Consider the following 56,719-nt stretch of genomic DNA (forward strand, 5'->3'; position numbering starts at 1 on the left):
CCTTCCAGCAGCACCTCATCGATCGTAACAAAGAAAAAACGGCGTAACCGCAAAGGCTACACCGTTTCAAGGCACATATTAAATTCAGATACAAAAGCCACACCTTGGGGCACCCTCCTTACGGAGGGTGCCCCAAAGGGGAGCCCTTTTTTGTGGGAGGGGGGCGCAGCCCCTCTCTCTTTGGCAGCGGCGCGGGAAATCAGAGCATCGCTTTGAGCAGATCTTCCAGCTCGGCCTGACTTGCCTCCCGCGGGTTGTCGGCGGTGCAGACGTCGCTCATGGCCTGCTGGGCCAGGAAGGGGACGTCCTCCGCCTTGACGCCCAGGGCGCCCAGGTTGGCGGGGACCCCCAGGTCGGCCCCCAGTTGGCGCACCGCGTCGACCGCGGCCTTGCGGTACTCCTCCGGCGACATGTTGGCGGTGCCGTGCACCCCCATGGCCTTGGCGATGTCGCGGTACTTTTCGCCGGTGCACTCGGCGTTGAACTCCATCGCCCAGGGGAGGATGACCCCGTTGGTCAGCCCGTGGGAGGTGCCGTAGACCCCGCCCACCGCGTGGGCCAGGGAGTGGACGACGCCCCGCCCGGCGTTGGAGTAGCCCATCCCCGCCAGGTGCTGGCCCAGGGCCATGCTGCTGCGGGCCTCCGGGTCGTTTTCAAGGGCGGCTTTGCGCAGCGACCGGCCGATGAGTTCCACCGCTTTGAGGGTGAAGACGTCGCTCATGGGCCAGGCGCCCTTGCTGATATACCCCTCGATGGCGTGGGTCAGGGCGTCCATGCCGGTGGCCACGGTCAGGTCCTTGGGCATGCCGGCCATCATATCGGGGTCGACAATGGCCACCACGGGGATGTTGTGGGGGTCGTTGCAGACGATCTTGCGGCGGTTTTTCACGTCGGTGATGGTGTAGGAAGTGGTCACCTCGGCGGCGGTGCCAGCGGTGGTGGGGACCGCCACGATGGGCACGGCCTGATTGAGGGTGAGGGGCCGCCCCTCCAGCGAGAGAACGTCGTCGTAGTCGGGGTTGTTGGCGATGATGCCGATGGCCTTGGCGGTGTCCATGACGCTGCCGCCGCCGATGGCGATCATGCAGTCGGCCTTGACAAAGTGGTAGGTCTGCACCCCGTGCTGCACGTTTTCGATGCTGGGGTTCTGGTGGATGTCGTCAAAGAGGCTGTATTTGATTTTGTTCTCGTCCAGGATGTGGGTCACCCGCGCCGCCACCCCCAGGCGGATCAGGTCCCGGTCGGTGACGATGAGGGCCTTTTCCCAACAGTGCTCCCGCACCTCGTCGGGGATTTTTTCAATGGCCCCAGGCCCGAAGTAGGACGTTTCGTTGAGCAACATTCTCTGAATCATTTGTCAAACCCTCCCGCTGTTATTTGTGTTGGGATTTGGATCCTCTCAACACCTTTAGTGTAGTATATATATGATAACAAACTATTAACAAAAATAGAAAATGTAGATAGAATATACATATTTCTGTCAAAAAGATGCTGAACTTTTGCGCTTTCTTTTGTGCAGTTTGGGGGCGGATCCGCTGTTTGGGACCGCGCTCTTTTGATTTTTGGAAAAGTCTGCTATAATAGAGCCAACTGCCGGGCGGCCCGCGCCCCCGGACGACAAAGCCCACCAGAAAAAGGAGCGAGCGACCATGTACGATACCCAGACCGGCGAATGGATCGAACCCGGCAAGGAGCCGATTTCCGCCCCCCTGCAGAGAGAACCCGTCTACAAGCACCTGGCAGCCACCTTCGGCTGGATGTTTTTGGCCCTGGCCATCACCTTTGTCACCTCTTATGCGGTATATGCCACCGGCGCCCTCTACTATGTCTTTGCCAGCCCCTACCTGCTCATCGCCATGGTGGTGGCCAAGCTGGTGATGGTGGCGGTCCTCAGTCGCAACCTCTACAAGTTCAGCGTCGGGGCGGCCCGGGCCATCTTCCTGGCCTACGCGGCCACCACCGGGGTGGTGCTCTCCTCCCTCTTTTTGCTCTACGACGTGCCCAGCGCCATCCTCCTCTTTTTGGCGGCCTGCGTCTACTTCGGGGCGATGGCGGCGGCGGGGATCATCACCAAAAAGGACGTCTCCGGCCTGGGTGGCCTGGTGACCTGCGGCCTGATCGGGCTGCTGGTGATGACCGTGTTGTCGATGGTCTTTCGCCTCTCGGGGCTGGACATCGCCGTCAGCTTCATCGGCCTGGCCCTCTTCATGGGCATCACCACCTATGATGCCAAGCGGGCCAAGGACTACTATTACAGCTTTGAGGGCGATGGGGAGATGCTCAAGAAAATCTCCATCTACTCGGCGCTGAACCTCTACCTCGACTTCATCAACATCTTCCTCTATCTGCTGCGGCTGCTGGGCAAGCGCCGGAAGTAGGGCGGTGGACATTGTGTTGCGCCCCACCCGGCGGGGAGAATACCGCGCCACCGAGGAGCTGTTGCGGGAGGCCTTTTGGAACCTCCTCGCCCCCGGGTGTGTGGAGCACTATCTGCTGCACCGGCTGCGAGGGGATCCCGCCTACCTGCCGGGCCTGGACTGGGTGGCCCTGGCGGCCGGTCGCCCGGTGGGAGTGATCGCCTATTCCCAGGCCCTGGTGACGGGGGCAGATGGGGTGCGCCGCCCGGTGGCCACCTTTGGCCCCATCGGGGTGTTGCCCGACTGGCAGGGGCAAAGGGTGGGTTCCGCCCTCATCGAGGCCACCCTCCCGCTGGCCGCCGAGCTGGGGTACGGCGGGGTGGTCATCACCGGCGACCCCGACTACTACCGCCGCTTTGGCTTTCGCACCGGCAAGGCCTTCGGCATCCGCCTGCGCGACGGGCGCTATCACGCGGCCCTGCTGGCAAGAGAGCTGCGCCCCGGCGGGCTGTCGGGGGTCGCCGGCCGCTACTGTGAGGCGGAGGCCTTCTCCCTCTCCCCCGGCGATGCGGGCCTGCTGGCCTTCGAGAGGGGCTTTCCCCTAAAAGAGCGGGTGGAGGGCACCCCCTCCCAGCGGCGGTTTGCCCGCTCCGCCGCCCGCTATCTCCCCGACGACTGACCGGCAAAGCGCCCCGTTCTCACATGGGAACGGGGCGCTTTTTTGACGGATGGGAGAATTTTGTGGGCTGTTCTAAAAAAACTGTACAAATCTTGTCTAATAAACCGTTGAAAAGGGAGATTTAAGGGAATAAGCTGAAAGTGGAAGTCATTACACCGCTGGACCAGACAGAGGAGGACTACAGAATGGACGTTCAAAATTTGACCAATGAAGTGGGCGCGCCGGTGGCGGAAAACGAGAACGCACTGACCGCGGGCCCCCGCGGCCCGGTGATGCTGCAGGATGTTTGGCTGCTGGAGAAGCTGGCCCACTTTGACCGGGAGGTCATCCCCGAGCGGCGGATGCACGCCAAGGGCTGGGGGGCGTACGGCAAGCTGACGGTCACCGGCGACATCTCCCGCTACACCCGGGCCAAGGTGCTGCAGCCCGGCGCGGTGACCGACCTCTTCCTTCGCTTCTCCACCGTGGCGGGGGAGCGGGGCGCGGCCGACGCCGAGCGGGACATCCGCGGGGTGGCGGTGAAATTCTACACCGAGGAGGGCAACTGGGACCTGGTGGGCAACAACACCCCCACCTTCTTCCTGCGCGACGTCCACAACTTCCCCGACCTCAACCGGGCGGTGAAGCGCGACCCCCGCACCGGCATGCGCTCGGCGCAGAACAACTGGGATTTCTGGACGCTGCTGCCCGAGACCTTCCACCAGACCACCATCGTCATGTCCGACAGGGGGATCCCCGCCTCCTTCCGCCACATGCACTTTTACGGGGAGCACACCTTCTCCCTCTACAACGAGGAAAACCAGCGGGTCTGGTGCAAGTTCCACTTCAAGACCCAGCAGGGCATCCAAAACCTCACCGACGCCGAGGCGGAGGCGGTGGTGGCCAAGGACCGGGAGAGCCACGGCCGGGACCTCTACGACTCCATCGAGCGGGGCGACTACCCCCGCTGGACCATGTACGTGCAGATCATGACCGAGGAGCAGGCCCAAACCCACTATGAAAATCCCTTTGACATCACCAAGATCTGGAGACACGGGGAGTTCCCCCTGATCGAGGTGGGGGTGCTGGAACTCAACCGCAACCCCGAAAACTACTTTGCAGAGGTGGAGCAGTCCGCCTTCACCCCGGCCCACGTGGTGCCGGGTATCGGCTTCTCGCCGGACAAGTTCCTGCAGGGGCGGCTCTTTGTCTACGGCGACGCCCAGCGCTACCGGCTGGGGGTCAACTACAACCAGATCCCGGTCAACCGGGCCCGCTGTCCGGTGAGCGATTACCACCGGGACGGCGCCATGCGCACCGACGGCAACTACGGCGGCGCGCCCGCCTACTCCCCCAACAGCCAGGGGGCCTGGGCGGCCCAGCCGGGGGTGATGGAGCCGCCGCTGGACCTGTCGGGGGCCATGTACGCCTACGACCCCAAGGACGACCCCACCGACAACTGTTTCCGCGCGGGGGGCGACCTCTGGCGGGTGATGACCCCGCAGCAGCGAGACCTGCTCATCGAGAACACCGCCAGAAACATTGAGCCGGTGAGCAAAAACGTCAAGTACCGCCACGCCGTCCACTGCTACCTGGCGGATTTGGAGTACGGCCGCCGCATCACCGAGGCCATGGGGCTGGACTTTGAAAAGGTCAAAGCCCTCTCCCGCCTGACCCACCAGAAGTTGGTGGAGGCCACTTTGGGGGAGATGGAGTAGAAAAAGGGACCCGGCGCTTTGGGCGCTGGGTCCCTTTTTGGGCCGGCAATCGTCTGGCGGCGCGATGTCCGGCGCCCATGGAAAAGACCAATTTTTCCGCCTCCCCATCCCCCTTTGGCTTTGACCGGGGAGGGGAGGAAGCGGGTGGTTTTGAACTGCCGAGGACGGGAGGGAGAATTCTCTGGCAGGGGAGCCGCCAGGGGCGTTTTCCCGGGCCGAAGAGCGGCGGCCAGACGCCTGCGAGAACTGCCGATGGGGAAGAGGACAGCCGGGAGTATTGAGATTGCGAAAACAGCTCCAATCGAGGGCGGTGCCGAGCAGCCGCCGGGCCCCAGTGACCCGGCGGCGCTCCCCCCTTTCCCTTCCGCGCGGGGGGCTGCTGACTGCCTTTAAAGGCTTCGCCGGGGCGGCGCTTTTTCGATGGCCGGGCCGTTGATGCGGATCGACTGGTTTCTGCGCCCGCTTCCGCTTTGCATTTATGTCCCCACAGGGAAGAGGAGCAGCCCCCCCCCCCCTTGGAAGGCAGGGCCCTCTAGCGGCGGTATCCGCCGGGCAGGGGGCGGTGGGGGTACTGCACGGCGATGCGATTTTCCGGCAGGGGATCAAAGAGGTAGAGCACAGTGAGGAAGAGCCATTCGGCCGGTTTCATCAGCAGGTAGACGGCGTCCGCCAGGTAGGGGGAGCGGATGTGCCGGGCCACCGGGTAGCCCAGCCGGTCGTAGAGCCCCCGCACCAATCGGTGAAAGCGGGGGGTGCGCTCCTCCAGCAGCTGTTCAAAGGCGTTGGCCACGCAGAGCTGCCGGTTGACCGTCACCCGGTGGCCGTGGCGACAGCCCGGGCGCAGGGGTTTGACCAGCCGCCGGTGCCCGCCCGCCGCCACCGTGCAGAGGTAGTGCTCGTCGTAAATGACGTTGGGGGGAGAGACCTGTCGGGAGAGGTTCCAGTCGCTGGTCTCGCTCCAGGCCCGCAGCACCGCGTCGGGCGCCTGGCCAAAGAGGGCCAGCAGCCCGACGAGGACCCCCAACAGGGGCCACATCAGCAGCCCGGCGAGCCAGGGCCAGTTGGCGGCGTTTTCGAGCAGGGCGGCCATCCGCCCCAGCAGGGGGCGGGTCTGGTAGCGCGCCGCCGCCTCCCGCCGGGGGCACTGTTCCCGCCACTGGGCCACCAGATCCCGCACCGCCTTGGCGGCGATGAGAAGGCAGTTGGCGGGGAAGAGGGCCAGCAGCCAGTACCGGGCGGTGAACACCTGCGCGATCCAGAGCAGGCAGACGCCGCAGCCCAGGTAGAGGGCGGCCATGGCCAGCACCGCCGCCAGGGGCGGCAGCTTGGGCAGGGGGACCAGCCGCAGCAGCAGGTACCCCAACACCCCTACGGCCGCCAACACCGCCACGGTGGGCGCCCCCCAGCTGGCGACGGGGGTGTGCCGTTGGGCATTTTGCAGGGGGACCGGCCAGTCGGCAAAGCGAACCTCCGAGATCGAGAGGAGAAGGGCGGTAAAGAGAGACCCAGCCGCCAGCGTCGCCCCCTCCACCGCCTGTCCGGCCCGGCGGGCGGCTGCCCCCTTGGCGCGGCGGATCAAAAAGGCCAGGTTGAGGAGGGTCAGGAGGAGGGGCCAGACCAGAAAGAGTCCGACGCCCGCCGACACCGCGAACAGCCCCGCGAGGGAGGAGGCGCGGCCCAGCGCCGCAATCAGGCAGCCCAGAAAGCCCAGGACCTGCCCGGCCGCCAGCGACCAGAGGAGCGGGTGGCGCAGGAAGGCCTCTTTGGCCCTGGCGGGGCTCATCCCCTTTTCCCCCGGGGCGCAAGCCCCAGCCAGCGGCCGTAGAGGAGGGCCAGCAGCAGTTGAACGCCCCCCGCCGCCAGGGCGATGAGCAGGCAGGGGAGAAGGGCGCCGCCCCCCTGGCCCCAGCCGCGGTAGTACCAGAGGGCGAGGGCGTCGCCCCCCAGACAGAGCAGGGCGGTCAGCCCCCCCGAAACGGCGGCAAAGAGGGGGGCGCTGCGGTATTCCCGGGCGAAGAAGTAGTGGATGAGGGAGAGAAAGAAGCTCACCCCCGGCACCACCAGCCAGAGGGCGGCCCGCCCCTGGGGCAGGGTGTGCCAGTCCCCCTCCACCATCACCCCGGCGGCGGTGAAGAGCAGGGCGGTGAGGAGGATGGCCGCCAACAGAGAGTTGGCCCAGCGGCGGCGGATGTTGGCGAGGACGGTCCCCTCCGGCGGGGGGGCGGCGAGGGGGAGGTCGAGCCCCGCCTCCATCTCCGCCAGGGCGCGGCGGCAGTCGGCGCAGCCGGCCAGGTGCGCCTTTACCGCCCGGCGCGAGGCATCGCTGCAGACCCCGTCCAGGTAGAGGGGGAGCAGGTCGCGTATCAAATCACAGTCAAAGTCCATCCAAACCATCCTCCTTCATGGCGGCGATGATCCGCCGTTTGGCCCGGTAGTAGAGCACCCGCGCCCAGCTTTCAGAGCGGCGGTAGCGGCGGCTGATCTCGGCCAGCGAGAGCCCCTGCAGGGCGTGCAGGGCAAAGACGGTGCGCCCCGGCTCGGCCAGCCGCTCCACCTGGCGGAAGATGGCCTCCGCCTCCTCTCGTTCCTCCTGGCGCAGGAGGGCCGGGTCCTCCGCTGCCGCACCGTCCACAGCCCCCTCCAGGGGGAGCTGTCGGCTCTGCCTGCGCCGGGTGTCCAGGTAGAGGTTTTTGCCGATTTGGCAGAGCCAGGAGGAGAGGCGGCAGTTCCCCCGAAAGCCGTCCAGCCGGATCAGGGCGCGGACAAAGGTCTCCTGCAACAGCTCCTCCGCCTCGCCGGGATCGCCGGTCAGCCGCAGCAGATAGCCATAGACCAGGGGGGCATTCTCCCGGTACAGCTGTTCAAATTCGTCCACGGCGGCTCCCCTCCTCTCTTCTAGTAAGACGCCTGTATCCCCCGGCCGTTACAGCGACCCCGCCCCTTTTTCTGCGCATTCGGCCGCTGCGGCAGGCGCGGGGAGAGGGGCAAAAAAGCGGGCCGCCCGCCCTCTGGCGAACGGCCCGCTGCGGTCAGGTCGGCGGTCAGTCCCGGCTGCGGCGCAACTTGCTCTCGGCGGCTGCCAGCCGGTCGTAGCCCTCGATCTTGCAATCGAGCCTTGCCAGCACCGCCTGCATCTCCTCGATGCGCTCTGCCAGCCGCTGCCGCTGTTCCACCAGCAGCAGTTTGCGGGCCGGGGCGGTCTCCTCCCCCTGCTGGAAGAGGGCGACGTACTCCACCAGCGACTCGATGGGGAGTCCCGCCCCCCGCATGCACTTGATGAATTCGATCCAGCGGCAGTCCTCCTCGTCGTACTCGCGGATGCCGCCGGCGCTGCGGTGCACCGGGGGGATCAGCCCGATGCGCTCGTAGTAGCGCAGGGTGTCGGCGGACAGGTCGTAGGTGCGGCTCACCTCGGCAATGGTCATGGCGCAGTCTCCTTTCGCTTGTTTGCTTTGCCCGGGGCGGGTGTTCCCCCGCCGGCTTGCGCCCGGCGGGCGAGCTCCGCCGGGCATTTGATCTGGTAGCCCTGTTTGCTCTTTTGCAGCACCCCTTCGCGGCAGAGGTCGGCCAGCAGGCGAAAGACATGGCGATAGCTGGCGCCGACAGAGCAGGCCACGTCGGTGATGGGGTCGCGGAACAGCCCGCCGGGCGCATTTTTGCAGATGTAGGCGCAGAGGCGTTCCTGTGCCGAGCAGAGGGAAGAGAGGGCGTAGTTTTCAGAACTCCTCTGCAACTTGTCGGCCAACACCGCCCCCAGCCGCTGCCAGAAGGGGATGTTTTCCCGCAGCTGCTCGGCGATGCTGGCGCGGTCGATCAAGACGCACTCGAAGGCGGAGACGGCCGTCACCGTGGTGGTGGCCAGCCGCTGGCAGGTCAGCAGTTCGATCTCCCCGATCATCCCGTCCGAGAGGTAGTAGCAGAGGATGAGGTTTTTGCCGTCCGGCGTGGAGCGGGAGACCTTGGCCAACCCCTTGACCGCCAGGGCCAGCCCCTCGAGCTCGTCCCCCTCCCGCACAATGGCCTCTCCCGGGCAGTAGCGCAGGGCGGTGCAGCGCTCCCGCGGCACCCCCTGCAGGTTGTACTCGGCGAGTTTGGCCAGGTGCCGTGCTGCCAGTGCGCACCGCTCCATCGGCTCTTCCCCCTCTCTAAAAGACAGTATCGCGCCTCTCCCATAAAAGCACTATGACAAATGTCCTATGCCGTCCCGGAAAGATCTGGTATCCTCATGACAGGGAGGGATCAAACCATGTATCAGCTGCTCGCTCTTTTGACCGGCGTCACCCTCGCGGTCATGGTGTCCGTCAACGGCAACCTCACCGCTGCATACAGCGTCTTTGTGGCGGCGGCGATCGTCCACCTGGTCGGCTCGCTCTTTGCCCTGGCCCTCTGCGCGGCGCAGCGGGAGAAGCGGCCGCTGTGGGGCCACCGCCCCCGCTGGATCTACCTGGGCGGGGCCATCGGGGTCTTTACCACCGTCTTCAACAACCTCGCCTACGGAAAAATCAGCATGACGAGCATCGTCGCCCTGGGGCTATTGGGGCAGACGGCGGCGGCCCTCGCCATCGACCACTTCGGCCTGTTGGGGATGGAGAAGCGCCCCTTTCAAAAGAGCTCCCTCATCGGGCTGGCCTTTTCCCTGGCGGGCATCGGGATGATGCTCGACCGCACGGTCGCCGCGGCGGCGGTGGCGGTGGCGGTCTCCCTCGGCGCGGGGGTGTCGGTGGTCCTCTCCCGCACCGTCAACGCCCGGCTGGCCGAGCAGACGGGGCCCCTGCGGGGCTCCCTCATCAACCACCTGGTGGGGCTGCCCATCACGGTGGCGCTGGCGCTGGGCTCCATCTGCCTGGCGGGCGGGGCGCACATCGGCAGCGGCGCGGGGCGGCCCTGGATCTACCTCGGGGGCGTTTTGGGGGTGGCGGTGGTGCTGTTGAGCAACCTGACCGTCCCCCGCGTGCCGGCCTTTCGCTTGACCCTCCTGCTCTTCATCGGGCAGATCTTCACCGGCGTCCTGCTGGACCTTCTCCTGGGCAACAGCTTTTCCGACGCCACCTTCCGCGGCGGCCTGGTCATCGCCGCGGGGGTCATTGTCAACCTTGTGGTGGAGAGGTGGGTCGGCCGCAAGGGGGAGAAGGGGGAGGCTTAGCGCCCTCTTTTTGGGCTAGAGGCAGGCGCGGAAGATGGCCTCCACGTCGGCCGGGCGCAGGGGGCGATAGCCCCGCAGCACCCCGTTACCGCAGGCCTTTTTGGCCATCTCGGCGAAATGGGTGTCGTCGATGCCCAGGGCGGTGAAGGTACTCTTCAGCCCCAGGGTGTCAAAGAGGAAGGAGGACAGCCGGGCAATGCCCTCTCTGGCGGCCTCCCTGTCGGGCAGGGCGGCGTCGACCCCGAAGACGCTCTTGGCAAAGCGGGCGAGGCGGGGGGCGCTCTCCTCGTCGAGGACGTGCTCCATCCAGCGGGGGGTGAGGATGGCCAGCCCCAGGCCGTGGGTGATGTCGTAAAAGGCGGAGAGCTCGTGCTCCATGGGGTGGCAGCTCCACTCACAGGTCTGGCAGGTGCGGGTGAAGCCGTTGATGGCCCAGGAGGAGGCCCACATCAAATTGGCCCGGGCCTCGTAGTTCTCGGGTTCTGCCAGCGCCACCGGGGCCGCGTGGACCACCGTCTCCATCAGCCCCTCCATCATCCGGTCGAGCATGTAGAGGCTGCCCTCGGCGTTGAAGTAGGTCTCCATGAGGTGGGAGAGGATGTCCGCCGCCCCGCAGGCGGTCTGGTAGGGCCCCACGGTGTAGGTGGCGGTGGGGTCGAGGAAGGAGACCTTCGGCCGCATGGAGGGGTGGCCCCGGCCGATCTTGTCCCGGGTCTCCAGGTTGCTGATGACGCCGCCCGCGTCCATCTCCGAGCCGGTGGCGGACAGGGTCAACACGGTGATGATGGGCAGGCAGTTGGTGATGGGGGCTTTGTCGGACAGCAGGTCCCAGGCGTCGCCGTCGTGGTAGTACCCCGCGCCGATGAACTTGGTGGCGTCGATGGTGGAGCCGCCGCCCACCGCCAGCAGCACGTCGATTTCGTGCTCTCGGCAGAGGGCGACCCCCTTGTTGACCGAGGTGATGCGGGGGTTGGGCTCGATGCCCGGGAGCTCAAAGAGGGTGAGCCCCGCCCGCTCGACCTCCGCGACGACGCGGTCGTAGAGACCGGTCTTTTTGATAGAGCCGCCGCCGTAGGTCAGCAGTACCCGGGTGCCGAATTTCTTCAGCTCCTCCCCCAGGTGGGAGAGCTGGTCGGGCCCGAAATAGACCTTGGTGGGGATATCGTAAACAAAGTTTTGCATTGGAAAACTCCTTTCATCTGGCCGGAGGGGGGAGCAGATATGGCGTCCCCGCCGGCGCAAGTTCCTATCAACTCCATTTTAAAGCGCCGCTCGGCCGGGGTCAATAGCCCTCTTGGGCGGATTTTTTGGTGCAGGCGGCAACCGGCCTACCCGTCCACCGGCTCCAGTCACTCGGTCGCGCCGCCGTCGGCGGGCACTTCGACCGCCAAGTGGGGAAACCAGCTGTCCGGCGCCGCGCCGTGCCAGTGCTTGACATCCGGCGGGATGTTGACCACATCCCCTGGGCGGAGTTCCCGGGCGGGCTCGCCCCAGGCCTGGTAACACCCCTGCCCCCCGGTGACCAATAAAATCTGGCCGGCCCTGCGGTGGATGTGCCAGTCGTTGCGGCAGGCAGGGGCAAAGGTGACGTTGGCGATGCTCACCCCCTGTCGGCGAGCATTGCCAGATAGGATTTTTCGCTGAAGTGGGCGGCGAAGGCGGTGTTTTCCGCCCCCATGGGGAAGGCGGTGCCACCGCCCAGGTCGTGCAGTCTCTTTTCTTCGTCCATCTCCCATCCCCCCTCAAACGGCGGCGCACAAGGGCCGCTGTTTTGTTGGTTTGGTTCTAGGATAAACCCTGGAGTCCGCTCCAAGTCAAGGGCCAGTTTTGCGCCGCCTTTCAGTGAGGGTCAAGTGGCAAAAATGCCCCCTGGAGCACTGCTCCAGGGGCGGTTTGGAGAGAGGAGATCAACGATCTTTTTGTCCGACGAAGAGGGGTTTGACCTCCCGGTCTGTAAGAATGGTACAGAGGGTGTCAGGAGACCAGCCGCTGGCGCTGACGATATCAATTCCCTGGCGGCCCGTAGTTTGGGCTTTATGTCGCGGGGGCGTGGTGGGAGCCCGATCCGCCTGCCAGGGTGTAAACCCGGCTGTCTAGATGTTCGCCCCCCCCAAACCAACCGGACGCTTTGTAGACTGGGGGCATATCAAACAAGGCTAGAGGAATTCGAATTTTGAGAAAAAGCCCTCCGCAGTCGTACAGCTGCGGAGGGCTTTGCATTGCTTATTCCCACTCAATGGTGGCCGGGGGCTTGGTGGTCACGTCGTAGACGATGCGGCCGATGCCCGGCAGCTCGCCGATGATGCGGGTGGATATCTTCTCCAGCACGTCATAGGGGATGCGGGCAAAGTCGGCGGTCATGAAGTCGTCGGTGGTGACCGCCCGCAGCGCCAGGGTGTAGCCGTAGGTGCGGAAGTCGCCCACGACCCCCACCGTCCGCTGCTCGGTCAGCACGGCGAAGTACTGGCTCAAACTACTGGACTCGCCGGCTTTGTCCAGCTCCTCGCGGAAGATGAAGTCGGCCTTTTGCAGCAAGTCGACCTTTTCGGGGGTCACCTCGCCCATGACGCGGATGCCCAGACCGGGGCCGGGGAAGGGCTGGCGCCAGACCATCTCCTTAGGCAGACCCAGCAGGATGCCCAGGCGGCGGACCTCGTCTTTAAAGAGCATGTTCAGCGGCTCGACGATGTCCTCGAAGTCCACGTGCTCGGGCAGGCCGCCCACGTTGTGGTGGCTCTTGATGACGGCGCTCTCGCCACCCAGGCCGGACTCCACCACGTCGGGGTAGATGGTGCCCTGGGCCAGGAAGTCCACCTTGCCGATTGCCTTGGCCTCTTCCTCGAAGACGCGGATGAACTCCTCGCCGATGGCTTTGCGCTTGGCCTCGGGCTCGGTCACCCCGGCCAGTTTGCCGAAAAAGCGCGCCTGGGCGTTGACCCGCTTGAAGTTGACGTCCATCTTGCCGAAGGTCTCCTCGATGGCATCGCCCTCTTTGTAGCGCATCAGGCCGTGGTCCACAAAGATGCAGGTGAGCTGTTTGCCGATGGCGCGGGAGAGCAGGGCCGCACAGACCGAGGAGTCCACCCCGCCGGAGAGGGCCAGCAGCACCTTTTTGCCGCCGATGCGCTCTTTCAGCCGGGCGATCTCGCTGTCCAGGTAGTTTTCCATGTTCCAGTCGCCCACACAGCCGCAGATGTCAAAGAGGAAGTTGTGCAGCATCTCGCTCCCCTGCTGGGTGTGGTTGACCTCCAGGTGAAACTGCACCGCGTAGAGCTTTTTCTCGGGGCACTCCATGGCGGCCACCGGGCAGTTGTCGGTGACGGCGGTGACGGAGAAGCCGGCGGGCGGCTGGGAGATGTAGTCCACATGGCTCATCCAGACCACGCTCTCCTGCTGGATGCCCGCAAAAAACGGGGTCTCTCCCACCACCTTGCAGACGGTCTTGCCGAACTCGCCCACCGGGGCCGCCTCGACCTTGCCGCCGAACATGTGGGCCATCATCTGGGCGCCGTAGCAGATGCCGAGGATCGGCACCCCCAGCTGGTAGAGGGCCGGGTCGCACTGGGGCGAGTCGGGCAGGTAGGCGCTGTTGGGCCCGCCGGTGAAGATGATGCCGGACGGGTTTCCAGCCCGGATCTGCTCCACCGGCGCGGTGTGGGGCAGCACTTCGCAGTAGACCCCCAGGTCCCGCACCCGGCGGGCAATCAGCTGGTTGTACTGGCCGCCAAAGTCAATGACATAGATGAGCTGATGTTTCAAATTGATACCCCCGCTGTCTGTTTTGATGTCAAGGCGTACAAAAGGCGGCCCAACCGGCGCCACCGGCGCGTCGGACCGTCCGCCTGACTGGCGCGCTGCCGGACAGGCTGTCTCTTACCCCATCTATTGTGCCATGGGGCTGTCGAAAAAGCAATCGCTTCTCATATCTTTGTAAACTTTTGCCGATAGCTTTCCCCCTGCGGCAACGGTTTCTCAAAGCAGTTTGCATAGACGGCGTCGGCGCGGGCCTCCACCCGGCCGAAGGAGGTGCCCTCCGCCCGGGCCAGGCTGTGGCAGACCGGCAGCCGCTGGGGCTCCCGCAGCAGGGCGAGGCCGGTCTCGGTGGCCCCCAGGATGCGCAGGCAGTCGGGCGGGGCGAGGACCTCTTCCCGGCGGATGTCCAGCAGCAGGCACCAGACGGCCCGGCGCACCCGGGCGCGGGTGTGCTGGCGGCTGGCGCAGCGGGCGGCCAGCTCCTCCAGGTCGGCGGCGCCGTCGGCGCAGGCCTGCAGCCGGCGGGCCAGCCCCTCGTCGCAGAAGGGGAGGGCTGCCAGCCGCTCGAGGGGGGCCAACTGCACCGCCAGCACCGCCGCCCGCCCCAGCCAGCGGCTGTCCGCCAGGGGGTGCGGTCCCGGCAGCCCCTTTGGCAGATAGGGGGCCGCCTCCTCGCCCTTTCCGGCGCGCAGCAGGGCGCGCAGGGCGCTGGCGCTGGCGGTTTGTCCCCCCAGGCGGCCGTCGTGGTGGCCCGCGCCGATGCGCCGGATGGGGAGGATCCCCATCCCCGCCCCGGCGCGGTGGATGGCCAGCAGGTATTCCAGCGCCAGGGTGTCGTTGGGGGAGGAGAGGAGCGCCGCCTCTCCCCCCAGTTGGCGGCAGGCTTCGGCCCGGGCGGCGGGGTACCCCAGGTTCCCCCGCTGCAGCGCTTTGGCCAATTGGACAAAGGCCTCGCTCTCTACCAAGTCGGCAGTCGCCTCCAGCCCGGCCCGGTCGCCGCTCTCGCTGCCGAAAAAGAGGGTGTCCACCCCCAGCGCGGCCAGCAGGGAGACCCCGCCCTGGGCGTAAAATTGGGCCGAGGAGAGGCAGTGGGCGGTGGGGATCTGCACCACCAAGTCGGCCCCGTTTTCCAGCAAAGCTCTCGCCCGCACCCACCAGGGGAGGAGGGCCGGCTCCCCCCGCTGGACAAAGTTGCCGCTCATGGCGCAGGCCACCGCCTCCGCCCCGCGGGCCCTGGCCTGCGACAGCAGCCAGATGTGCCCGGTGTGGAGGGGGTTGCACTCGCAGACGACCCCGAAAATCCGCACAAATACGCCCTCCTTCCGGCTTTTCCCCTTGCACTTTTTCCCATTTTATACTACTATATAGTACGCAAGTGTGTTCGTCAACAAACGAGGACAGGCGAAAAATCAATTGAGGGGGAACTTTTTTCATGAAAATATTGGTCATCAACGCCGGCAGTTCGTCGCTGAAGTACCAGCTCATCGACATGCAGGACGAGAGCGTTCTGGCAAAGGGCAACTGCGAGCGCATCGGCGTAGACGGTCTCATCACCCACAGCGCTGGGGATAAAAAAATCGAGAAGGACATGCCCTTCCCGACCCACAAAGAGGCCTTCATGGCCGTGGTCGAGATGCTGACTTCTGGCGAGGGCAAGGTCATCGACAACGTGCAGGAGATCTCCGCCGTCGGCCACCGGGTGCTGCACGGCAGCGAGAAGTACAAGGTCTCCACCGTGGTGACCGATCAGGTCATCGACGACATCCTCTCCTTCAAAGAGCTGGGCCCCCTGCACAACCCCCCTCAGGCCATCGCCATGCGCGCCTGCCAGGAGGTCTTTGGCAAGGAGATGCCGATGGTGGCGGTGTTTGACACCTCCTTCCACCAGAGCATGCCCCGCAAGGCCTACATGTTCGGTATTCCCTACGAGTACTACGAGAAGTACTCCATCCGCCGCTACGGCTTTCACGGCACCAGCCACCGCTACGTGACCGCCCGCTACGGCAAAATCAAGGGCGGCCTCGAGGGCACCAAGATCATCACCTGCCACCTGGGCAACGGCAGCTCCATCGCCGCGGTCAAAGACGGCAAGGTGGTGGACACCACCATGGGCTTCACCCCGCTGGACGGCTTTATCATGGGCACCCGCTCGGGCGGCATCGACCCCTCGGTGGTCACCTACCTGATGAACAAGGAGGGCTTCACCCCCGACGAGATGAGCGACCTGCTCAACAAGAAGTCGGGCTTCCTGGGCCTCTCCGGCGTCTCCAGCGACTGCCGCGACCTGCGCCAGGCCGCCGACAGCGGCAACGACCGGGCCAAGATGACGTTGGAGATCGTGGTCTACCAGATCAAAAAGTTCATCGGCAGCTACATCGCCGCCATGAACGGGGTGGACGCGGTGATCTTCACCGGCGGCATCGGCGAGAACGACGACGTCTTCCGCGCCGAGGTCTGCCGCGAGATGGAGGCCCTGGGTCTCTCCTTCGACGAGGAGAAGAACAAGGCCGCCTCCCGCCAGGACGCCAAGTTCAGCGCCGAGGGCTCCAAGGTGGAGGCCTGGGTCATCCCCACCAACGAAGAGCTGATGATCGCCCGGGACACCCTGGAACTGATCGAGAAATAGATCCATTTGACGGCAAGAGCCCGCGCCACAGGGGGCGCGGGCTCTTTTTCTGCCCTTTGACCAAACAAAAAAGGGGGCCGCCCCTCTCTGCCAGAGAGGGGCGGCCCCTGTTTTCAGTGGGGACAGAAGCGGCCTTTACTTGTGGGCCTTCAGCCAATCCAGGGCGCACTGGGCGTAGAGGGCGGCCCCGGTGGGGAGGACCGACTCCTCCGGCACCATGCCGGGGTTGTGCATCGAGCACTGGTGCCCCTCGCCGATGCTGCCGGCCCCCAGATTGAGGTAGCAGGAGGGGACGTACTGGGCCACGTATGTAAAGTCCTCGGTCCCGCTGGAGGGGGGGACCGCCTGTACGTCCTTCTCGGGGACGACCTTGGCGCAGTAGGCGGCCAGTTCGTCGCAGGTGTCGGCGTCGTTGACCAGGGGGGGCATGCCGTAGACAAACTCCACCTCGGCCTCGGCCCGGTAGACCCGGGCGGTGCCCTCGGCCACCTCTTTGATCCGCTTTTTCAAAAATTCGCGGCGCTCGTGGGTGGTGGCGCGGATGGACGCCTCCATCACGCAGTGACCGGAGACGGTGTTGCAGGTGTCGCCGCCCTCGATCTTGCCGACGATCATCACCGAGCCCTCGGTGGTGGAGACCTCGCGGGCGATGACCTCTTCCAAAGCCACCACAATGTGGGCCGCCACGCTGATGGCGTCCACCCCCAGCTGGGGGGTGGAGCCGTGGGTGCCAAAGCCCTTGACGGTGATGCGCACCATGTCGCCGGAATTGGCGGCGGTCCCCCGCACGTACTGAACGGCCCCGGTGTAGGAGTCGGGCAGCCCCACCGAGAGGTGGATGGCCATGGCCGCGTCGACCTTAGGTCCTTCCAGCACCCCGGCCTCCACCATGGCCTTGGCCCCGGCCAGCTGCTCCTCGCCGGGCTGGAACATCAGCTTGACGGTGCCCTCCAGTTCGCCCTCCCGCTCCTTGAGCAGCTTGGCCGCGCCCAGCAGCATGGCGGTGTGGCAGTCGTGCCCGCAGGAGTGGCAGTTGCCGTTGTCTGCGGCAAAGGGGAGGCCGGTCACTTCCCGCATGGGAAGGGCGTCCATGTCGGCGCGCAGCAGAAAGGTCTTGCCGGTGCCGGCCGGTTTGCCCACCAGGGCCACGATGCCTGGGCCGCAGGGCTGGGGGTCAAGGCCGAAGGAGCGCAGCTTCTCGGCGACCAGAGCCGTGGTCTGGGGCAGGTCCAGCCCCACCTCTGCATAGCTGTGCACCGCCCTGCGGTACCAGCAGATCTCCTCCTCCAGTTGCTTGGCGCGGTCCAAAAACAGATTCTCCAATGCGAACACCTCTTTCTCGCTTTTGCGATTTTTCAGCTGTCAACAGGCGCGTGCGGAGCGAGGTCTCGGCCCCGCGGCGATCGCCCGACAGCTGCTCTTCGGCTATCATACCACAAAAAGAGGCTGCAAAAAAGGGGCGCGGCCACTGCATTTGCGCAGTTGCCAAGCCCCTTTTTTGTGGATTTTGCGCCCGTGTCTACTCGGTGACATCCAGCGCACGGCTGTCTTTGAACAGCAGGGCGATGCACCAGATCCCGGCGATCCCCACCACAGTGTAGATGATCCGGCTCACCAGAGAGGCCATTCCGCCGAACAGGTAGGCCACCAGGTCGAAGGAAAAGATGCCCACCAGCCCCCAGTTGAGGGCCCCGATGATGACCAGTACCAGGGCGATTTTGGATACGACTCCCATACAAATGGTACCTCCATCCGCAGAAATATTGAAAATGACAGCGCCTTGCAAACGCTTCACCTCTAGTATGGGTGGAAGGGTGGGATTTATGCAGCGGCAAACGAATTTGAAAAAACGCCCTTTTTTATTTTTTGTTCTTTTTTCCTGCTCATCCCCAAAAGAGGATGTACAGGCCGTAGAGCTCGACGGCGCAGCCCAGCACCCGCCCCAGGATAGAGGCGCGGCGCAGGCCCAACTTGGCATAGGTCTGCGGGGTGCAGAAGGGAAAGAGGATGAGGGTCGCCCCCAGCAGGGTCATGCCGCCCCCGACGGTACAGTTGGTGGGGAAGACCGCTTTAAAAAAGGAGCCGCCCACCATCAGAGCGCAGGCGGCAATCACACCCGCCCAAAACCATTTCAGGTGCTTTTGAATGCCCGCCATCTCCCGGCCGTAGGCGGCCCGGCATTCCTCGCTGCAAAAGGCGCTCTCCCGCCCGGGGTCGCCGTAGAAGACGGCGCGCCGGCCGCACCGATCGCAGATGCGCTTGGTCCCCTCCTCCACCTGTGGGGAGGAGGCGTACCGGCCGGTGAGCTGTTCCACCGACCGATGAAACAGGGTTGCCAGAGCGACGAGGTTGGCGGTGCTGGGCCGGCTGGCGCCCCGCTCCCAGCGGGAGACGGCCTGCCGGCTCACCCCGAGGGCCTCCGCCACCTGTTCTTGCGAGAGACCGACCTGCAGCCGGGCCTCGCGGATGTTTTCTGGAAGGGACATCTCTTCTCACCTCGCCCCAAGGATACCACACCCCGGGGCAAAGGGCCAGCAACCGGGGGGCAAGTATCGGTTGCGGCGGGGTGTTTTGTGAAAAAACCTCCCGCAGAGGCGATGGCGGCGGAAAAAGACAGAGAGAGGGCGGGGCGGGCGCAAACCTGCTTCGCCCCCTCTCTCGGGAGGGTGGGGAGTGGCTATCGGCAGCCGTAGCGGGCGGTGCGGTAGAGGGTCTCGGCGGTGTCGAGGACCAGGGAGAAGAGGATACAGGCCAGGACGATGTCGTTGAGGTGGAGAAAGAGGGGAAGGAAGTTGGCGGAGGTGTTTTGCTCCACCAGGGCAATCAGCTCGCCGCTGAAAAAGGGCTGGATGCGGAGCGAAAAGTAGGCGATCCCGCCGGTGAAGAAGTGAAGGGCGGTGGAGACCACCGCATAGCGGATGGAGTAGCGCCCCTCGATGAGGGCAAAGAGGTGGACGATGCCCGCCAGCAGGAAGAGGAGGATCGCCCCGGCGACGAACCGCCCCTCTGCCTGTGGGGACAGCAGCTGTATCGGCCCCTGCCCGGCAAACGCGGCCGCGGAGAGGGCGGAAAAGTTGAGCATGACGGTCACCATGACGGCGGCCCCCACCACCCCGGCGATGGATTCCCCCCGGCTGATGCGCGCCTTCTCGGCGGGAATGGGCGGGAGGGCGGAGATCCAGTCGGCGGGCTGTTCCCGCCTGCCCGGCACCCCCAGGCGGTCGAGAAGGGCGACCACCAGGGTGACGACGGCGAAGAGGGGGAAAGCCCAGGTGAAGAAGGAGCGCAGCAGGAAGAGGGGTGAGGGGGCGACCGAGATGCCGCTGCCCTTTAACAGGCTGATCAGTGCGCCGATCCCCCAGATGGCAAAGTGGATGGCGGCACACCCGCCCAGGGAGACGGCGAGGGCGGCCTTGTAGGGGCCGTACCAGAGGGGGCTGATGAGGCCGCGCCCCTCGCGGGCGCCGTAGCGGCGGGCGAGGGCCTCCGGGGGGCCGAACCCCTCTAAAACGGCGCGGATGTCGCTTTCCTCCACCGCTCGGCCCTGGCAGCGGGCCTCCAGCATGTCGGCAATGTCGACCCGCAGCTCCCGCTCGATGTCGGCACGGCTTTTCCTGGGCAGGTCTTTGGTTGCGGCGTAGAGGTAGCGCTCGACGGTTTCAAAGGTCATTTTCTGCCTCCTTTTCAATCTCTTCCACGCTGTGGGAGAGCTGTTTCCACTGTTCTTGTAGCTGCCGGTAGACGACAGCCCCCTCCGGGGTGAGGGAGTAGTACTTGCGGGGTTTGGCCCCGTCGGTCTCCCACACGCTGCGCAGGAGCCCCTGTCCCTCCAACCGGCGCAGCAGCGGGTAGAGGGTGCCCGCTTCCACCGGGATGCCCTTTTGCGCCAGGGTGCTGACCAGGTGGTAGCCGTACATGGGGCGGCGCAGCAGCCCCAGAGTGCAGAGGACGAGAGTCCCCCGCCGCAGCTCTTGCTCCAAGCTGCCCAACAGGTCGTCTTTGCCCATTGAAATCCCCCCTTTTGATGCCTGACAGACAGGCGGTGATAAGCAATACACTGTATTTGCAATTTCATTATAGTGTGTATCACACACTATTGCAAGCGAAAAATAAAAAAAGAGCGATTTTATTTGATTTCCCATCCTCTTGTGGGAAGTGTGCGTTGAAATGGGGACTGCTGCGTCTTTGGGGCAGGCCGCGTCCCTGTCGCCCCGCCGCGGGTGGCGCCAAGATACGACGCCTTCACACCGAGGCAATGGGGCTTATTTGGCCCCTGTGGTATGATAGACAGCAGAGTGAAAGGAGAGGATTTCCCGTGGGTGATTCCAGAGTAGAGGTGTTGGTTCAAGCAGTGGCCTATCTAAACGGCGGAGAGGTCGATTCGGCAAAACGGATAATCGACGAAGAATATCCCTTTGTCCCTGTTGAGAGAAGAGGGAGAAGATATACCGTCCGGCAGATGGTGGAGCAGTTCTTTAAGGACGGCTTTATCGACCGGTACTCTGGAGAGCGCCTGGTGAATCCGGGAGTGTTGCGCGCCATTTCGGAGATGATCCCGGACGCCTTTCCCTATCAAGCACATTGGAAAACGGGTGAGTGCCACCTGGCCTACTGGAACGACCACCCCACAATCGACCACATCTGCCCCCTTTCACTGGGAGGGGAAGATGGACCGGAGAACTGGGCCACTACCTCGATGATGCGCAACTCTCTCAAAGGCAACTTCACCCTTGAACAGATGGGGTGGGTGCTGCAAGAGCGGGGGGATATCAGGGAGTGGGACGGCCTGTCAAAGGTGTTTGTGGATTTGGTTGAACGGGAAAAGGCGCTGCTGCAAGTGGGCAGAATCAGGAATTACTACACAGCTACAAAGGAGATGGTGAAACGGTACGATTTGTAGGGAGCAGCTGTTCGCCCGCCTTTTAGAAGGGGCTGTCCCAACCCCTGTGCCGGGCGGAAAGGGGGCGGTTCTGGTCGGGGGGTCAAAGGGGGGGGCGATAAAAAGAGGGGGAACGAGCAAATGCCCGTTCCCCCTTGTGCAGAGAGGTCGAATGGGTGAACTTTGCGTTTGGCGGGAGATGCGGCTGGGCGCCCCCTTGGCGGGGACGCAGCCTCCCCGGGAAAAGGCGCGCCGACCTATTCCCTCTCCGCCCGCAGGAGGGCGGTGCCCTCGTTTTGATAGAGCAGCTCGACGCGGGCAAAGCCCGCCTCGGTCAGCAGTTCGGTCTGGTGCGCGAGGGTAAGGGGGATGTCGATGTGGACAAACGCCCCTTCGGGCAGGTCGCTTGCCTGCCGGCGGCGGTGGTATTCGGCCAGGCAGAGGTCCTCCTCTTCCTGGCAGCAGGCCAGGTAGTCGCACTCCAGATAGCAGCCGCCGCTTCGGACGGCCCGGTAGAGTTTGCGGTAGATCTCCCTCTTTTTTTGGTAGGGGAAGTGGTGGAGGGTCTCAAAGGAGAGGGCGGCGTCGTACTGCCGCCCTTCAAAGGGATAGCTGAAGTAGTCGGCACAGATGGTCTCCACCCGGGGAGAGGGGTAGTTCTGCCGCAGTTTTTCGAGCATGGGGGCGGAGAGGTCGATGCCGGTGACGCGCAGGTCGGGGAAGCGGCGCAGAATGGAGGCCAGCTCCAACCCGGTGCCGCACCCGATGTCCAGCAGGGTGGAGAGGCCGTCGGGCAGGTAGTCGGCCAGCGCCTCGTACTCGGCCGCCCAGTGGGCCAGGTGAACGCCCTCGTACTGGTCCAGCCGGTGGGCGAAGAAGGAGGACATCTCCTCGACGGGGGTGTCCCGCTCCCCCTCCAGCCAGTCCCGCAGTTCGGCGAGATAGGCGGCCTGTTCTTCGGAGGTGCGGATTTTGCTGATGAGCACTGAAATCACCTTCCTTTTGTCAGTGGGGGCTGGCAGCAGGGGCAGTAGACGCTGCTGCGCCCGCCGATGACGGTTCGGCAGAGGGGCGCGCCGCAGGCGGGGCAGGGCTCCCCCCCGTGGCCGTAGACCTGAAAGAAGGAGCTGCCCCGGTAGTTGCGCCCCCCGCTGGCCAAGTACTCCTCGGGCGAGGTCTCCTTGCCCTGGATGGCGGCCTGGAGGATGGCGGGGATCTGCCGGGTCAGGCGGGCGACCTCCTCCGGGGTGAGGGTGTTTGCCGGGCGGGTGGGGCAGATGCGGGCGGCAAAAAGGGATTCGTCGGCGTAGATGTTGCCGATGCCGGCGACGATGGACTGGTCGAGAAGGCACTCCTTGACCGCCTTTTTGCGCCGCGCCAGCTGTTCGGCCAGGTAGGCGGCATCAAAGGCGGGGTCAAAGGGCTCGGGCCCCAGGCGGTCGATGCCGGTAAAGCGGTCCTCCTCCCCCGCCCGCAGGAGCCAGAAGCGGCCGAACCGGCGCAGGTCGATGTAGCGCAGCTCGCTGCCGTCGTCCAGGGTGAAGACCAGATGGGTGTGCTTTTCCTGGGGGTGGCCGCCGGGGGTGGGCAGGAGGTTGCCGGTCATCCGCAGGTGGAGGACGAGTCGGTCGCCGCTCTCCAGGTGCAGGGTGAGAAATTTGCCCCGCCGGTCGATGGCGGAGAAGGTCTGCCTCTGCACCAGGCGGCAAAACTCCTCCGCCCCCGGGCGGGCGATGACCTTGGGGTTGTGGGCGGTGACCCGCTGGATGCGGCGGCCCCGGATCTGGGGTTCGACGACCCGCTTGACGGCTTCGACTTCTGGCAATTCTGGCATGGCGCTCTCCTCTTTTCTGGCGGCCGCATCGGGCCGGTTTGACCTGTTCAGTGTAACATCTTTGTCCCCATTTGTCGATTGGGGGTGGGAGGAAGGGGTTGCGGCGACCGGCCCCGGGGCGGTATACTGGTGGCCAGAGAGGGGGGCGCCCAGGCGGGCCGCCCTCACACGTCAGAGGGGAGGAACAGGCGATGGCGGGGAGGATCTATCTCATCACCGGGGTGATGGCGGCGGGCAAGTCCACCGTGGCCCAGCTGCTGGCCGAGCGGATGGCGCGGGGCGTGCACCTGCGGGGGGATGTCTTTCGGCGGATGATCGTCGCCGGCAGGGAGGAGATGAGCGAGCCCCCCACCCAGGGGGCCCTCGACCAGTTGGCCCTGCGCTACCGCCTGGCCGCCCAGGCGGCCAAGACGTACTGCGAGGCCGACTTCACGGTGGTTTTGCAGGACAACTATTACGGCCGGGCGCTGCCCGAGATGCTCGAGCTGCTGCGGGGATACCCCGTCTTCACAGTGGTGCTCTGCCCGCGGGCAGAGGTGGTGCGGCGGCGGGAGGCCGGGCGGGGCAAGACCGGCTACACCGGCTTTGCGGTGGAGCGGCTCTGCGCCGACTTCCTGCGGGAGACCCCCCGTCTCGGCCTCTGGCTCGACAGCTCGGAACAGACCCCGGAGGAGACGGTGGAGGCCATTTTGCAGCACAGCGGGGGCGCGGGGCTCTGAGGAAATAGGGCGCAAAAAAACAGGCGGGCAAGCTGCTCGCCTGTTTTTTATCTGGGGCCGTGGGGGCGGTCAAGCGGATCGGTCATCGGCCGCCTGGGCGGCTTTTTCCTTCTGCGCCTTGATCACCTTCAGGCGGGAGAACTCCTCCCGGTCCTTCTCCTCCAGGGCCTCGGTGATGGCCTTTTCGGTGGCCTTTAGGTCGGGGATGATGATGTGCTCCAGGGCGTTGGCCCGCTTCTGGGTCTTGCGGATGGCCCCGGCCAGCCGGTAGACGCTGTTCTCCACCTCCGCCAGGCGGACCGACAGCTCCTTGACCTTTTGAAACTTGCGGTAGGCGTCGTCGAATTTGGAGTTGGACAGCTCGAAACCGTAGACCGGCCGGGGGTCGGCGTCCTCGTAGGTGAGGTGGGGGATCTCCACCCCCATCACGCTGCGGGAGGTCATCTGCAAGCTGTCGTCCACCGGGACGCTGCCCACCAGGTGGTCGATCTTGCCCAGGGACATGTTGGCCTGCTGCAGGGCAAAGTAGGCCTGGCGGAAGGTGGCGCTCACCTCGTCCTTGATGGCCTTGGCCTCGTCCACCCGCTGCATCAGCTCGCGGATGAGGACGTTGCGCTTGCGGTCCAGCAGGTCAAAGCCCAGGCTGGACAGGTCCAGGGATTTGCGGGTGGCCATCAGGTTGGCCTTGGTGGCGAATACCTGCCCGGCCATCAGCCGTTCTCCTTGTTGAAGGCCTCAAAGATCTCCGGGCGGTAGTACTGGTCCACCAGCTTGTTGTCGATGCGGTCCAGGGCCTGCCGGGGCAGGATGCTCAGCAGCTCCCAGGCCAGGTCCAGGGTCTCGTCGATGGTGCGGCCGCCGTCCTCCCCCTGGTTGAGGAAGCGCTTTTCAAACTCCCGCCCAAAGACCAAAATCTTCTTGTCGGTGTCCGAGAGCTCCTCCTCGCCGATGACCGAGGCCAGGCTGCGGGCGTCCTGCACCTGGGCATAGCAGGCAAACAGCTGGTTGGAGACGGCGGAGTGGTCCTCTCTGGTGTACTCGGCGCCGATGCCGTCCTTCATCAGACGGGAGAGGGAGGGCAGCACCGAGACCGGCGGGAAGATGCCCTGGTTGTCCAGCCCCCGGTCCAGAACGATCTGCCCCTCGGTGATGTAGCCGGTCAGGTCGGGCACCGGGTGGGTGATGTCGTCGTTGGGCATGGTGAGGATGGGGATCTGGGTGACCGAGGCGTTTTTCCCCTTGATGATGCCGGCGCGCTCGTAGAGGCTGGCCAGGTCGGAGTAGAGGTAGCCGGGGAAGCCCTTTCGGGCTGGGATCTCGCCCTTGGAGGAGGAGAATTCCCGCACCGCCTCGCAGTAGGAGGTCATGTCGGTCATGATGACCAACACGTGCTTGCCCAGCTCGTAGGCCAAAAACTCGGCCGCGGTCAGGGCGCAGCGGGGGGTCATGATCCGCTCGACGATGGGGTCGGAGGCCAGGTTGAGGTACATGACCACGTTGCTCATGACGCCGGCCTCTTCAAAGCTGCGCTTGAAGTAGTCGGCCACGTCGTTTTGCACCCCCATGGCGGCAAAGACGATGCAGAAGTCCTCCCCGTCGCCGATCTTGGCCTGCTTGACGATCTGCACCGCCAGCTTGTTGTGACTCATTCCCGAACCGGAGAAGATGGGCAGCTTCTGCCCGCGGATCAGGGTGGCCAGGCAGTCGATGGAGGAGATGCCGGTTTGGATGTAGTTTCGGGGGTAGACCCGGGAGACCGGGTTGATGGGTTTGCCGTTGACGTCGGCAAACTCGGTGGCGTGGATCTCGCCCAGGTTGTCGATGGGGCGGCCCGCGCCGGAGAAGATCCGCCCCAGGATCTGGGGGGAGAGGGGGATCTGCATGGTGTGCCCGGTGAGGCGGGTCTTGGTGTTTTTCAGCGAGAGGCCCTCGGTCCCCTCGAACACCTGGATGACCGCCCGCTCGCCCTCGATCTCGACGATGCGGCCGGTGCGGGTCTCGCCGCTGTCCAGTCGAATTTCCACGATCTCGTCAAAGCTGACGTCCTGCACCTTGTCCAGCACCACCAGGGGGCCGTTGATCTCTTTTAGTCCTACATACTGTAAACTCAAACTCGCCGCCCCCTCTCTAATTCATGGCCGCCAGGGTGGAGTCGATCTCCTGGCGGAGGCTGTCAAATTTGTCCAGCCGGTCGTTCTCAATGTCGTATTTCATCTTGTTGATCTTGTCAAACAGCCCGCTGCCGGCGATGGTGGTGACCGGGATCTGGCGCTCGTTCACCACGATCAGGGCCTTTTTGTAGAGGTACCAGATGGTGCGCATCATCTCCAGCTGCTTCTCCAGGGGGACATAGGTGTCCTCTTTGTGGAAGGCGTTTTGCTGCAAGAAGCCGGTGCGGACCAGTTTGGCCACCTCGATGATGAGCTTCTGGTCGTCGGGCAGCACGTCGGCGCCGATGAGCTTGACGATCTCCAGCAGCTGGCTCTCCTCCTGCAGGATCTGGGCCATCCGGCTGCGGTAGCGCAGGAAGCGCTCGCCCAGGTGGGCGTTGTACCAGCCGGCCAGGTCGTCCAGGTACTCGCTGTAACTGGTGGTCCAGTTGATGGCCGGGTAGTGCCGGGCGTAGGCCAGGGATTTGTCCAGCGCCCAGAAGCAGCGGACGAACCGCTTGGTGTTCTGGGTCACCGGTTCGGAGAGGTCGCCGCCCTGGGGGGAGACGGCCCCGATGATGGAGATGGAGCCCTCGCTGTCGTTTAGGTTGACCATGTAGCCGGCGCGCTCGTAGAAGGTGGCGATGCGGGAGGGCAGGTAGGCGGGGAAGCCCTCCTCGGCGGGCATCTCCTCCAAGCGGCCGGAAATCTCGCGCAGGGCCTCGGCCCAGCGGGAGGTGGAGTCGGCCATGATGGCCACGTGGTAGCCCATGTCCCGGTAGTACTCGGCCAGGGTGATGCCGGTGTAGATGGACGCCTCGCGGGCGGCCACCGGCATGTTGGAGGTGTTGGCGATGAGGACGGTGCGGTCGGTCAGGGGCCGGCCGGTCTTGGGGTCGATGAGGGAGCCGAACTCCTCCAGCACCTGGGTCATCTCGTTGCCGCGCTCGCCGCAGCCGATGTAGATGATGATGTCCGCGTCGCACCACTTGGCGATCTGGTGCTGGGTCATGGTCTTGCCGGTGCCAAAGCCACCGGGCACGGCGGCGGTGCCGCCCTTGGCGATGGGGAACATGGTGTCGATGACCCGCTGGCCGGTGATGAGCGGCTGGGAGATGGGGAGGCGGGTCTTGGTGGGGCGGGGGGTGCGGATGGGCCACTTCTGGCACATCTTCACCTCGTGGGTGGCGCCCCGCTCGTCCTTGACGGTGATGAGCACGTCCTCCACCCGGTGGGGACCGCTCTCGGCGGCGGTGAGGACGGTGCCGCTCAGGTGGGGCGGCACCATCACCCGGTGCTCGATGCGAGAGGTCTCAGGGCAGGTGGCGATGATCTGGCCGGGCGAGACCTGCTCCCCCGGCTTGGCGAGGACGGTGACGTCCCACTCCCGCTCGGGGTCGAGGGAGGGAATCTCCACGCCGGAGCCGATGAAGGCGCCCTCCTGCTCTTCGATCTTTCCCAGGGGGCGCTGCACCCCGTCGTAGATGTTGGAGATGATGCCCGGCCCCAGGGTGACGCTGATGGGGCTGCCGGTGCCCAGCACCGGCTCCCCGGGCCGCAGGCCGGAGGTCTCTTCGTAGACCTGGATGGTGGTGGCCGCATCATTGACGATGATGACCTCGCCCATGAGGCGCTTCTGGCCGACATAGACCATCTCGCCCATGGAGAAGTCCTTGGTGTCGCGCACCTTCACCACCGGGCCGTTGATGGAATAAATGGTGTTCAAAAATATCGTACCCCCTTAGAAGTTGGTTGGGCAGGCAGAGGAGGGCCCATTGCCCCGCAAAGGGCCTAGATGGCCTTTAAGACCAGGCCCGAGTTGGCGTAGAACCACGCCCGCTGCTCCTCCAGGGCGTTGTCCAGGGTCTCGTCGCAGGCGTAGCCCTCGTCCAGGTTCTCGGCGACAAAGCCGCCCACGGCGATGGCGTCGTCGTATTCCACCCGGCAGGGGACGGAGAACGCCTCGCCGCAGAGCCCTTCCAGCGCCTTGTCGGCGGGGGAGAGGCGAACGGTGACAGAGGCAAAGGAGTGATCGGAGGCCACGGCCGTCAGCCGGGCCTTTAAGTAAGCGGCGTATTCGGGGGACTGGTGAAAGGCCACCAGCCGGGCCCGGGCGGCCTCAAAAATCTCTTTGGCATAGCCCTCGCTGCGCTGCAGCAGCTCGGTGCGGTATTGCAGGGTGGCCTTGGAGATGGCGGTGGTCTCCCGAGTGTGGATGTCCTTTTTGGCCTTTTCCACGTAGCGGGCGGCGTCCTCGTTGGCCTTGGCCTCCGCGTTGGAGAGGGCGGAGATCCGCTTTTGAGAGGCGGACTTCAAAATGGCGCTTGCCTGCTCCTCCACCGTCTGTTCGATCTCCTTGCGGATGAGTTCCAGTTTTTCTTCGTTTGAAAGCATCTAAGCCACCTCAAATCTTCACGCCGATGGCGTCTTTGATGTACCGGGCCAGGTTCTCCTCCAGGTGGGAGGAGCCGTGCCGGTCGGGGATCTCCACAATCAGGGTCGTCTTGCTCTGCTGTTTGTACTGGTAGACCAGGTCCTGACAGAGGGAGACCAGCTTCTGGGTCATCAGCACCACGGCGATGTCGGGGTCCTCCATGGCGGTTTTGAGGGCGGCCACCGTCTCGTCGTACTGGTGGACGACGGTCCCCTCCATCCCGGCCAGACGCATGCCCATATAGGTGTCGCTGTTGTCGCTGATCACAAAAAATTTCATTGCAGATGCCTTCTTTGGCTTAGACTTTGTTGAGGATCATGATGGAGATGAGCAGGCCGTAGATGGCGACGCCCTCGCCCATGGCCACGAAGATCAGGGATTTGCCGAAGGTCTTGTCGTTCTCGCTGACAGCGCCGATGGCGGCGGGGGCGGCGGCGGCGACGGCGATGCCGCAGCCGATGCAGGCCAGGCCGGTCACCAGGGCGGCGGCCAGGTAGGCCATGCCGGCGGCGGAGGAGGAAGCGGCGGCAGCGGGGGCCTCAGCGGCGTAGCTGACCACCGGCAGAAGGACCGAGCCCAGGCAGGTGGCGCCGAAGGCAATGAGCTGTTTCTTCATCATCGAGGGGGCTTTCTTCCCGGCTTTGCGGGCCTTGAACAGGTAGACGAACAGGGCGGCGATGGCGGCGGTGGCCGCGGTCAGAAGCAGAATATCCATAGTGATAAAACCTCCAATTAGAAATTGTCAAACGTATTTATGTTTCTCCGGGCGGCCCTAGAACAGGGCCGCCCGCCTTTCCCGGTGGGGAGTGGGCGCGCAGAGCGGCTCAGTTGGCGTGCTCGTGCACGATCTGGCTGATGGGGGTGAAGGGCACCCCTTCGCCCGAGTAGTAGCGGCCGAACATCTCGTAGAACTCCAGGCGCAGCACCTGAATGCCGACCACCAGGCCCTCCAGCCCGATGACGAAGAGGTTGCCCAGGGCCACGGTGATGGCATAGCCCACTGGCCCGAACATCCCCGCCAGGGTGAAGACCACGCTCATCATCCCCGCGTGGCTCAAAATAAAGCCGCCGACGCGGAGGAAGGACATGGTGTTGGCCACAAAGGAGATGGCGATCTCCAGCATCTCAAAGATGTTTTCCAGGGCATAGGCGCCAAAGCCCCCCTCGGGGAAGGCGTCCTTTTTCAGCAGGAGGTTGCCCAGGGGCACCCGCATGAAGATGCAGATGATGGGGATGACGATGCAGATGAGGATGATGGGCAGGTTCAGGGAGAAGCTGACCCCCAGCATCGGCAGGCCGATGGCGCTGATGACCGTGGCGTAGAGGACAAAGCCGGCCACCCCGTTTTGGGAGAAGAGGGCCTTGCTGTAATCGCGGTTTTTCAGCCCGATATAGATGTTCAGGGCCATCGAGGTGAGGATGAGCACCACCCCCAGGGCCACGGCGCCGATGAGCAGCACGTTGATGGTCTGGGCGTTCATCACCTCCACCGGCTTCTCGGCAAAGCCGATGGCCCGGTACAGCGGGTCGAGGGCGTGTTCAAAGCCGAAGACCGAGCCGTAGAGGAAGCCGAAGAGGGTGGAGCTGATGCCCATGCGCATGATGATCTCGCCCAGGCGGGACTTCTTCCACTTGGCAAAGAGGAAGCCGCCCAGCACGATCAGCAGCCCCTGGCCCACGTCGCCGAACATGATGCCGAAGAGGAGGGTGTAGGTGAAGGCCACCAGGGGGGTCGGGTCGATCTCGCGGTGGCTGGGCACGCCGTACATCTCCACATACATCTCGAAGGGGCGGGCAAACCAGTTGTTTTTCAGCTTGGTGGGCTTCTCGGGGCGGGTGCCCTTTTCGTGGGCCTCCTTCATCGAGTGGGTCACCAGGCCGGGCAGCATGGGGACCGCCCCGTCGTCGGACTTCTCGGCGGTGACCACCACGGTGGGCAGGTCGCCGAAGAGGGCCTCGAAGTCGCCCTCCCTCCCCGCGGGGACGTAGCCGGCGAACTCGAAGTAGTCGCCGCCGGCAAACTTGTCAAAGCTGGTGCCCACGAACCGGCGCACGCCGTAGGTCTCCTGCATGAACTGGACGGTGGCGTAGTAGGAGAGAAGGGTCTCCCGCCCCTCTTCCACCAGCCGGTCGCGCTCGCCCTTGCAGCCCTCCAGGGCCGCCTGCTCCTCGGCGAGCTTTCCCTCCAGATAGGAGGCGGCGTCCTCTGGCTCGCCGTGGAGGTAGTCGGGGATGCGCACCCGCTCGAAGTAGAGGGCCTCCATGATGGAGTCCACCTCGGCGGCGTGCTGCTCCCCGGTCAAATAGAGGCACCACTGGTAGTTTTTGTCGCTGGAAAAGGTGAAGAGGAAGAAGGGTTTGTCCTGGTAGTGCTCCAGCTTTTTGTAGTTTTCCAGCGGCAGCCGCCCAAAGCGCACCTTCAGGTACTTGGCCTTGAACAGCTCGTCAAAACTGGTGTGAAAGCTGCGGATCATGTCCAGGTGGGAGAGGTTGAGGCGGTGTTCCTCCACCAGCTTCGCGATCTCCTTTTCCTTTTGGTCGGCCGCGTCGAACCCCTGCCGGAACGACTCCACGAACTGGCGGACATCCGCCAGGTTCAGGTCGTGACTGCTGCGCTCCAGCTGGTCGCCGGGCACCGCCACCGGGGTCAGCCCGGCGTCGGTACAGGCCGAGCGCAGGGCGTCGGCCAGCTCGGTGTAGGGGTTTTCGGCGGAAGCGGCCTTGGAGACCGCCCCGCTCTTGGAGGTGATCTCCTCCGGGTGGAAGTAGTCCAGCCGGCTCAGCCGCAAGACCACCTCGTCCAAATTTTCCAGGCGACCGATCAGGCTGACCAGGGTCGTCTTCTGTATTGCCATAGTGCGTGATTCTCCTTTCGCGTCAGGCGTTTCTCCAGGCGGTGGCGCCGCCTAGATGATGAGCAGCTTTTGAATGTCCTCCGGCTGCACCCCGTAGCGGATGCCCTCCACAATGTGGGTGATGTTGTCGCACTCCACTGTGCCCAGGGTCACATAGGCCAGAAAGGCGGTGGCCGCCTTGGTGGCAAAGCTGATGTGGCGGCGGCTCAAGTGGTACTTGATGTAGCTGGTGTGGTACTCGATATAGAGAAAATCGTCTTTGTCGAAGTAGTTTTTGTAGCTGCTCTGCGCAATCTCCCGGATGAAGGCGTCCCCGTTGGGGGCCGCGGCGAGGGATTGCAAAAACCTGTCGGAGAGGCGGGAGTACTCGTTGTGGACGATGAACCGGTCCAGCTCCTCGGGTTTGTAGTGAAAATACACCTTGAGGCGGTAGAGGTTGGTGATGTTTTGCAGCTCCAGGCTGGTGGAGACGATGTCCATCATCTCCTGCCGGGTCTTGCCCTTGTAGTTTTCCTCGATGAGGGAGAACAGCCGGTTGTAGTACTGCTGGCGCAGGGCGATGACACAGCTGCTGACATCGAATTCGCCGGGGGCCAGGGCAAAGGGCTCCACCGTCTTGTAGTAAGGGGTCTTCTCCAGCAGTTCCAGCAGCTCCCGCCCGGTCTCCACCTGGCCCAGGGCCACCGCGTCAAAGGAGAGGTAGTCCAGCAGGAAGGTGGGCACTTCGGGGACAAACTGGGTCTCGCCCTCGGCGTCCAGCCGGTTGATGCAGCCGATGAGCTGGTCCATCTCGATTTGGCCGATGAAGAAGCTGACATACTGCTCGCGCTCCTTGCGGCCGGGCAGGTAGCGCACCAGCCGCAGCAGGGAGTAAAACAGGTCTTTTCTCACAGTGGCTTCCAGCTGGCCGCGGTGCAGGGCCGCCGGGTTGACTGTGTCCATGGCGTCTTGGTAGTGGGTGCTGTTTTTGAGGTAGGCCGCCAGCTCGCTCAAAGAGGTCTTGTGCAGCATCTCCCCGTACTGGGAGGGGGTGATCCGCTTGCCGTACATGGCCTTGATCTTGGCGAGGATGGCGTTTTGAGAAAAGGTCGTGAACATGCCCTACTCACCGCCCACGCAGCGCTGCACGATAGCATCCACCAGACTGTCTTTTCTCTGTTGGTAACTCTCGTCCAGCGCCTGCACCGCGTCGGCGTACCGCTTTTTCAGCTCCTCTGACCGGGCCTGCACCCGCGCGTCGCTGTCCCTTTGCAGTTGGGCCACCTCGGCCTTGGCCGTGGCCAGGATCTCGTCGCTGAGGGCCTGCTGCTGCTCTTCCAGCGAGTCGAGGATCTGGTTTCGCTGGGTCTCGGCGTCGGTCAGCTTTTTTTGGGCGCCCCGGTCGATCTCCAATAGGTTATGGATCAAATCTTCCATAGAACCTGCCTCCTTTCCCGTGTGAAGTGAACGTTCCACGGATAATCCTACTCCTTTTTTGATGGCTCCGCAATGTTGCAACTCATAAAAACCGAAAGCTGGAAAAAAGCTTTTTTGAGCAGACGGCACAAAAGGGGGGAAGAATACTGAGCATCCTGCCCAAAAAAATTAGCCGAGATTGGTTTTGTCGAAATGGGGAGGGCGACCGGGATGTCTGTTTGCTCGGAAAGCGGAGCAAAGCAGGGCGAGAAAGCCGGCTTTTGACAGACGGGTCTCCGGCCGGCCCCGATGCAATAGGATCGGGAAAAAGAGAGGCGTTTATTCCGCCGAGACGGGGGGACAGCGGGGAAAAGGGGGTGTTTCTTCTTATATATAGCCGCCGCTGTCCGCCGGGATGCGGTTGGGCGCGGCCGGGGCAGCGGGGAAACTTGCGCCGGGCGGCGGTAGGTGATAAAATAAACTGATATTGATTTTCTGCATCCCGCCGGGTTTTCCGGCGGCCCGAATGGAAGTGGATGGCAACATTGAGTATGAACCAGTGGATTTTACCCAACACCCCGGCGGAGAAATGGTCTGCCGTGGCGGCGCAGACGGGGCTCACCCCCCTGTGCTGCAAGGTGCTCTGCGCCCGGGGGATCGACACCCCCGAGAAGGTGGAGCACTACCAAAATGACCCCTGTGAGATCGAGGATCCCCTGCGCCTGGCCGACATGGAGCGGGGGGCGGCCCGGATCCGCCGCGCCGTCGAGGAGGGGGAGCGCATCTGTGTCTTTGGCGACTACGACGCCGACGGCATCACCTCCACCGTGCTCCTCTACTCCTACCTGGACATCTGCGGGGCGGATGTGCGCTGGTACATCCCCTCCCGGGAGTCCGACGGCTACGGCCTCAGCCTCTCGGCGGTGGAGGCGCTGCACCGCGACGGGGTGCAGCTCATCGTGACGGTGGACAACGGCATCGCCTGCTGCCGGGAGGCCGAGCGGGCCGCTGAGCTGGGGATGGATCTGGTCATCACCGACCACCACCAGCCGGGGGCCGAGTTGCCCCGGGCCTGCGCGGTCATCGACCCCTACCGCAGAGACTGCCCCAGCCAGTTCAAGTGCCTGGCGGGGGTGGGGGTGGCCTTCAAGCTGGTCTGCGCGCTGGAGGAGCAGGACCCCCGGGTGATGCTCGACGAGTTTGCGCCCCTGGTGGCCATCGGCACCGTGGCCGACGTGATGCCCCTGAAGGGGGAGAACCGCCTCTATGTAAAGGAGGGGTTGGCCGCCCTGCCCTACTACGACAACCCGGGGCTGGCCGCCCTCATCGCCCGCTGCACCAAGGGCGGGGAGATCACCGCCCAGACCCTGGCCTTTACGGTGGTGCCCCGCATCAACGCCGCCGGGCGGATGGAGAGCGCCGAGAGCGCCGTCAGGCTGCTGACCTGTCTGGACGAGGGCGAGGCCGAGCGGTGGGTGGACGACCTCTGCGAGAAAAACGCCCAGCGCCAGCAGGTGGAGGGCGAGATCATCGAGGAGATCCGCCAGATGCAGTCCCAGCACCCCGAGTACTTTGGCCAGCGGGTCATCGTGCTGGCGGGGGAGGGCTGGCACAAGGGCATTGTGGGGATCGTCTCCTCCCGGGTGGTGGACCGCTTCGCCAAGCCCTGCATCCTCCTGGTCCCCGACGGGGAGGAGGCCAAGGGCTCGGGCCGCAGTTTCGGCGACTTCTCCCTCTACGAGGCGTTGGAGAGCTGCGCCGACTGCCTGAGCCGCTACGGCGGGCACAAGCTGGCCGCCGGGCTCTCCCTGCCGGTGGGGCGCATCGACGAGTTCCGGGAGCGGATCAACGACTACGCCCGCAAAACCCACCCCACCATGCCCCTGCCCGCCCTGCGCATCGACGCGGCGGCCGACTTCGGCGAGCTGACGCTGGAAAATGTGCTGGCGCTGGAGGAGCTGGGCCCCTACGGCCACGAAAACCCCAAGCCCAACTTCCTGCTGCAGGGGGTGCAGGTGGAGGGCGTCTACCCCATCTCCGACGACCGGCACATCCGGCTCAAGCTGAAAAAGGGCGGGTCCACCCTCTTTGCCGTCTACTTCCGGGTCTCCTCGCAGGAGTTCAAGTACGCCCCGGGGGACCGGGTGGACGTGGTGGTCACTTTGGACCTGTACCAGTACTTGGGGGAGCAAAACATCTCCATTAAAGTCAAGGACATCCACCCGGCCGGGCTCTCCCCCGCCATCTACGACGAGATGGCCCTCTACCAGAAAATCGAGCTGGGCGAGCCGCTGGACGACGGGGAGTTCGCCCGGGCCATGCTCACCCGGGAGCAGGTGGCCCTGTGCTACAAGGCCGCCCTCTACTTCGGCCCCGCCGTCGGCGACTTCGTCCTCTTTTACAACAAGATGGCCGGCAAGCCCATCACCTACTGCCAGATGATGTTGGCCCTCAACGTCCTGGCGGAACTGGGTATCCTGACGGTCAAGCGGGAGAAGGGGAAGGTCTTGCTCCTGGTCAACAGGGGGCAGAAGGCCGACCTGAACGCCTCCCGCATCCTGCGAGAATTGACTGCGAAAAGGACTGCTGCACTATGTATTTAAGCTACGAACAGCTGCGCGAGAAGCTGGCCGCCGGCGACAAGTACGACCTGGCGGTCATCGACCGCGCCTATCAGTTGGCCTACGATGCCCACGGCGAGCAAAAGCGCCGCTCGGGCGAGCCCTATATCACCCACCCGGTACAGGTGGCCGCCCTCCTCTGGGAGCTGGGGATGGACACCGACTGCGTGGTGGCGGCGCTGCTGCACGACGTGGTGGAGGACACCCCCACCTCCCTGGACGAGGTCTCCAAGCAGTTTGGCCCCGACGTGGCGCTGCTGGTGGACGGGGTGACCAAGCTGGGCAAGATCCAGTTCACCACCAAGGAGGACGAGCAGGCCGAAAACATCCGCAAGATGCTTTTGGCCATGTCCAAGGACATCCGGGTCATCCTCATCAAGCTCTGCGACCGGCTGCACAACATGCGCACCCTGGAGGTGATGCCCGAGCAGCACCGCCGGGACAAGGCCCTGGAGGTGATGGAGGTCTACGCCCCCATCGCCCACCGGCTGGGCATCAGCTCGGTGAAGGAGGAGCTGGAGGACCTGGCCCTCAAGTACCTGGACCCCTTTGGCTACTACCAGATCCAGGAGTACCTCAACAGCCGCAAGGTGGACACCGAGGACTTTTTGGAGATCGTCACCGGCCGGATCCGGGAGCGGCTCAAGGACTACGAGGACGTCATCGAGATCTCCGGCCGGGTCAAGTCGATCTACGGCATCTACCGCAAGGTGTTCATGAGCGGGCGCAGCTTCGACGAGATCTACGACATCGTGGCGGTGCGGATCCTCTGCAACACCGTCAACGAGTGCTACAACATCCTGGGGCTGATGCACGACCTGTTCCGCCCCATCCCCAACCGGTTCAAAGACTACATCTCCACCCCCAAGCCCAACATGTACCAGTCGCTGCACACCACCGTCATCTCCAAGGAAAAGATGCCCTTTGAGATCCAGATCCGCACCTACGAGATGCACCACACCGCCGAGTACGGCATCGCCGCCCACTGGAAGTACAAGGCCGGGGTGCGGGGGAGCGACAAGCTCGACGAGAAGTTGGCCTGGGTGCGCCAGTTGCTGGAGGCCCAGAAGGACTCGGAGGACGCCCGGGACATCATCACCAACATCAAGAGCGATCTGACCTTTGAGGAGGTCTACGCCTTCACCCCCAAGGGGGATGTGAAGAGCCTGCCCAAGGGCTCGACGGTGATCGACTTCGCCTATGCCATCCACTCGGGGGTGGGCAACTCGATGGTGGGGGCCAAGGTGGACGGGCGGATCGTCTCGCTGGACTACCAGATCCAAAACGGCGAGATCATCGAGATCATCACCACCAAGTCGCCCAACCGCGGCCCCAGCCGCGACTGGCTGAAGATCGTCCACACCAGCGAGGCCCGCAACAAGATCCGCAACTGGTTCAAAAAGACCCAGCGGGAGGAGAACATCCTCGAGGGCAAGATCGAGGTGGACCGGGAGTTCAAGCGCAACCAGATCGCCGTCAACGACGAGCAGCTCGAACAACTGCTGATGGGGGTGGGGAAGAAGTACCAGGTGGGCAGCCTGGACGACTTCTACGCCGCCTTGGGCTACGGCGGCATCAACCTGACCCGGCTGATGCCCCGCATCAAAGAGGCCTACTCCAAGATGGTCAACCCCGCGCCCCCGCCGGCCCCCCTCACCAAGGAGGAGGTGCCCCTGACCAAGTCCAAACACACCTCCTCGGGCGGGGTGGAGGTCGAGGGGATCGACAACTGTCTGGTGAAGTTTGCCAAGTGCTGCAACCCCCTGCCGGGGGACAGCATCGTCGGCTTCATCACCCGCGGGTTTGGGGTCTCGGTCCACAAGGCCGACTGCCCCAACGTGCTGGCGGCCAAGAATTTGGAGGAGAACAGCGAGCGCTGGGTAAAGGTCAAGTGGAGCGCCTCTAGCCGGGACTCCTTCAAGTCCACCCTGCAGCTGGTGGGGCTGGACCGGCAGGGGCTGTTTGCCGACATCTCCATCGCCCTCTCGGCCATGCGGGTGCCCATCTTCGCCATCAACGCCCGCAGCCTGCAAAACGGCTTTGCCGACGTGATGATCACCATCGGCATCTCCAATGTGGAACACCTGACGAGCATCATCGCCCGGCTGCAGAAGATCCAGGGCGTGGAGAGCGTGCAGAGAAGCAGCCAATAGATCCCCGGTGGACGATGGCCCGGCGGGGTGGTATACTTGTGAAAAATCGGCGGGCGGGCCATCCGCCGCCGGGAAGAAGAGAGAGGAGCGAGCGCGGTGAAAGCGGTATTGCAGCGGGTCACCTCGGCCGGGGTGGCCATCGACGGCGGGCCCCGGCAGGGCATCGGCCCCGGCCTGGTGGTCCTGTTCGGGGTGGAGGAGGGCGACCGGGAAGAGTACGTGGACGCCTTTGTGCAGAAGATCGTCCACCTGCGCATCTTCTCCGACGAGGCGGGGAAGCTCAACCTCTCCCTGCTGGACCAGGGGTATTCGGTGCTGGCGGTGCCCAACTTCACCCTTTGCGCCAACTGCAAAAAGGGGCGGCGCCCCTCCTTTGAGCGCTCGGCCCGCCCCGACTTCGCCTCCGCCTGCTTCGACGCGCTGGCGGCGGGTCTGCGGGCGGCCGGGGCGGCGGAGGTGGTCTGCGGCCAGTTCGGCGCCGACATGGCGGTGGACCTGGTCAACGACGGGCCGGTGACCCTGATTTTGGACTCGGCGGAGATCGTCAAACAGTGAGAGGGCGGGGCAGCCCCGCGAAAGGAAGGAACACATGGAAATTGGGATGATGACCCTGGGTGCCCTGGGCACCAACTGCTACCTGGTGTACGGCGAGAAGAAGACCGGCATCCTCATCGACCCGGCGGACAGCGGCGACACCATCATTCAGTGCATCAAAGCCGAGGGGGTGGACGTGAAGTACATCGTCCTCACCCACGGGCACTTCGACCACATCGGGGCCCTGCGGCAGGTGAAGGAGTTCACCGGCGCGCAGATCGCCATCCACGAGAAGGACGCCTACCGCCTGCCCCGGGCCGACCGGGAGGCCGCCCTCTTCGGCATGCCCTGCGAGGCCCAGCCCCGGGCCGACGTGCTGCTGCACGACGGGGACGGGCTCAAGGTGGACGACCTGCTCTTCCGGGTGCTCTTCACCCCGGGCCACACCGAGGGAAGCATTTGCCTGCTGGGGGGGAAGGCCCTCTTCACCGGGGACACCCTCTTTTGCGGCAACGTGGGGCGGACCGACCTGCCCGGCGGCAGCCTGCCCTGGCTGGAGACCTCCCTGGCCCGGCTGGCCGCACTGGAGGGCAACTACGCCGTCTACCCCGGCCACGGGGACGTGACCAACCTGGACGCGGAGCGGCGGCAGAACCCCGCCTTTATGGCGTAGGGGCGGAGCGATGAAAGTATTGGTATTGGGCCACCGCCTGCAGTACGAGGTGCAGAACCTGGTGGGTCTGTTCTTCCCCGGCGAGCGGGTGGAGACAGCCTTTGAAAAACAGCCCGACTGGCAGGTGCTGACCTACCTGCGGGAGGGGAGGGGCGCCACCCGGCTGCTGGCCCTCTGCCGGCTGGGGGAGAGCGGCGAGACCCTGCGGGCCCACTGCGCGGTGGCGCCGGGGGAGCCGGGCCACAAACAGCGCTGTGAGATGGCCTTTGGCGAGCTGCTCTACCGCCTCTTCTCCCAGGTGACCGGCTATCGCCCCAAGTGGGGGGTGCTCACCGGGGTGCGGCCGGTGAAGAACATCCGCCGCCGGCTGGACGGGGGGATGGGCGAGGCGGATCTGCGCCGCCTCTTCTGCGGGGAGTACCGCGTCAGCGAGCAGAAGTTTGACCTGGCCCTGCAGACCGCCCGGGTGCAGGAGCGGGCCCTGGCCCCCCTCCCCCCGGCGGGGCCGCGGGATGTGAGCCTTTACATCTCCATCCCCTTCTGCCCCAGCCGCTGCCTCTACTGCTCCTTTGTCTCCCACTCGGTGGAGAAGACGCATAAACTGGTGGAGCCCTATCTGGAGCTGCTGCTGCAGGAGATCAGCGCCACCTTCGCCCTGGTGGAGCGACTGGGGCTGCGGCTGCACACCGCCTACATCGGCGGGGGGACCCCCACCATCCTCACCGCCGGGCAGATGGACCGGCTGCTGGGGCACCTCTTCTCCCTGGTGAAAACCCCGCTGGAGGAGTTCACCGTCGAGGCCGGGCGGCCGGACACCATCGACCGGGAGAAGCTGCGGGCGATGCGGCAGTACCCGGTGAGCCGGATCAACATCAACCCCCAGACCCTGAACGACGCGGTGCTGGAGAGGATCGGCCGCCGCCACACCGCCGCCCAGACGGTGGAGAGCTTCTGCCAGGCCCGGGAGGCGGGCTTTGCAAACATCAACATGGATTTGATTGCCGGGCTCCCGGGGGACAGTTACAAGGGCTTTGTCTCCACCCTGGACCGGGTGGTGGCGCTGGACCCCGAAAATGTGACGGTGCACACCCTCTCGGTCAAGCGGGCAGCCGATTTGAAGAGCACCGCGATGGTCCGCTACGCGGCGGCCGACGCCCCGGTGGAGCAGATGGTGGACTACGCCGCCGCCACCCTGGGGGCGGCCGGGTACGACCCCTACTACCTCTACCGGCAGAAAAACACCCTCGCCAACCTGGAAAATGTGGGCTATGCCAAGCCGGGGTCCGAGGGGCTATACAACATCTACATGATGGAGGAGCTGCACACCATCCTCGGCTGCGGCGCCGGTTCGGTGACCAAGCTGGTGGGCCGGGGCACCCGCCCCATCGAGCGCAGTTTCAACTACAAGTACCCGCAGGAGTACATCCGCCAGTTTGCAACTGTGTTGGAGCGCAAGGGGAGTTTGGAGGAATTTTATGGCTGTCTTTCAGAAGCGGAACATCCCGCTGTATGAGATAAACTTCTGGGCCAAGGAGCCAAAGGCGTTTATCGCCGCCTGCGACCGCCGCTACGAGAGCGCCCTGGCCGCCATCGTGGCCGACGCGCTGGAGACCCTGGGGCAGAAAAACGTCTTTATGCTGGCGGGGCCCTCGGCCTCGGGCAAGACCACCACCGCCCACAAGCTGGCCGCCGCCTTTGGCCGGCGCTCGGTGGAGGCGCGGGTCATCTCCCTGGACGACTTCTACCGGGGGCGGGGCTTCTGCCCCAAGCGGGAGGACGGCACCGAGGACTACGAGACGGTCCACTCCCTGGACCTGGACTGCTTTACCGCCTGCATGGAGAAGCTGCTGGCCGAGGGGGAGGCGGAGTTCCCCATCTTTGACTTTCAGGTCAAACAGCGCGCCGAGGAGACCCGGCACATCTCCCTGGGGAAGGACCAGGCCCTGATCATCGAGGGGATCCACGGGCTCAACCCCCTGCTGACCCGGGGGATCGAGGGGCGGGTGAAGCGGGTCTACGCCACCGCCATGGACCGGTTCGTGGGGGACGATGTGGTGCTCAAGACCAACGACCTGCGCTTTTGCCGCCGCATCGTCCGCGACTGCCGACACCGCAACGTCTCCGGCGCCGAGACGGTGGACATCTGGCCCTACGTCTGCGACGGGGAGTTCATCTACATCAAGCCCTACCGGTCTGAGTGCGACTACTACGTCAACACCGCCTTCGGCTACGAGCCGGGCATCTACGCCGGCTACCTGCGGGCGATTTTAGAGGGGATGGGGGACATCCCCCAGACCGGCAAGGTGGGGCACATCCTGCGCAAGTTGCAGCGGTTTGTCCCCATCGACCCGGCGCTGGTGTCCAAGGACGCCATGGTGCAGGAGTTTATCGGGTAGTACCCGAGCATGAGAGGGGCTACCGCCCCCCTCATGGACTCCCCCCTTGCACGGGCTCCGCTCCGCCGCGGAACCCGCGAGAGGTGTCCCTCCGTCGGCACATGTCCGCCTGCGGGACGGATGGGAGGGGACTGCGCCCCCTCCCGCCACCCCCCTGGCCCCCCTCTGTCTCCCCCCGCGGGGGAGAACGGGGACGAGAGATGGAGAAAAAATAGAGTGTTTGAAACCAGGTTGACTGGTTTCAACTGATACGCCCGCACATTTTGAAAGACGCGACAGGAGGTTTGCGACCATGGGATTTTGGGACGATTTTGCCGACACCACCAAACAGGTATTTGACTACACCGGCAACAAGGCAGATGAGTTGGTGCAAAAGGGAAAGCTCAAGTACCGCATCGAGAAGCTCAGCTACCAGCTGCGCCAGCAGCAGCGGAAGCTGGGGGCCCTGGTCTACGGGCTGAAGAAGGCCGGCAAGGAGAACGCCCCCCTGCTGGACGAGTGCATGGGGCAGATCGACGTCCTGGTGGACCAGCTGCGGGAGGCCCGCAGCCAGTACGACAGCGTGGGCGGCAGCAAGAAGATCTACTGCCCCCGCTGCGGCTTTGAAAACGCCGACTACGCCCTCTACTGCATCTCCTGCGGGCAGAAACTGCAGGAGGACGAGGGCGAGAAGGAACCCCAGCCCCCCGTGGAGTAAAGGGGCAGGCAGAAGAGAGAAGAAGAGAGAAGACAGGGAGAGAGGTACTTTTATGAGCATGGAACGGGCAAAAAACTACCCCATCGACTTTTTCGGCGAGAACGTCTTTGACGACGAAGTGATGCAGCGCTACATCCCCCACAAGACCTATCTGGAGCTCAAGAGCGTCATTGAAAAGGGCCAGACACTGAATTCCCAGCTGGCCGACGTGGTGGCCAACGCCATGAAGGAGTGGGCCATCTCCCGGGGGGCCACCCACTACACCCATTGGTTCCAGCCCCTCAACGGTTTCACCGCCGAAAAGCACGAGTCCTTTATCTCCCCCACCGGGGACGGCGGGGTGATCACCGCCTTTTCGGGGAAGATGCTCATCAAGGGCGAGTCCGACGCCTCCAGCTTCCCCTCCGGCGGGCTGCGGGCCACCTTTGAGGCCCGGGGCTACACCATGTGGGACTGCACCTCCCCGGTCTTTTTGAAGGAGGACAAGTCGGGGGTGACCCTCTGCATCCCCACCGCCTTCTGCGCCTACACCGGCGAGGCGCTGGACGAAAAGACCCCCCTGCTGCGCTCCCTGAAGGCGGTGGAGGAGGAGGCGCTGAAGATCTTGAACCTCTTCGGCTTCTACGATGTGAAAAAGGTCACCCCCTCGGTGGGGGCCGAGCAGGAGTACTTCCTCATCGACCGCAAGTACCTGAACTCCCGGCTGGACGTCAAGTTCGCCGGGCGGACCCTCTTCGGCGCCCGCCCCCCCAAGTGCCAGGAGCTGGAGGACCACTACTACGGCAACCTCAACGAGAAGATCTCCTACTTCATGAAGGAGCTGGACAACGAGCTGTGGAAGGTGGGTGTCACCGCCAAGACCAAGCACAACGAGGCCGCCCCCTCCCAGCACGAGCTGGCGCCGGTCTACTCCTCGGTGAACATCGCCGCCGACCAGAACCAGATCATCATGGAGACGCTGCACAAGGTGGCCGCCCGCCACGGGCTCTGCTGCCTGCTGCACGAAAAGCCCTTTGAGTACATCAACGGCTCGGGCAAGCACAACAACTGGTCCCTGACCACCGACACCGGGCTCAACCTCTTCGAGCCGGGGAAGACCCCCTACGACAACATGATGTTCCTCCTCTTCGTCTCGGCCATGATCAAGGCGGTGGACAAATACAGCGGGCTGCTGCGCCTCTCCACCGCCAGCTACACCAACGACTGCCGGTTGGGCGGGTACGAGGCGCCGCCGGCCATCCTCTCCATGTATCTGGGCAGCGACATCCACGAGATCTTGCAGAAGATCGCCGACGGCAACCGGGACAGAGAGGGCTGCCCCCGCAAGATCATGGACATGGGGGTGGCGACCCTGCCCCGGGTGCACGCCGATTCCAGCGACCGCAACCGCACCTCGCCCTTTGCCTTTACCGGCAACAAGTTCGAGTTTCGGATGCTGGGGGCGTCCATGTCCATCTCCTGGGTAAACACGGTGCTCAACACCATCTGCGCCGACGTCCTCTCGGAGATCGGCGAGCGGCTGCAGGGCTGCCAGGACTTTGACGCCGAGGTGCAGCAGATCATCAGCGAAATCTACCGGGAGCACGGGCGGATCCTCTTCAACGGAAACGGCTACGGGGAGGACTGGGAGAAAGAGGCCCGGGCCCGGGGCCTGCGGTGTGTGCGGGACACGGTGGAGGCCGCCGAGGTCCTCAAAGAGCCGGAGGTGCGGCGGGTCTTTGAGAAGTTCTCCGTCCACAGCGGGGTGGAGCTGGACGCCCGCTATGAGATCGTCCTGGAGACTTACAGCAAGAAGTGCGCCATCGAGGCGAAGACCATGCTCTCGATGTGCAACCGCCAGCTGCTGCCCGCCGTGCGGGCCTACCTGGCCCAGCAGGCCAACGAGTTTGTCGCCCTGGGGAAGGCCGAGCTGGAGAGCGGGTTCCTGCGCGAGCACATCTATGACCTAGACGAAAACTGCCGCCAGCTCAACGACCAGACGGCGGTGCTGCGCAACGCCGTGGCCCAGCTGGGGGCCTATGAGGACCCCGCCACCGCCGCCTACTGCCGGGACGTGCTGATCCCCGCCATGCGGGCGGTGCGGGAGACCGCCGACTACCTGGAGACAGTGGTCGACAAGCGGTTCTGGCCCCTGCCCACCTACGATGAGATCCTCTTTGACGAGCAGGCCTGACAGGCGCGCTTCGCGCGACTGTCTGACATCCAACTTGCCAGGGCATAGCCCTGGCATTTTGCTGTGCAAAACCGCTGTCTATCCTGCTAGAGGGAGAGGGAAGTGCAACGGACGCGCTTCGCACAGCCGGCCGATAGCCGACTTGGGAAAGAGAACGGATAGATTGTGCAAAGTTGTCGTCTGTCCGGTGCGGGGTGAAGAGGAACAAAAGCTGCGCAGCATTGTGGGTCCGTCCGGCGGAAAAAAGGAAAGGAGGGCGCTACTTGGCCGGAGGTGGAGCGGCAGATGGAGGTGCTGTGCGAGATGGCTGCCTACCTGGGAAAACGAAGGGCAAAGGGGGAAAGCTGTCTTCCCCCCCTGCCTCACAGCAGACAAAACGCCTCACCGAAGACGGTTTCCGCCCGTCGGACAGAGGGGGACACATCTTTCCCTTTTAGCGCCGGCGGCGGGCAACAACATGGCAAAATAGGGGAGAGGGCCGGAGGGATCGCGGCCCTCTTTTCGTTTGCCCCTTTTCCGGCGGCGGAAAAAGGGGTAAAATGGGGGAAAAAGACGAGAGAAGGGGCTTTATGTATATCGCCGACCTGCACATCCACTCCAAGTACTCCCGCGCCACCAGCGCCGACTGCGACGCCCCCCACCTGGACCTCTGGGCCCGGCGCAAGGGGATCGGCCTGGTGGGGACTGGGGACTTCACCCACCCAGTCTGGCGGGCGTCCTTAAAGGAGTGCCTGGAGCCGGCCGAGGAGGGGCTTTACACCCTCAAGGAAGAATACCGCCTGCCCGACAACACCGCCGGGGTGCGGGAGCCGCCGCGGTTTGTGCTGTCGGGGGAGATCAGCTCCATCTACAAGCAGGGGGGCAAGACCCGCAAGGTGCACAACTGCATCCTGCTGCCCAGCCTGGAGGCGGCCGAAGAGCTGGCCCAGAGACTGGAGGCCATCGGCAACGTCCACTCCGATGGGCGGCCGATTTTGGGCCTCTCCAGCCACGACCTGCTGGAGATCACCCTTGCGGTCTGCCCGGAGGCGGTCTTTGTCCCCGCCCACATCTGGACACCCCATTTCTCCCTCTTCGGGGCCTTTTCGGGCTTTGACACCCTGGAGGAGTGCTTTGGCGAGCTCACTCCCCACATCCATGCGGTGGAGACGGGCCTCTCCTCCGACCCGCCCATGAACTGGCGGGTCTCGGCCCTGGACGGGCTGCAGCTGATTTCCAATTCCGACGCCCACTCCCCCCAGAAGCTGGGGCGGGAGGGCACCCTGATCGACGGCCCTCTCTCCTTTGCGGGGATGGCCCGCGCCGTCCAGACCGGCGAGGGGCTGGCGGGAACGCTGGAATTTTTCCCGGAGGAGGGGAAGTACCACCTGGACGGGCACCGAAACTGCGGCCTCTGCCTCTCGCCGGAGGAGACCATCGCCCTGGGCGGGGTCTGCCCGGTCTGCGGCAAGAAAATCACCATCGGGGTGGAGCACCGGGTGGAGGAGCTGGCCGACCGGCCCCGGGGCGCGGCCCGGCAAGGGGCCAAACCCTTCGAGAGCATCTGCCCCCTGCCCGAGGTGATTGCCGCCAGCGTCGGCGCGTCGGCGGCGGGGAAGCGGGTGCAGGCCCAGTACATGGAGATGTTGGCGGAGCTGGGCCCCGAGTTTGCCATCCTGCGGGAGGTGCCCCTCTCGCAGATCGGGCTGGCCGCCGGCCCCTGTGTGGAGGAGGGGATCCGCCGCCTGCGGGCGGGGGAGGTGGAGCGCATCCCCGGCTTTGACGGCCAGTTCGGAACAATCACCCTCCTCTCCCCCTCGGAGATCGAGGTGCTCAGCGGCCAGGTCTCCCTCTTTGGCGCGTCCCGGCCGGGGAGCCGCAAGAGGGCAGCGACCGGGGGGGCAAAGCGGCCCTCCAGGCCCCAGAAGGGAGACGGGACGGCAGCCGCCGCACCACTGGTGCAGGGGGGCCCAGTCCTCAACGAGCAGCAGCGCCAGGCGGTGGAGGCAGAGGAGAGAGCGGTAGCGGTGGTCGCCGGGCCAGGGACCGGCAAGACCGGTACCCTGGTGGCCCGCATCGCCCACCTGATCGAAAAGAAGGGGGTGCGCCCCACCGAGATCACCGCCGTCACCTTTACCAACCAGGCGGCGGCCGAACTGCGGGCCCGGTTGGAGGGGCGCCTGGGGGGCAAACGGGCCCTGCGGGGGCTGACGGTGGGGACCTTCCACGCCATCTGCCGGGAGCTGTTGGGGGGCGCCGCTCTCATCGGCGAGGGGGAGGCGCTGGCCCTGTGCGCCCAAATCGCCGGGGAGATGGGGCTGAAGATCGCCCCCCGCAAGGTGTTGGAGGGGATCTCCCGCATCAAGGGGGGAAGCGACCCTGCCAGCGCGGGGGTGCCCCTCTCCCTCTTCGAGGAGTACGGCCGCCGGCTGCAATCCGCCGGTCTGCGGGACTTTGACGACCTGCTGCTGGACGCCTTGGCGCTGGACAACGCCGGCAAGCGGTGCTTTCACCACCTGCTGGTGGACGAGTTCCAGGACGTGAGCGATTTGGAGTACCGGCTGGTGGCCAAGTGGAGCCAGGGGGGTCAGCTCTTTGTCATCGGCGACCCGGACCAGTCGATTTACGGCTTTCGGGGGGCCGAGGGGCGCTGCTTTGAGCGGCTGCGGGCGGAGCGTCCGGCCCTGCGGGAGATCGCCCTGGTGAAAAACTACCGCTCCACCCCCCAGGTGCTGGGCTGCGCCCTCCCCCTGATCGCCCACAACCCGGGCGGCCCGCGGCGGCTGGAGGCCACCCGCCCCGACGGCCCGGCGGTGCGGCTGCTGCGGGCGGGGAGCGAGTTTTCCCAGGGGATCGCCCTGGCCAAAGAGATTGGGCGGATGACCGGGGGGATGGACATGCTCGCCGCCGGGAACCGGGGAAGGGAGCCGGAGCGGCTGCGCGCCTTTTCGGAGATGGCGGTCCTCTGCCGCACCCACCGCCAGCTGGAGACGGTGGAGGAGTGCCTCCGCCACGACGGCATCCCCTGCGTGATTGCGGGGCGGGAGGACTTTTTGCAGGACGAGCGGGTGCGGGGGGCGCTGGGCTTCTTTCGCTCCCTGCTGGAACCGGGGGACGCCCTCTCGGCCGCGGCAGGGCTGCAGTTGGGCTTTGGCTGCCCGGCCGACCTGTCGGCGGCCGTCGCCGCCCAGCTGGGGGAGGCGGGGGCCTGGGACCTGCCCGCTTTGAGGGCCGCCTTCGGCGGGCAGAGCTGGGTCGACTGCTGGCTGGCGGCCGCCGAGGAGCTGCTGCCCCGGGCGGCCAAGGAGAAGCCCCGCAAGCTGCTGGAGCGGTGGGTCGCCCTCTGCCCGGGCGGAGGGGAGAAGGCGGTGGAGCGGCTGTTGGCCATGGCCGTCTTTTCCCCCACCATGCCCGCCTTTTTGGAGACCCTCCTCCTGGGCAGGGAGGGGGACTTGAAGCGGGCCTCGGGGCGGGAATACGCCTCGGGCGCGGTCTCCCTGATGACCCTGCACGGGGCCAAGGGGCTGGAGTTCCCAGTGGTCTTTCTGGCCGGGTTCAAAGACCGCTCCATCCCCCTGGAATCGGGCCGGGGCCCGGTGGATAGGGAGGAGGAGCGGCGGCTGTGCTATGTGGGGATGACCCGCGCCAAGGAGGAGCTGATCCTCGCCGGCTGGGGCGACCCCTCCCCCTTTGAAAAAGAGCTGCCCGCCGGGGCCTGCCAAATCGAGGCGGTGGGGGAGGCCCCCGCCGCCAAGCAGATGACCCTGTTTTGAGGCGCGACAGCGGCAATGGGCTGCTGTGTGAAAAATTCAGGTGTTGCCGCAGCGGACGAGATGCCGTGTGGCGGCCCTGTGGCAAGTTGCCGGTGGCAGGGCGAACGCGCCGTGCCGAAGGGAGAAGCCCACAGATTGCCAACTCGCAGTCAGGTCCTTTCTCGACGGGGGGGACCAGTCGATTGCCCTGCCTGTCAAGAGGAGAAAAAAGTGCTGCACCTTCTGCTGTCTGTCAGGTAAGTTCGAGGGGGAGCTGGTACACTGAAGGCGGTCAACGCCCTGGTGGAGAGGTATTCCGCCTTTTGTGACCCGCCACCCTCCGCCGGGAACGGTATGATAGCCAGTTTTTCGACCGGGTGAGCGGCGGGAGCGCCCACTAGGGGGAAGAGGTGTCAGCCGACCTCGACCGGTCGGTGCGGGAGCCGAGTTGAGGCTGCGCCCGCCGAAGCAGTAGGTCGTCCCGCCTGCCGGGGGGAGAGGGTACCGTTTGGGGCCGCCAACTGCCCCTCTCCGTGGCGTTGGCAAAGGCCCTGTGCCGCCTGAAAAGGGGGAAGACCCATGAGTCGGCGCTGCCCCAGTGCGAGGGATGGTGTCCCTGTAGAGAACAGCTGGTGCGGGAACCGAGTTGAGGCCGCGCCCGCCGAAACAGTAGGTCGTCCCGCCTGCCGGGGGGAAAGGGAATCGTTTGGGGCCGCCAATTGCCCCTCTCTGCGGCGGTGACGAAGACCCTGTGCCACCTAAAAGGGGGGCCCCACGAGTCGGCACTGCCCCAGTGCGAGGGATGGCGTCCCTGCAGAGAACGGCTGGTGCGGGAACCGAGTTGAGGCCGCGCCCGCCGAAACAGTAGGTCGTCCCGCCTGACGGGGCAAGAGGGAATCGTTTGGGGCAGCAACTGCCCTTTTCCGCGGCGTTGGCAAAGGCCCTGTGCTGCCTGAAAAGGGGAGGCCCTGCGGGGCGGTGCCAGCTTGGTGTGGGAGACGGTGTCCCTGCAGAACAAAGGAGCGAACGCCTTTGGGCGCTCGCTCTTTTTGCGCCTTTGGCGGGGGAGCGTCGCCGCATATCCCTTTCCCCCAGGGCATATAAAAAGGGGAGAAGGCAGTGCGAAGAGGACGGGGGGAAAAGGCGGATGGGCAGCAAAAGCAAGCGGCAGTCGTTTTTGGAGGGGGCGGTCATCCTGGCCGTCAGCACCATTGTGGTCAAGGCGCTTGGCGCCCTCTTCAAGGTGCCGCTGATGAACCTCTTGGGCGGGACGGGAATGGCCTATTTCATGACCGCCTACGAGATTTTCAACCCCATCTACGCCCTCTCCATCGCCGGGTTCCCGGCGGCGGTCTCCCGCCTGGTGAGCGAGAGCGTGGCCCAGCGCCGCTACCGGGACGCCCGCAAGATCGTCCGGCTGTCGGTCTGGCTCTTTTTGGCGGTGGGGGGCGTGGGGTTTTGCCTCCTCTTCTTCGGCAGCGGGCTGCTGTGCCGGCTGGTGGGCAACCCCGACGCCAGGCTGGCGGTGGCCATGTTGGCCCCCAGCCTCCTCTTCGGCTGCGTCACCTCGGCGGTGCGGGGGTACTACCAGGGGATGCGCAACATGATCCCCACCGCCGTCTCTCAGGTGGTGGAGGCGGTGGCCAAATTGGTGCTGGGCATCGGCCTGTGCTACGGCACCTTTGTCTGCGCCCTGCAGGGCTACGCCGACACCGGCGCGGTCTTCGGCCGCCCGGCCGCGGACCTGGCTGCCGCCAAGGAGCTGGCCATGCCCTATGCGGCGGCGGGGGCGATTTTGGGAGTGGCCCTCTCGACCCTGGCCTCGGCGGTCTACCTGGGGTGCAAGTACAAGTTCGGGCGGGAGACCATCTCCCCGGCGGCCATGCGGGCCGCCCCCCGCAGCGAGAGCGCCCGCTCCATCGCCCGCCGGTTGGCCAAGATCGCCCTGCCGGTCTGCCTGGGCACCTTTGCGGTGAGCCTGACCTCGGTCATCGACCTCTTCTCGGTGATGAACAGCCTGGAGGTGGCCGCCGCCTCGGGGGCCGACCTCATCAACCGGATGTACGGCCTCTCTCTCCCTGCCGGCCAGATACCGGCCTTTCTCTACGGGGCCTATTCGGGCATTGGGGTGACCCTCTACAACCTGATCCCGGCCCTGACGGCCACCTTTGCCACCAGCGCCCTGCCGGCGGTCACCGCCGCCTATGTCTCGGGCGGAGGGGAACCGCTGAAGAAGGGGGTGCGCTCGGTCTTTCGGATGACCTCGGTCCTCTGCATCCCCGCCGGGCTGGGGCTGGCGGCCCTCTCCCGCCCCATCTTGGAGCTGCTCTACGCCGGCCGGCCGCAGGAGATCGCGGCGGTGGCCCCCTCGCTGACCATGCTGGGGCTGGCGGGGGCCCTTCTAGGCTACACCGCCCCAGTCTACAGCATGCTTCAGGGGGTGGGCCGGGCCGAGGTGCCGGTCAAACTGATGGGGGTGGGGGCCCTCATCAAGCTGGGGTGCAACCTGACCCTCTGCCGGCTGCCCCAGTACAACCTGAAGGGGGCCGCCCTGGGCACCCTGTTGTGCTACCTCTTCATCGCCGCGGCGGCCCTGGTGATCCTCACCCGGCAGGTGGGCTTTTCCCTGGGCTGGGGCCGCTCCTTCTTCGGACCACTGCTGGGCGGGGTGCTCTGCGCGGTGGGGGCCCGGCTGAGCTTCCCCCTCTTCGCCCGCCTGGGGCTGGGGCGGATGGCCGCCCTCCCCGCCATCCTGCTGGGGGCGGCCATCTACCTGGTGACCCTCCTCTGCACTGGCTCGCTGGAGGAGGGGGACCTGCTGGCCCTGCCCGGGGGGAAGAAGTTGGCCCCCCGGCTGTCCAGATGGGGGCTGCTCTAGGGCGGCCCGGCAAAGCGGTCCCCGCATCTGTGGGGGCCGCTTTTTGGCGCGAGCAATTGACGGGCCGGCCGCAGGGGGGTACAATGGCAAAAAGAGCGGCGAAAGGAAGTGCGGAAATGGAGTTTTTCACAAAAGAGCGGTACGGGGTGGAGGATCTGCGGGCGCTGGTGGCCTTTCTGCGGGCGCCGGGCGGCTGCTCCTGGGACGCGGCCCAGACCCACCAGTCCATCCGCCGCAACCTCATCGAAGAGACCTACGAGGTCTGCGACGCCATCGACCAGGAAGACGCCCCCCACCTGCAGGAGGAGCTGGGGGACCTGCTCTTGCAGGTGGTGATGCACGCGGCGATGGAGGAGGAGCGGGGCGGCTTCACCTTTGACGACGTGGCCGACGGCATCTGCAAAAAGCTGGTGGAGCGCCACCCCCACCTCTTCGGCGGGGAGAAAAAGGACTGGGAGGAGATCAAGAGGGAAAAGGGGGGCGTGACCTCGGCCGCCGCGCACGCCGCGGCGGTCCCCCACTGCCTGCCGGCCCTGATGCGCGCAAAAAAGGTGCAAAAGCGTCTGGGGTTGGCAATGTTTTCCTCAAAGTCGCCTGAGAATGCGGTTTGCGCCCTAAAAAGTGCAGTGGAGCGGCTTGACAAAGGCGGGCAAAACTGTGATAATGTGAAAGAAGAATTGGGGGATGTGCTCTTTGCAGCCGTCGCGGTGGGCCGTCAGAGCGGCATTGACTGCGAAGAACTGTTGGCCGAGACCTGCGACCGGTACATCCAGGCCGATTCCGAGCGGGAAGCGGGCCAGTGAGCGTGTGAGCGTTCGAGAGGACCCCTTCTTTTTTGCCGGGCGACTTTCCGCCCTCCCAGCCGTCGGCTGGGAATTCTGTCAAAATAAATGACGAAATTATTGGAGGAACGCAACATGACTAAAACCGATCTGATCGCAAAAGTAGCGGAGCAGGCTGAGCTGTCCAAGAAAGATGCCGAGAAGGCTGTCACCGCCACCATCGAAGCCATCTCCGCCGCTTTGGTCGCCGGCGATAAAGTCCAGCTGGTTGGCTTTGGCACCTTTGAGGTGCGCGAGCGCGCCGAGAGAAAGGGCCGCAACCCCCGCACCAAAGAGGAGATCACCATCCCCGCTTCCAAACTGCCCGCTTTCAAAGCCGGCAAGGCCCTGAAAGACGCGGTGGCCAAGTAAGCTTCCGAGATCGGACTGTAAAGGAACTGGTGCGAACCAGTTCCTTTTTTTGCAGGCGGGCCGCGCGCCCGCCGACGGGTGAGAGGGGGTGTTTTTGTGCGGTTGGACAAGTATCTGAAGGTGGTGCGGCTGATCAAGCGGCGCACTGTGGCCAACGAGGCCTGCGACGCGGGCAAGGTGTCGGTCAACGGCAAGCCGGCCCGGGCCTCCTACGACGTCAAGCCCGGCGACGTCATCGAGATCGACCTGGGCCAAAACCCGCTGAAGGTGCGGGTTTTGGAGGTGGTGGAACACACCCTCAAGGACGACGCGAAAAACTACTACGAGATCCTCTAGCGGCCGCCCCCTTAAAGGGCAGGGCCGAGCGGGGGGCTGCACCGGCGGTGCGGCCCCCCTTTTATCTGTGGGGAGGGATTGTCCGGTTCTTTTTAAAAACAGGCCCTCATAGACTGTAGTAAAACAAAGGAGGGCAATGCAATGCAAGAGGAGAGAAAGCCCGCGGGACAAAGCCAAGGGCAGGTGCCCCACAACGTCATCATGGAAAACCGCAAGCACATGACGGTGTCCGGGGTTTTGGATATCGACAGCTTCAGCGAGGACGGCATCGTCCTCTACACCGATTTGGGGGAACTCAGCGTCACCGGGCGGGACCTGCACCTGGGCAAGCTCAGCGTGGACACGGGGGAACTGACCCTGGACGGGGAGATCGAGTCGCTGACCTACTACGACTCCCAGCCGCGGGAAAAGGGGTTTTTCGCCCGGATATTCAAGTAGATGGGCGCCCTGCAGCTGACGGTCTCGGCCCCCTTTCAGTTTCGGGTCTTCTGCTACTCCCTGGCGCTGGGGTTTGGGCTGGGGCTGTTTTACGAGGTCTTTCGCATCCTCCGGGCGGTATTCCCCTGGTGGGGGGCGCTGGTCATCGCCCTGCAGGACGTGCTCTACTGGTCGGTCTGCGGGGTGGCGACCTTTCTCTTTTTCATCCAGTTCACAAACGGAGAGGTGCGCGCCTACGCCCTGATCGGCGAGGGGCTGGGCGCCGCCCTCTACCTGCTGACGCTGGGGCGGCTCATCCGCTCCCTGACCCAGGGGATCCTCTCGCTGGCGAGCCGGTTTCTGCACTTTCTCTACAAGATTTTCTGCGCCCCGGTAATCAAATTGGCCCGCCGGTTGGGGGCAAAGGGGAAGCAGTTGGGGAAAAAAGTTGCTTCCGGGGCCAAAAAGGCGGAAAACAAGAGAAAATTCCACTTGAAAGACAGGCGCGTTTTATTGTATAATTTATTAAAACATTCTCCACCCGACCAGAAACCAAAGAGAGAGCAGAGCAATGAAAAAAAGCCGAGGCGCAAAAACCGCAAAAAAGCGGGCCAATAAACCGCGCGTTCTTGTCCACCTGGCCATTGCAGCAGTGATGGTCTATATTGCTGTGTCCCTCATCACCACCCAGATGCAGATCGTCTCCCGCAAAAACGAGCTGGAACAGGTGCAAAACACCATCACCGCCACCCAGCAGGAAAACGAGGAGATGAAGCGGGTCCTCGAGAGCGACCAGGAGAGCGAGTTCATCGAGCGGATCGCCCGGGAGAAACTGGGCTACGCCGCACCGGGTGAGAGAATTTTTTCCGACGCGTCCGGCGCCAATAAATAGCGAGCCGGGGGGCAGGCGGAACAGCCGCCTGCCCCCTTTTGTTTTTCGGCCCCGCGGGGCCGCAGGCAGGATCGGATAGATTTCACAATATTCACAGAAGCAGGAAACTGCGGGGAGGATTCATTTTTTATGCAGCTCGAAGTTGGAAAGATTGTAGAAGGCAAAGTGTCCGGCATCACAAAATTCGGCGCGTTCGTCGATTTGGGTGAGGGAAAGACCGGGATGGTGCACATTTCGGAGGTAGCGGCTGCGTTTGTTCAGGAGATCAAAGACTACGTGAAGGAGGGGGAGACCGTCAAGGTCAAGATCCTCTCCATCGGCGAGGACGGGAAGATCGCCCTCTCCATGAAACAGGCGCTGCCCCAGTCGCAGCAGCGGCCCCCCCGCCGGGACTATGCCCCCCGGGACGGGCAGCCCAGGGGCGGTCGCCCCGGGGGCGCTCCCCGCTCGGGCGGCGCGCCTCGCACCGGCGGTCCCCGCCAGGGCGGGTTTGGCGGCGGCCGCTCCGGCGGCTTCAAGCCCCGCAGCGACAAGCCCCTCACCTTTGAGGACATGATGGCCAAGTTCAAGCAGTCCAGCGACGAGCGGATGTCCGACCTCAAGCGCTCGCAGGACGGCAAGCGAGGCGGCGGGTACTCCCGCGGCGGCCGCTCCCGGTAGAGACCGGCCCCATCAGAAAGAGACCGTAGAGCACGGCGGCGCGGGAAGCGCCGCCGTGTCTTTTGTGAAGAGAGAGGGGAATTGCCCGTGATACTTGTCAATGCCGCCCTGGTGCCGGTGGAGAGCCCGGCCGTCGAGAGGGGCTATCTGAAAATCGAGGGGGGGAAGATCGCCGCCCTCGGCCCGATGGAGGAGCTGGGCCCCACCGCGGGGGAAGAGGTGATGGACTGCTCGGATCTCACCGTCTACCCGGGCTTTATCGACTGCCACACCCACATGGGGATGTGGGAGGACGGCCTGGGCTTTGAGGGGGCCGACGGCAACGAGGAGACCGACCCCGCCACTCCCCAGCTGCGGGCCATCGACGCGGTCAACCACCGGGACCGCTGCTTTGCCGAGGCCCGGGCCGCCGGGGTGACCACCGTGGTCACCGGGCCGGGCAGCGCCAACTGTATCGGCGGGCAGCTCTGCGCCGTCAAGACCAGGATGAGCCGCATCGACACCGGGGTGCTGCGGCAGACGGCGGCCATGAAGTTCGCCCTGGGGGAAAACCCCAAGACCGTCTACAACGACAAGGAGATGGCCCCCATCACCCGCATGGCCACCGCCGCCATCATCCGCGAGCAGCTCTACAAGGCGCAGCGGTATCTGGAGGACCGGGAGCGGGCGGCAGAGGACGAGGACTTTGACGAGCCTGACTGGGACATGAAGTGCGAGGCCCTCCTCCCCCTCCTGAAGGGGGAGATCGGCGCCCACTTTCACGCCCACCGGGCCGACGACATCTTCACCGCCCTGCGGCTGGCGCGGGAGTTCGGGCTGCGCCCGACCATCGTCCACGGCACCGAGGGGCACCTGATCGCCGAGGCCCTGCGGGAAGAGGGGGCGCCGGTCATCTGCGGCCCCCTGCTCTGCGACCGCTCCAAGCCGGAACTGCGCAACCTGACCCCCAAGACCCCGGGAGTGCTGGCGGCGGCGGGGGTGGAGGTGGCCCTCTGCACCGACCACCCGGTGATCCCCATCCAGTACCTGCCGCTGGAGGCGGGGCTGGCCGTCCGCAAGGGGATGAGCCGGGAGGACGCCCTGCGGGCCATCACCCTCACCCCTGCGCGCATCTGCGGGCTCGAGGGGCGGGTGGGCTCGCTGGCGGTGGGGAAGGACGCCGATCTGGCCCTCTTTTCCGGCGACCCCTTCTCGGTCTACGAGACCCCGCGCCACGTCTTCATTGATGGCGAAATCGTGAATAATTTATAAAAACAGAAGTCATCCCCTTTTATTTTTAGGCATCCTGTGCTATACTAAAGCCATCAGATAGGCTGGCTTTCCAGCTTATAAACAAAGGGGTTGTTGGAATGAATATCGAAGTAATCGGGCGCAAAGTCAATCTCAAAGACAGCTTCAAAGAGCGGGTCGACAAGAAGTTGGCCAAATTCAGCCGCCTGTTCCACGAAGATGCCAGCGCCACAGTCACTGTAACGGTCGAAAAAGACCGCCAGACCGTCGAGGTCATGATCCGGGCAGACGGGATGCTCTTCCGGGCCGAGCGGACGGCAAAGGCCATGGAAGAGGCCCTGGACTTGGTGGTCGATGTTCTCTTCAACCAGATCGTCCGCAACAAAGACCGGCTGGAAAGGAAGATGAAGGTCTCCTTCCCCGAATTCAACGAGGAGGAACTCCTCCCCGCCGAGGAGATCGACATCGTCCGGCGCAAGTCCTTCTCGGTCAAACCCATGAGCGTGGAGGAGGCCATCCTGCAGATGAACATGCTGGGACACCAGTTCTTCCTCTACCGGGACGCGGTTGACAACGAGATCAATCTCGTATATGTTAGACGTGACGGAAAATACGGTGTCATCGTCCCCGAATAAAGAAATCGTTTTGGGAGAGCCGCGGCACAGAGGGCCGCGGCCCTCTTTTTTGTGTCATCTCCCCCTGCGCGAAGGCGGGGGGATGGAAGTGGAAAGGGAGAAGAGAGATGGAGTACAAGCTGGTCTGCCCCTGCATCTTTGGGCTGGAAAAGATCGTCGGCTTTGAGCTGCGCCGGCTGGGGGGCGAGGAGATCGCGGTGGAAAACGGCAAGGTCAGCTGCCGGGGCGACGCCCTGACGGTGGCCCGGGCAAACATCGGCCTGCGCTGCGCCGAGCGGGTGCTGGTGGAGGTGGCGGCCTTTCCGGCCCGCAGCTTTGAGGAGCTGTTTCAGGGGGTGCTGGCGGTGGACTGGGCGGCCTACATCCCCAAAAATGGGGCCTTCCCGGTCAAGGGGTGGAGCCTTGCCTCCCAGCTGGCCAGCGTGCCCGACTGCCAGGCCATCGTCAAAAAGGCGGTGGTGGAAAAGCTCAAACAGACCCATCAGGTCTTTTGGTTTGAGGAGACGGGGGAGCGCTACCAGATCCAGTTCTCCATCCACAAAGACCAGGTCTCCATCCTGCTGGACACCTCGGGCGAGGGACTGCACAAGCGGGGCTACCGGGCCCATGCGGGGGAGGCCCCCATCAAAGAGACCCTGGCGGCGGGGATCGTCGACCTGGCCCGCATCCGCGAGGGGGACATCGTCTACGACCCCCTCTGCGGCTCGGGCACCCTGCTCATCGAGGCGGCCATGCGGGTGCTGAACATCGCCCCCGGGCTGCGGCGGACCTTTGCCGCCGAGCGCTGGCAGACCTTTGACCAGAAGGCCTTCTCCCTGGCCCGCCAACAGGCCCTGGACGAGGCGGATCCCGGCGGCGACTTCGAGGGCTACGGCTTTGACATCGACCCCCAGGCGGTGGAACTGACCCTGCAAAACGCCAAGCTGGCCGGGGTGGGGGAGAAGATCAGCGCCCGGGTGGAGGACATCACCAGATACAA

General features: G+C 64.8%; 52 protein-coding genes and 1 pseudogene (1 of these 53 cut by a window edge). 27 read left to right on the plus strand and 26 right to left on the minus strand.

Features of this window, described 5'->3' with window-relative positions:
- Positions 1–199: 199 nt before the first annotated feature.
- Entirely contained in the window at positions 200–1,354 is a 1,155-nt protein-coding gene (gene fucO, locus KQI11_RS07860; protein ID WP_216401729.1) for a lactaldehyde reductase, read from the minus strand.
- 295 nt (positions 1,355–1,649) lie between these two features.
- Between fucO and KQI11_RS07865 the strand changes: the two genes are divergently transcribed.
- The 3 genes from KQI11_RS07865 (at position 1,650) to KQI11_RS07875 (ending at position 4,733) form a co-directional block, all read left to right on the plus strand.
- The gene (locus KQI11_RS07865; RefSeq protein WP_216401730.1) at positions 1,650–2,378 is read left to right on the plus strand and encodes a Bax inhibitor-1/YccA family protein; all 729 of its coding nucleotides are present in this window, start codon (positions 1,650–1,652) and stop codon (positions 2,376–2,378) included.
- A 4-nt stretch (positions 2,379–2,382) separates the two neighbouring features.
- Positions 2,383–3,036 (plus strand): GNAT family N-acetyltransferase, encoded by a 654-nt coding sequence (locus tag KQI11_RS07870; RefSeq protein WP_216401731.1) that lies wholly within the window; start codon positions 2,383–2,385, stop codon positions 3,034–3,036.
- Between the two features lie 185 nt (positions 3,037–3,221).
- Positions 3,222–4,733, plus strand: a complete 1,512-nt coding sequence (locus KQI11_RS07875) for a catalase (protein WP_216401732.1) — start codon at positions 3,222–3,224, stop codon at positions 4,731–4,733.
- Between the two features lie 532 nt (positions 4,734–5,265).
- Here the strand turns inward: KQI11_RS07875 and KQI11_RS07880 are convergent.
- The 5 genes from KQI11_RS07880 to KQI11_RS07900 all read right to left on the minus strand — a co-directional run bounded on the left by KQI11_RS07880 (position 5,266) and on the right by KQI11_RS07900 (position 8,862).
- Positions 5,266–6,516: a DUF6688 domain-containing protein gene (locus tag KQI11_RS07880; protein ID WP_216401733.1), complete on the minus strand. Its 1,251-nt coding sequence runs from the start codon at positions 6,514–6,516 to the stop codon at positions 5,266–5,268.
- Positions 6,513–7,118, minus strand: a complete 606-nt coding sequence (locus tag KQI11_RS07885; RefSeq protein WP_216401734.1) for a zf-HC2 domain-containing protein — start codon at positions 7,116–7,118, stop codon at positions 6,513–6,515. The genes KQI11_RS07880 and KQI11_RS07885 overlap by 4 nt, the downstream gene beginning before the upstream one ends.
- Positions 7,108–7,608, minus strand: a complete 501-nt coding sequence (locus KQI11_RS07890) for an RNA polymerase sigma factor (RefSeq protein ID WP_216401735.1) — start codon at positions 7,606–7,608, stop codon at positions 7,108–7,110. Before KQI11_RS07890 ends, KQI11_RS07885 begins: the two co-directional genes overlap by 11 nt.
- Before the next feature lie 166 nt (positions 7,609–7,774).
- Positions 7,775–8,158, minus strand: coding sequence for a MerR family transcriptional regulator (locus tag KQI11_RS07895; RefSeq protein ID WP_216401736.1), 384 nt, complete (start codon positions 8,156–8,158; stop codon positions 7,775–7,777).
- Complete coding sequence (locus KQI11_RS07900; protein WP_216401737.1) at positions 8,155–8,862, minus strand: Crp/Fnr family transcriptional regulator; 708 nt, start codon at positions 8,860–8,862, stop codon at positions 8,155–8,157. Before KQI11_RS07900 ends, KQI11_RS07895 begins: the two co-directional genes overlap by 4 nt.
- 117 nt (positions 8,863–8,979) lie before the next feature.
- On the opposite strand from KQI11_RS07900, the gene KQI11_RS07905 reads away from it, so the two are divergent.
- Entirely contained in the window at positions 8,980–9,876 is an 897-nt protein-coding gene (locus tag KQI11_RS07905) for a DMT family transporter (RefSeq protein WP_216401738.1), read from the plus strand.
- Between the two features lie 15 nt (positions 9,877–9,891).
- Here the strand turns inward: KQI11_RS07905 and KQI11_RS07910 are convergent, their stop codons facing one another.
- From KQI11_RS07910 to KQI11_RS07925, 4 genes and pseudogenes are all read right to left on the minus strand, one after another.
- Entirely contained in the window at positions 9,892–11,058 is a 1,167-nt protein-coding gene (locus KQI11_RS07910) for an iron-containing alcohol dehydrogenase (RefSeq protein WP_216401739.1), read from the minus strand.
- A gap of 167 nt (positions 11,059–11,225) precedes the next feature.
- Positions 11,226–11,605 (minus strand): annotated as a pseudogene (locus tag KQI11_RS07915) (cupin domain-containing protein).
- 494 nt (positions 11,606–12,099) lie between these two features.
- Complete coding sequence (gene guaA, locus KQI11_RS07920; protein ID WP_286172650.1) at positions 12,100–13,635, minus strand: glutamine-hydrolyzing GMP synthase; 1,536 nt, start codon at positions 13,633–13,635, stop codon at positions 12,100–12,102.
- A gap of 161 nt (positions 13,636–13,796) precedes the next feature.
- The gene (locus KQI11_RS07925) at positions 13,797–14,936 is read right to left on the minus strand and encodes a tRNA(Met) cytidine acetate ligase (protein WP_216401740.1); all 1,140 of its coding nucleotides are present in this window, start codon (positions 14,934–14,936) and stop codon (positions 13,797–13,799) included.
- Between the two features lie 125 nt (positions 14,937–15,061).
- Here KQI11_RS07925 and KQI11_RS07930 point away from each other — a divergent pair, with 125 nt between their 5' ends.
- Positions 15,062–16,255, plus strand: coding sequence for an acetate/propionate family kinase (locus KQI11_RS07930; protein WP_216401741.1), 1,194 nt, complete (start codon positions 15,062–15,064; stop codon positions 16,253–16,255).
- Between the two features lie 135 nt (positions 16,256–16,390).
- Here KQI11_RS07930 and KQI11_RS07935 read toward each other — a convergent pair whose 3' ends face one another.
- From KQI11_RS07935 to KQI11_RS07955, 5 genes are all read right to left on the minus strand, one after another.
- Positions 16,391–17,578 (minus strand): M20 metallopeptidase family protein, encoded by a 1,188-nt coding sequence (locus KQI11_RS07935; RefSeq protein WP_216401742.1) that lies wholly within the window; start codon positions 17,576–17,578, stop codon positions 16,391–16,393.
- A 196-nt stretch (positions 17,579–17,774) separates the two neighbouring features.
- Entirely contained in the window at positions 17,775–17,990 is a 216-nt protein-coding gene (locus tag KQI11_RS07940; RefSeq protein ID WP_021660486.1) for a DUF378 domain-containing protein, read from the minus strand.
- Between the two features lie 148 nt (positions 17,991–18,138).
- Positions 18,139–18,741: a helix-turn-helix transcriptional regulator gene (locus tag KQI11_RS07945; protein WP_216401743.1), complete on the minus strand. Its 603-nt coding sequence runs from the start codon at positions 18,739–18,741 to the stop codon at positions 18,139–18,141.
- A 191-nt stretch (positions 18,742–18,932) separates the two neighbouring features.
- Positions 18,933–19,925 (minus strand): hypothetical protein, encoded by a 993-nt coding sequence (locus KQI11_RS07950; RefSeq protein ID WP_216401744.1) that lies wholly within the window; start codon positions 19,923–19,925, stop codon positions 18,933–18,935.
- Complete coding sequence (locus KQI11_RS07955; protein WP_216401745.1) at positions 19,915–20,262, minus strand: PadR family transcriptional regulator; 348 nt, start codon at positions 20,260–20,262, stop codon at positions 19,915–19,917. The genes KQI11_RS07950 and KQI11_RS07955 overlap by 11 nt, the downstream gene beginning before the upstream one ends.
- A gap of 308 nt (positions 20,263–20,570) precedes the next feature.
- On the opposite strand from KQI11_RS07955, the gene KQI11_RS07960 reads away from it, so the two are divergent.
- Positions 20,571–21,155 carry an HNH endonuclease signature motif containing protein gene (locus tag KQI11_RS07960; RefSeq protein ID WP_216401746.1) on the plus strand — a complete coding sequence of 195 codons (585 nt, stop codon included), beginning with the start codon at positions 20,571–20,573 and terminating at the stop codon, positions 21,153–21,155.
- A gap of 236 nt (positions 21,156–21,391) precedes the next feature.
- On the opposite strand, the gene KQI11_RS07965 is transcribed toward KQI11_RS07960, so the two are convergent.
- Together KQI11_RS07965 and mutM are read right to left on the minus strand one after the other, a co-directional pair.
- Positions 21,392–22,120 (minus strand): class I SAM-dependent methyltransferase, encoded by a 729-nt coding sequence (locus tag KQI11_RS07965; RefSeq protein WP_216401747.1) that lies wholly within the window; start codon positions 22,118–22,120, stop codon positions 21,392–21,394.
- Positions 22,121–22,125: 5 nt separating this feature from the next.
- On the minus strand, positions 22,126–22,968 hold the full coding sequence (gene mutM / locus KQI11_RS07970; RefSeq protein ID WP_216401748.1) for a bifunctional DNA-formamidopyrimidine glycosylase/DNA-(apurinic or apyrimidinic site) lyase: 843 nt from the start codon (positions 22,966–22,968) through the stop codon (positions 22,126–22,128).
- A gap of 191 nt (positions 22,969–23,159) precedes the next feature.
- Here mutM and KQI11_RS07975 point away from each other — a divergent pair, with 191 nt between their 5' ends.
- The gene (locus KQI11_RS07975) at positions 23,160–23,687 is read left to right on the plus strand and encodes a P-loop nucleotide/nucleoside kinase family protein (protein ID WP_216401749.1); all 528 of its coding nucleotides are present in this window, start codon (positions 23,160–23,162) and stop codon (positions 23,685–23,687) included.
- Positions 23,688–23,756: 69 nt separating this feature from the next.
- Here KQI11_RS07975 and KQI11_RS07980 read toward each other — a convergent pair whose 3' ends face one another.
- The 9 genes from KQI11_RS07980 to KQI11_RS08020 form a co-directional block, all read right to left on the minus strand.
- Positions 23,757–24,398 (minus strand): V-type ATP synthase subunit D, encoded by a 642-nt coding sequence (locus KQI11_RS07980; protein ID WP_185914823.1) that lies wholly within the window; start codon positions 24,396–24,398, stop codon positions 23,757–23,759.
- Positions 24,398–25,798 (minus strand): V-type ATP synthase subunit B, encoded by a 1,401-nt coding sequence (locus tag KQI11_RS07985; protein ID WP_216401750.1) that lies wholly within the window; start codon positions 25,796–25,798, stop codon positions 24,398–24,400. Before KQI11_RS07985 ends, KQI11_RS07980 begins: the two co-directional genes overlap by 1 nt.
- 16 nt (positions 25,799–25,814) lie before the next feature.
- On the minus strand, positions 25,815–27,563 hold the full coding sequence (locus KQI11_RS07990; RefSeq protein WP_216401751.1) for a V-type ATP synthase subunit A: 1,749 nt from the start codon (positions 27,561–27,563) through the stop codon (positions 25,815–25,817).
- 65 nt (positions 27,564–27,628) lie between these two features.
- The gene (locus KQI11_RS07995) at positions 27,629–28,231 is read right to left on the minus strand and encodes a V-type ATP synthase subunit E (protein ID WP_185914825.1); all 603 of its coding nucleotides are present in this window, start codon (positions 28,229–28,231) and stop codon (positions 27,629–27,631) included.
- Between the two features lie 10 nt (positions 28,232–28,241).
- Positions 28,242–28,550, minus strand: coding sequence for a V-type ATP synthase subunit F (locus KQI11_RS08000; RefSeq protein ID WP_021660499.1), 309 nt, complete (start codon positions 28,548–28,550; stop codon positions 28,242–28,244).
- A 19-nt stretch (positions 28,551–28,569) separates the two neighbouring features.
- A complete protein-coding gene (locus KQI11_RS08005) occupies positions 28,570–28,986 on the minus strand; it encodes an ATP synthase subunit C (RefSeq protein WP_216401752.1) in 417 nt (138 codons plus the stop codon).
- A 109-nt stretch (positions 28,987–29,095) separates the two neighbouring features.
- On the minus strand, positions 29,096–31,126 hold the full coding sequence (locus KQI11_RS08010; RefSeq protein ID WP_185914826.1) for a V-type ATP synthase subunit I: 2,031 nt from the start codon (positions 31,124–31,126) through the stop codon (positions 29,096–29,098).
- Positions 31,127–31,177: 51 nt separating this feature from the next.
- Entirely contained in the window at positions 31,178–32,224 is a 1,047-nt protein-coding gene (locus KQI11_RS08015; protein ID WP_216401753.1) for a V0D/AC39 family V-type ATPase subunit, read from the minus strand.
- A 3-nt stretch (positions 32,225–32,227) separates the two neighbouring features.
- A complete protein-coding gene (locus KQI11_RS08020; protein WP_185914828.1) occupies positions 32,228–32,542 on the minus strand; it encodes a hypothetical protein in 315 nt (104 codons plus the stop codon).
- A 515-nt stretch (positions 32,543–33,057) separates the two neighbouring features.
- On the opposite strand from KQI11_RS08020, the gene recJ reads away from it, so the two are divergent.
- The 20 genes from recJ to KQI11_RS08120 all read left to right on the plus strand — a co-directional run.
- Complete coding sequence (recJ, locus tag KQI11_RS08025) at positions 33,058–35,124, plus strand: single-stranded-DNA-specific exonuclease RecJ (RefSeq protein WP_216401754.1); 2,067 nt, start codon at positions 33,058–33,060, stop codon at positions 35,122–35,124.
- Positions 35,115–37,295 (plus strand): RelA/SpoT family protein, encoded by a 2,181-nt coding sequence (locus KQI11_RS08030; RefSeq protein ID WP_059004820.1) that lies wholly within the window; start codon positions 35,115–35,117, stop codon positions 37,293–37,295. The genes recJ and KQI11_RS08030 overlap by 10 nt, the downstream gene beginning before the upstream one ends.
- Before the next feature lie 96 nt (positions 37,296–37,391).
- Positions 37,392–37,850, plus strand: coding sequence for a D-aminoacyl-tRNA deacylase (dtd, locus tag KQI11_RS08035; protein WP_216401755.1), 459 nt, complete (start codon positions 37,392–37,394; stop codon positions 37,848–37,850).
- A 34-nt stretch (positions 37,851–37,884) separates the two neighbouring features.
- Positions 37,885–38,502 carry an MBL fold metallo-hydrolase gene (locus tag KQI11_RS08040; RefSeq protein ID WP_059004822.1) on the plus strand — a complete coding sequence of 206 codons (618 nt, stop codon included), beginning with the start codon at positions 37,885–37,887 and terminating at the stop codon, positions 38,500–38,502.
- Between the two features lie 10 nt (positions 38,503–38,512).
- Entirely contained in the window at positions 38,513–40,015 is a 1,503-nt protein-coding gene (gene hemZ, locus KQI11_RS08045; protein WP_216401756.1) for a coproporphyrinogen dehydrogenase HemZ, read from the plus strand.
- The gene (locus KQI11_RS08050) at positions 39,978–40,898 is read left to right on the plus strand and encodes a uridine kinase family protein (protein WP_216401757.1); all 921 of its coding nucleotides are present in this window, start codon (positions 39,978–39,980) and stop codon (positions 40,896–40,898) included. The genes hemZ and KQI11_RS08050 overlap by 38 nt, the downstream gene beginning before the upstream one ends.
- Before the next feature lie 292 nt (positions 40,899–41,190).
- Positions 41,191–41,595: a zinc-ribbon domain-containing protein gene (locus KQI11_RS08055; protein WP_216401758.1), complete on the plus strand. Its 405-nt coding sequence runs from the start codon at positions 41,191–41,193 to the stop codon at positions 41,593–41,595.
- A 52-nt stretch (positions 41,596–41,647) separates the two neighbouring features.
- Positions 41,648–43,768, plus strand: a complete 2,121-nt coding sequence (locus KQI11_RS08060) for a glutamine synthetase III family protein (protein ID WP_256136508.1) — start codon at positions 41,648–41,650, stop codon at positions 43,766–43,768.
- Positions 43,769–44,337: 569 nt separating this feature from the next.
- On the plus strand, positions 44,338–47,520 hold the full coding sequence (locus tag KQI11_RS08065; RefSeq protein WP_216401759.1) for a UvrD-helicase domain-containing protein: 3,183 nt from the start codon (positions 44,338–44,340) through the stop codon (positions 47,518–47,520).
- A gap of 1,126 nt (positions 47,521–48,646) precedes the next feature.
- The gene (locus KQI11_RS08070) at positions 48,647–50,377 is read left to right on the plus strand and encodes a putative polysaccharide biosynthesis protein (protein WP_216401760.1); all 1,731 of its coding nucleotides are present in this window, start codon (positions 48,647–48,649) and stop codon (positions 50,375–50,377) included.
- 116 nt (positions 50,378–50,493) lie between these two features.
- Positions 50,494–51,180: a MazG family protein gene (locus KQI11_RS08075; protein WP_216401761.1), complete on the plus strand. Its 687-nt coding sequence runs from the start codon at positions 50,494–50,496 to the stop codon at positions 51,178–51,180.
- 87 nt (positions 51,181–51,267) lie between these two features.
- The gene (gene hbs, locus KQI11_RS08080) at positions 51,268–51,570 is read left to right on the plus strand and encodes a non-specific DNA-binding protein Hbs (RefSeq protein ID WP_021659072.1); all 303 of its coding nucleotides are present in this window, start codon (positions 51,268–51,270) and stop codon (positions 51,568–51,570) included.
- 96 nt (positions 51,571–51,666) lie between these two features.
- Positions 51,667–51,906 (plus strand): RNA-binding S4 domain-containing protein, encoded by a 240-nt coding sequence (locus KQI11_RS08085; protein ID WP_185914837.1) that lies wholly within the window; start codon positions 51,667–51,669, stop codon positions 51,904–51,906.
- Positions 51,907–52,047: 141 nt separating this feature from the next.
- Positions 52,048–52,344, plus strand: coding sequence for a sporulation protein YabP (gene yabP / locus KQI11_RS08090; protein ID WP_185914838.1), 297 nt, complete (start codon positions 52,048–52,050; stop codon positions 52,342–52,344).
- On the plus strand, positions 52,345–52,941 hold the full coding sequence (gene yabQ / locus KQI11_RS08095; RefSeq protein WP_185914839.1) for a spore cortex biosynthesis protein YabQ: 597 nt from the start codon (positions 52,345–52,347) through the stop codon (positions 52,939–52,941).
- A 37-nt stretch (positions 52,942–52,978) separates the two neighbouring features.
- On the plus strand, positions 52,979–53,215 hold the full coding sequence (locus tag KQI11_RS08100) for an FtsB family cell division protein (RefSeq protein WP_207721190.1): 237 nt from the start codon (positions 52,979–52,981) through the stop codon (positions 53,213–53,215).
- A gap of 129 nt (positions 53,216–53,344) precedes the next feature.
- Complete coding sequence (locus tag KQI11_RS08105) at positions 53,345–53,875, plus strand: S1 RNA-binding domain-containing protein (protein ID WP_185914841.1); 531 nt, start codon at positions 53,345–53,347, stop codon at positions 53,873–53,875.
- 87 nt (positions 53,876–53,962) lie between these two features.
- Positions 53,963–55,126, plus strand: coding sequence for an amidohydrolase (locus KQI11_RS08110; RefSeq protein WP_353653944.1), 1,164 nt, complete (start codon positions 53,963–53,965; stop codon positions 55,124–55,126).
- Positions 55,127–55,224: 98 nt separating this feature from the next.
- Positions 55,225–55,740 carry a ribosome hibernation-promoting factor, HPF/YfiA family gene (hpf, locus tag KQI11_RS08115; protein WP_216401762.1) on the plus strand — a complete coding sequence of 172 codons (516 nt, stop codon included), beginning with the start codon at positions 55,225–55,227 and terminating at the stop codon, positions 55,738–55,740.
- A 107-nt stretch (positions 55,741–55,847) separates the two neighbouring features.
- Positions 55,848–56,719: the 5' portion of a THUMP domain-containing class I SAM-dependent RNA methyltransferase gene (locus KQI11_RS08120; RefSeq protein WP_216401763.1), read on the plus strand. Its footprint extends 241 nt past the window's final position; the window shows 872 of its 1,113 coding nt (coding positions 1–872); its start codon is at positions 55,848–55,850; its stop codon lies beyond the right edge, outside the window.

It is taken from the genome of Acetanaerobacterium sp. MSJ-12 (genome assembly GCF_018917875.1).
Taxonomy (GTDB): Bacteria; Bacillota; Clostridia; order Oscillospirales; family Ruminococcaceae; genus Bittarella; species Bittarella massiliensis.

Excerpts from the sequence above, each read along its gene's own strand:
- fucO (WP_216401729.1), bottom strand. The coding sequence starts at position 1,354 with ATGATTCAGAGAATGTTGCTCAACGAAACGTCCTACTTCGGGCCTGGG.
- KQI11_RS07865 (WP_216401730.1), top strand. The coding sequence starts at position 1,650 with ATGTACGATACCCAGACCGGCGAATGGATCGAACCCGGCAAGGAGCCG.
- KQI11_RS07875 (WP_216401732.1), top strand. The coding sequence starts at position 3,222 with ATGGACGTTCAAAATTTGACCAATGAAGTGGGCGCGCCGGTGGCGGAA.
- KQI11_RS07880 (WP_216401733.1), bottom strand. The coding sequence starts at position 6,516 with ATGAGCCCCGCCAGGGCCAAAGAGGCCTTCCTGCGCCACCCGCTCCTC.
- KQI11_RS07885 (WP_216401734.1), bottom strand. The coding sequence starts at position 7,118 with ATGGACTTTGACTGTGATTTGATACGCGACCTGCTCCCCCTCTACCTG.
- KQI11_RS07895 (WP_216401736.1), bottom strand. The coding sequence starts at position 8,158 with ATGACCATTGCCGAGGTGAGCCGCACCTACGACCTGTCCGCCGACACC.
- KQI11_RS07900 (WP_216401737.1), bottom strand. The coding sequence starts at position 8,862 with ATGGAGCGGTGCGCACTGGCAGCACGGCACCTGGCCAAACTCGCCGAG.
- KQI11_RS07905 (WP_216401738.1), top strand. The coding sequence starts at position 8,980 with ATGTATCAGCTGCTCGCTCTTTTGACCGGCGTCACCCTCGCGGTCATG.
- KQI11_RS07910 (WP_216401739.1), bottom strand. The coding sequence starts at position 11,058 with ATGCAAAACTTTGTTTACGATATCCCCACCAAGGTCTATTTCGGGCCC.
- KQI11_RS07930 (WP_216401741.1), top strand. The coding sequence starts at position 15,062 with ATGAAAATATTGGTCATCAACGCCGGCAGTTCGTCGCTGAAGTACCAG.
- KQI11_RS07940 (WP_021660486.1), bottom strand. The coding sequence starts at position 17,990 with ATGGGAGTCGTATCCAAAATCGCCCTGGTACTGGTCATCATCGGGGCC.
- KQI11_RS07945 (WP_216401743.1), bottom strand. The coding sequence starts at position 18,741 with ATGTCCCTTCCAGAAAACATCCGCGAGGCCCGGCTGCAGGTCGGTCTC.
- KQI11_RS07950 (WP_216401744.1), bottom strand. The coding sequence starts at position 19,925 with ATGACCTTTGAAACCGTCGAGCGCTACCTCTACGCCGCAACCAAAGAC.
- KQI11_RS07955 (WP_216401745.1), bottom strand. The coding sequence starts at position 20,262 with ATGGGCAAAGACGACCTGTTGGGCAGCTTGGAGCAAGAGCTGCGGCGG.
- mutM (WP_216401748.1), bottom strand. The coding sequence starts at position 22,968 with ATGCCAGAATTGCCAGAAGTCGAAGCCGTCAAGCGGGTCGTCGAACCC.
- KQI11_RS07975 (WP_216401749.1), top strand. The coding sequence starts at position 23,160 with ATGGCGGGGAGGATCTATCTCATCACCGGGGTGATGGCGGCGGGCAAG.
- KQI11_RS07980 (WP_185914823.1), bottom strand. The coding sequence starts at position 24,398 with ATGGCCGGGCAGGTATTCGCCACCAAGGCCAACCTGATGGCCACCCGC.
- KQI11_RS07995 (WP_185914825.1), bottom strand. The coding sequence starts at position 28,231 with ATGCTTTCAAACGAAGAAAAACTGGAACTCATCCGCAAGGAGATCGAA.
- KQI11_RS08000 (WP_021660499.1), bottom strand. The coding sequence starts at position 28,550 with ATGAAATTTTTTGTGATCAGCGACAACAGCGACACCTATATGGGCATG.
- KQI11_RS08005 (WP_216401752.1), bottom strand. The coding sequence starts at position 28,986 with ATGGATATTCTGCTTCTGACCGCGGCCACCGCCGCCATCGCCGCCCTG.
- KQI11_RS08010 (WP_185914826.1), bottom strand. The coding sequence starts at position 31,126 with ATGGCAATACAGAAGACGACCCTGGTCAGCCTGATCGGTCGCCTGGAA.
- KQI11_RS08015 (WP_216401753.1), bottom strand. The coding sequence starts at position 32,224 with ATGTTCACGACCTTTTCTCAAAACGCCATCCTCGCCAAGATCAAGGCC.
- KQI11_RS08020 (WP_185914828.1), bottom strand. The coding sequence starts at position 32,542 with ATGGAAGATTTGATCCATAACCTATTGGAGATCGACCGGGGCGCCCAA.
- recJ (WP_216401754.1), top strand. The coding sequence starts at position 33,058 with ATGGCAACATTGAGTATGAACCAGTGGATTTTACCCAACACCCCGGCG.
- KQI11_RS08030 (WP_059004820.1), top strand. The coding sequence starts at position 35,115 with ATGTATTTAAGCTACGAACAGCTGCGCGAGAAGCTGGCCGCCGGCGAC.
- KQI11_RS08040 (WP_059004822.1), top strand. The coding sequence starts at position 37,885 with ATGGAAATTGGGATGATGACCCTGGGTGCCCTGGGCACCAACTGCTAC.
- hemZ (WP_216401756.1), top strand. The coding sequence starts at position 38,513 with ATGAAAGTATTGGTATTGGGCCACCGCCTGCAGTACGAGGTGCAGAAC.
- KQI11_RS08050 (WP_216401757.1), top strand. The coding sequence starts at position 39,978 with ATGGCTGTCTTTCAGAAGCGGAACATCCCGCTGTATGAGATAAACTTC.
- KQI11_RS08055 (WP_216401758.1), top strand. The coding sequence starts at position 41,191 with ATGGGATTTTGGGACGATTTTGCCGACACCACCAAACAGGTATTTGAC.
- KQI11_RS08060 (WP_256136508.1), top strand. The coding sequence starts at position 41,648 with ATGAGCATGGAACGGGCAAAAAACTACCCCATCGACTTTTTCGGCGAG.
- KQI11_RS08065 (WP_216401759.1), top strand. The coding sequence starts at position 44,338 with ATGTATATCGCCGACCTGCACATCCACTCCAAGTACTCCCGCGCCACC.
- KQI11_RS08070 (WP_216401760.1), top strand. The coding sequence starts at position 48,647 with ATGGGCAGCAAAAGCAAGCGGCAGTCGTTTTTGGAGGGGGCGGTCATC.
- KQI11_RS08075 (WP_216401761.1), top strand. The coding sequence starts at position 50,494 with ATGGAGTTTTTCACAAAAGAGCGGTACGGGGTGGAGGATCTGCGGGCG.
- hbs (WP_021659072.1), top strand. The coding sequence starts at position 51,268 with ATGACGAAATTATTGGAGGAACGCAACATGACTAAAACCGATCTGATC.
- yabP (WP_185914838.1), top strand. The coding sequence starts at position 52,048 with ATGCAAGAGGAGAGAAAGCCCGCGGGACAAAGCCAAGGGCAGGTGCCC.
- yabQ (WP_185914839.1), top strand. The coding sequence starts at position 52,345 with ATGGGCGCCCTGCAGCTGACGGTCTCGGCCCCCTTTCAGTTTCGGGTC.
- KQI11_RS08100 (WP_207721190.1), top strand. The coding sequence starts at position 52,979 with ATGGTCTATATTGCTGTGTCCCTCATCACCACCCAGATGCAGATCGTC.
- KQI11_RS08105 (WP_185914841.1), top strand. The coding sequence starts at position 53,345 with ATGCAGCTCGAAGTTGGAAAGATTGTAGAAGGCAAAGTGTCCGGCATC.
- hpf (WP_216401762.1), top strand. The coding sequence starts at position 55,225 with ATGAATATCGAAGTAATCGGGCGCAAAGTCAATCTCAAAGACAGCTTC.